52 protein-coding genes (1 of these 52 cut by a window edge) are annotated in these 57,671 nt (G+C 64.8%); 40 read left to right on the top strand and 12 right to left on the bottom strand.

The window, feature by feature from the left end; all coding sequences use genetic code 11:
- The 12 genes from U5A58_RS03890 to U5A58_RS03835 all read left to right on the top strand — a co-directional run.
- Positions 1-326: the 3' end of a DUF969 domain-containing protein gene (locus U5A58_RS03890; protein ID WP_321960367.1), read on the top strand. It extends 385 nt beyond the left edge of the window; 326 of the gene's 711 nt are visible here — the last part of the coding sequence; the start codon falls outside the window, past its left edge; it ends in the stop codon at positions 324-326.
- Complete coding sequence (locus U5A58_RS03885; protein WP_321960366.1) at positions 323-1,273, top strand: DUF979 domain-containing protein; 951 nt, start codon at positions 323-325, stop codon at positions 1,271-1,273. Before U5A58_RS03890 ends, U5A58_RS03885 begins: the two co-directional genes overlap by 4 nt.
- Before the next feature lie 10 nt (positions 1,274-1,283).
- The gene (locus U5A58_RS03880; RefSeq protein WP_321960365.1) at positions 1,284-2,294 is read left to right on the top strand and encodes a DUF2891 domain-containing protein; all 1,011 of its coding nucleotides are present in this window, start codon (positions 1,284-1,286) and stop codon (positions 2,292-2,294) included.
- A 163-nt stretch (positions 2,295-2,457) separates the two neighbouring features.
- Complete coding sequence (locus U5A58_RS03875; protein WP_321960364.1) at positions 2,458-2,898, top strand: CBS domain-containing protein; 441 nt, start codon at positions 2,458-2,460, stop codon at positions 2,896-2,898.
- Between the two features lie 238 nt (positions 2,899-3,136).
- Entirely contained in the window at positions 3,137-4,702 is a 1,566-nt protein-coding gene (locus U5A58_RS03870) for a methyl-accepting chemotaxis protein (RefSeq protein WP_321908137.1), read from the top strand.
- Positions 4,703-4,789: 87 nt separating this feature from the next.
- A complete protein-coding gene (locus U5A58_RS03865; RefSeq protein WP_321960363.1) occupies positions 4,790-5,188 on the top strand; it encodes a VOC family protein in 399 nt (132 codons plus the stop codon).
- Positions 5,189-5,357: 169 nt separating this feature from the next.
- Complete coding sequence (locus U5A58_RS03860) at positions 5,358-5,609, top strand: hypothetical protein (RefSeq protein WP_321960362.1); 252 nt, start codon at positions 5,358-5,360, stop codon at positions 5,607-5,609.
- 33 nt (positions 5,610-5,642) lie between these two features.
- Positions 5,643-6,089, top strand: a complete 447-nt coding sequence (locus U5A58_RS03855) for a lipocalin-like domain-containing protein (RefSeq protein WP_321960361.1) — start codon at positions 5,643-5,645, stop codon at positions 6,087-6,089.
- A gap of 260 nt (positions 6,090-6,349) precedes the next feature.
- Complete coding sequence (locus tag U5A58_RS03850) at positions 6,350-7,615, top strand: ABC transporter substrate-binding protein (protein WP_321960360.1); 1,266 nt, start codon at positions 6,350-6,352, stop codon at positions 7,613-7,615.
- Between the two features lie 88 nt (positions 7,616-7,703).
- Entirely contained in the window at positions 7,704-8,579 is an 876-nt protein-coding gene (locus tag U5A58_RS03845) for a branched-chain amino acid ABC transporter permease (RefSeq protein ID WP_321960359.1), read from the top strand.
- Positions 8,580-8,600: 21 nt separating this feature from the next.
- Entirely contained in the window at positions 8,601-9,527 is a 927-nt protein-coding gene (locus tag U5A58_RS03840; RefSeq protein ID WP_321960358.1) for a branched-chain amino acid ABC transporter permease, read from the top strand.
- A complete protein-coding gene (locus U5A58_RS03835; protein WP_321960357.1) occupies positions 9,524-11,044 on the top strand; it encodes an ATP-binding cassette domain-containing protein in 1,521 nt (506 codons plus the stop codon). Before U5A58_RS03840 ends, U5A58_RS03835 begins: the two co-directional genes overlap by 4 nt.
- Before the next feature lie 22 nt (positions 11,045-11,066).
- Here the strand turns inward: U5A58_RS03835 and U5A58_RS03830 are convergent, their stop codons facing one another.
- Together U5A58_RS03830 and U5A58_RS03825 are read right to left on the bottom strand one after the other, a co-directional pair.
- Positions 11,067-12,809, bottom strand: coding sequence for a Na/Pi cotransporter family protein (locus tag U5A58_RS03830; protein ID WP_321960356.1), 1,743 nt, complete (start codon positions 12,807-12,809; stop codon positions 11,067-11,069).
- A 39-nt stretch (positions 12,810-12,848) separates the two neighbouring features.
- Complete coding sequence (locus tag U5A58_RS03825; RefSeq protein WP_321960355.1) at positions 12,849-15,629, bottom strand: HAD-IC family P-type ATPase; 2,781 nt, start codon at positions 15,627-15,629, stop codon at positions 12,849-12,851.
- Positions 15,630-15,779: 150 nt separating this feature from the next.
- Here U5A58_RS03825 and U5A58_RS03820 point away from each other — a divergent pair, with 150 nt between their 5' ends.
- The 3 genes from U5A58_RS03820 (at position 15,780) to U5A58_RS03810 (ending at position 19,417) form a co-directional block, all read left to right on the top strand.
- Positions 15,780-16,688, top strand: a complete 909-nt coding sequence (locus U5A58_RS03820) for a LysR substrate-binding domain-containing protein (protein WP_321960354.1) — start codon at positions 15,780-15,782, stop codon at positions 16,686-16,688.
- A gap of 158 nt (positions 16,689-16,846) precedes the next feature.
- Positions 16,847-18,154: an MFS transporter gene (locus U5A58_RS03815; protein ID WP_321960353.1), complete on the top strand. Its 1,308-nt coding sequence runs from the start codon at positions 16,847-16,849 to the stop codon at positions 18,152-18,154.
- Positions 18,155-18,178: 24 nt separating this feature from the next.
- A complete protein-coding gene (locus U5A58_RS03810; RefSeq protein ID WP_321960352.1) occupies positions 18,179-19,417 on the top strand; it encodes an amidohydrolase family protein in 1,239 nt (412 codons plus the stop codon).
- A gap of 18 nt (positions 19,418-19,435) precedes the next feature.
- On the opposite strand, the gene U5A58_RS03805 is transcribed toward U5A58_RS03810, so the two are convergent.
- A complete protein-coding gene (locus U5A58_RS03805) occupies positions 19,436-20,260 on the bottom strand; it encodes an alpha/beta hydrolase (protein WP_321960351.1) in 825 nt (274 codons plus the stop codon).
- 92 nt (positions 20,261-20,352) lie between these two features.
- Between U5A58_RS03805 and U5A58_RS03800 the strand changes: the two genes are divergently transcribed.
- Positions 20,353-21,138: a helix-turn-helix transcriptional regulator gene (locus U5A58_RS03800; protein ID WP_321960622.1), complete on the top strand. Its 786-nt coding sequence runs from the start codon at positions 20,353-20,355 to the stop codon at positions 21,136-21,138.
- A gap of 566 nt (positions 21,139-21,704) precedes the next feature.
- Positions 21,705-22,871, top strand: a complete 1,167-nt coding sequence (locus U5A58_RS03795; protein WP_321960350.1) for a porin — start codon at positions 21,705-21,707, stop codon at positions 22,869-22,871.
- Between the two features lie 111 nt (positions 22,872-22,982).
- Here the strand turns inward: U5A58_RS03795 and U5A58_RS03790 are convergent, their stop codons facing one another.
- From U5A58_RS03790 to U5A58_RS03780, 3 genes are all read right to left on the bottom strand, one after another.
- Positions 22,983-23,663 carry an O-methyltransferase gene (locus tag U5A58_RS03790; protein WP_321960349.1) on the bottom strand — a complete coding sequence of 227 codons (681 nt, stop codon included), beginning with the start codon at positions 23,661-23,663 and terminating at the stop codon, positions 22,983-22,985.
- A 95-nt stretch (positions 23,664-23,758) separates the two neighbouring features.
- Positions 23,759-24,166: a VOC family protein gene (locus tag U5A58_RS03785; protein WP_321960348.1), complete on the bottom strand. Its 408-nt coding sequence runs from the start codon at positions 24,164-24,166 to the stop codon at positions 23,759-23,761.
- Positions 24,167-24,347: 181 nt separating this feature from the next.
- Positions 24,348-24,914 (bottom strand): XRE family transcriptional regulator, encoded by a 567-nt coding sequence (locus U5A58_RS03780; protein WP_321908116.1) that lies wholly within the window; start codon positions 24,912-24,914, stop codon positions 24,348-24,350.
- A gap of 172 nt (positions 24,915-25,086) precedes the next feature.
- Between U5A58_RS03780 and U5A58_RS03775 the strand changes: the two genes are divergently transcribed.
- The 13 genes from U5A58_RS03775 (at position 25,087) to U5A58_RS03715 (ending at position 39,676) form a co-directional block, all read left to right on the top strand.
- Positions 25,087-26,460 (top strand): LLM class flavin-dependent oxidoreductase, encoded by a 1,374-nt coding sequence (locus U5A58_RS03775; protein WP_321908115.1) that lies wholly within the window; start codon positions 25,087-25,089, stop codon positions 26,458-26,460.
- Between the two features lie 53 nt (positions 26,461-26,513).
- Complete coding sequence (locus U5A58_RS03770) at positions 26,514-27,020, top strand: flavin reductase (RefSeq protein WP_321960347.1); 507 nt, start codon at positions 26,514-26,516, stop codon at positions 27,018-27,020.
- 2 nt (positions 27,021-27,022) lie between these two features.
- Positions 27,023-28,303, top strand: a complete 1,281-nt coding sequence (locus U5A58_RS03765; RefSeq protein ID WP_321960346.1) for an MFS transporter — start codon at positions 27,023-27,025, stop codon at positions 28,301-28,303.
- Positions 28,304-28,541: 238 nt separating this feature from the next.
- Positions 28,542-29,261 (top strand): GNAT family protein, encoded by a 720-nt coding sequence (locus U5A58_RS03760; protein WP_321960345.1) that lies wholly within the window; start codon positions 28,542-28,544, stop codon positions 29,259-29,261.
- Entirely contained in the window at positions 29,262-29,708 is a 447-nt protein-coding gene (locus tag U5A58_RS03755; RefSeq protein ID WP_321960344.1) for a GNAT family N-acetyltransferase, read from the top strand. It abuts the gene before it with no gap.
- Between the two features lie 190 nt (positions 29,709-29,898).
- Positions 29,899-30,912 (top strand): deoxyribose-phosphate aldolase, encoded by a 1,014-nt coding sequence (gene deoC, locus U5A58_RS03750; RefSeq protein ID WP_321960343.1) that lies wholly within the window; start codon positions 29,899-29,901, stop codon positions 30,910-30,912.
- 13 nt (positions 30,913-30,925) lie between these two features.
- Positions 30,926-33,307, top strand: a complete 2,382-nt coding sequence (locus tag U5A58_RS03745; RefSeq protein ID WP_321960342.1) for an aldehyde dehydrogenase family protein — start codon at positions 30,926-30,928, stop codon at positions 33,305-33,307.
- Between the two features lie 45 nt (positions 33,308-33,352).
- Complete coding sequence (locus U5A58_RS03740) at positions 33,353-33,832, top strand: RbsD/FucU family protein (RefSeq protein WP_321960341.1); 480 nt, start codon at positions 33,353-33,355, stop codon at positions 33,830-33,832.
- Positions 33,829-34,770, top strand: coding sequence for a ribokinase (gene rbsK, locus U5A58_RS03735; RefSeq protein ID WP_321960340.1), 942 nt, complete (start codon positions 33,829-33,831; stop codon positions 34,768-34,770). Before U5A58_RS03740 ends, rbsK begins: the two co-directional genes overlap by 4 nt.
- Before the next feature lie 53 nt (positions 34,771-34,823).
- Positions 34,824-35,861 carry an ABC transporter permease gene (locus tag U5A58_RS03730; RefSeq protein ID WP_321960339.1) on the top strand — a complete coding sequence of 346 codons (1,038 nt, stop codon included), beginning with the start codon at positions 34,824-34,826 and terminating at the stop codon, positions 35,859-35,861.
- A 143-nt stretch (positions 35,862-36,004) separates the two neighbouring features.
- Positions 36,005-37,009 (top strand): autoinducer 2 ABC transporter substrate-binding protein, encoded by a 1,005-nt coding sequence (locus U5A58_RS03725; RefSeq protein WP_321908099.1) that lies wholly within the window; start codon positions 36,005-36,007, stop codon positions 37,007-37,009.
- A 73-nt stretch (positions 37,010-37,082) separates the two neighbouring features.
- Positions 37,083-38,603: a sugar ABC transporter ATP-binding protein gene (locus U5A58_RS03720; RefSeq protein ID WP_321960338.1), complete on the top strand. Its 1,521-nt coding sequence runs from the start codon at positions 37,083-37,085 to the stop codon at positions 38,601-38,603.
- Between the two features lie 35 nt (positions 38,604-38,638).
- Positions 38,639-39,676 carry an ABC transporter permease gene (locus U5A58_RS03715; protein WP_415774161.1) on the top strand — a complete coding sequence of 346 codons (1,038 nt, stop codon included), beginning with the start codon at positions 38,639-38,641 and terminating at the stop codon, positions 39,674-39,676.
- A 45-nt stretch (positions 39,677-39,721) separates the two neighbouring features.
- On the opposite strand, the gene U5A58_RS03710 is transcribed toward U5A58_RS03715, so the two are convergent.
- Entirely contained in the window at positions 39,722-40,450 is a 729-nt protein-coding gene (locus U5A58_RS03710) for a DeoR/GlpR family DNA-binding transcription regulator (RefSeq protein ID WP_321960336.1), read from the bottom strand.
- Between the two features lie 253 nt (positions 40,451-40,703).
- On the opposite strand from U5A58_RS03710, the gene aldA reads away from it, so the two are divergent.
- From aldA to U5A58_RS03690, 4 genes are all read left to right on the top strand, one after another.
- A complete protein-coding gene (gene aldA, locus U5A58_RS03705) occupies positions 40,704-42,125 on the top strand; it encodes an aldehyde dehydrogenase (protein ID WP_321960335.1) in 1,422 nt (473 codons plus the stop codon).
- Positions 42,126-42,331: 206 nt separating this feature from the next.
- Positions 42,332-43,621 (top strand): MFS transporter, encoded by a 1,290-nt coding sequence (locus U5A58_RS03700; protein ID WP_321960621.1) that lies wholly within the window; start codon positions 42,332-42,334, stop codon positions 43,619-43,621.
- A 13-nt stretch (positions 43,622-43,634) separates the two neighbouring features.
- Positions 43,635-44,852 carry a mandelate racemase/muconate lactonizing enzyme family protein gene (locus tag U5A58_RS03695; RefSeq protein ID WP_321960334.1) on the top strand — a complete coding sequence of 406 codons (1,218 nt, stop codon included), beginning with the start codon at positions 43,635-43,637 and terminating at the stop codon, positions 44,850-44,852.
- A 17-nt stretch (positions 44,853-44,869) separates the two neighbouring features.
- A complete protein-coding gene (locus tag U5A58_RS03690; RefSeq protein ID WP_321960333.1) occupies positions 44,870-46,546 on the top strand; it encodes a choline dehydrogenase in 1,677 nt (558 codons plus the stop codon).
- Here U5A58_RS03690 and U5A58_RS03685 read toward each other — a convergent pair.
- The 5 genes from U5A58_RS03685 to U5A58_RS03665 all read right to left on the bottom strand — a co-directional run bounded on the left by U5A58_RS03685 (position 46,519) and on the right by U5A58_RS03665 (position 51,654).
- Complete coding sequence (locus U5A58_RS03685; RefSeq protein ID WP_321960620.1) at positions 46,519-47,397, bottom strand: LysR substrate-binding domain-containing protein; 879 nt, start codon at positions 47,395-47,397, stop codon at positions 46,519-46,521. The two genes, U5A58_RS03690 and U5A58_RS03685, sit on opposite strands and share 28 nt — an antisense overlap.
- 90 nt (positions 47,398-47,487) lie before the next feature.
- Positions 47,488-48,660: an MFS transporter gene (locus U5A58_RS03680; protein ID WP_321960332.1), complete on the bottom strand. Its 1,173-nt coding sequence runs from the start codon at positions 48,658-48,660 to the stop codon at positions 47,488-47,490.
- Between the two features lie 7 nt (positions 48,661-48,667).
- A complete protein-coding gene (locus tag U5A58_RS03675) occupies positions 48,668-49,492 on the bottom strand; it encodes a betaine/proline/choline family ABC transporter ATP-binding protein (RefSeq protein ID WP_321960331.1) in 825 nt (274 codons plus the stop codon).
- A gap of 89 nt (positions 49,493-49,581) precedes the next feature.
- A complete protein-coding gene (locus U5A58_RS03670) occupies positions 49,582-50,547 on the bottom strand; it encodes a proline/glycine betaine ABC transporter permease (protein ID WP_321960330.1) in 966 nt (321 codons plus the stop codon).
- Between the two features lie 69 nt (positions 50,548-50,616).
- Positions 50,617-51,654: an ABC transporter substrate-binding protein gene (locus U5A58_RS03665; protein WP_321960329.1), complete on the bottom strand. Its 1,038-nt coding sequence runs from the start codon at positions 51,652-51,654 to the stop codon at positions 50,617-50,619.
- 268 nt (positions 51,655-51,922) lie between these two features.
- Between U5A58_RS03665 and fae the strand changes: the two genes are divergently transcribed.
- The 6 genes from fae (at position 51,923) to U5A58_RS03635 (ending at position 57,643) form a co-directional block, all read left to right on the top strand.
- The gene (gene fae, locus U5A58_RS03660) at positions 51,923-52,444 is read left to right on the top strand and encodes a formaldehyde-activating enzyme (protein ID WP_158761135.1); all 522 of its coding nucleotides are present in this window, start codon (positions 51,923-51,925) and stop codon (positions 52,442-52,444) included.
- A gap of 28 nt (positions 52,445-52,472) precedes the next feature.
- Entirely contained in the window at positions 52,473-53,492 is a 1,020-nt protein-coding gene (locus U5A58_RS03655; RefSeq protein WP_321960328.1) for an aldo/keto reductase, read from the top strand.
- Positions 53,489-54,943 carry an NAD-dependent succinate-semialdehyde dehydrogenase gene (locus tag U5A58_RS03650; RefSeq protein WP_321945531.1) on the top strand — a complete coding sequence of 485 codons (1,455 nt, stop codon included), beginning with the start codon at positions 53,489-53,491 and terminating at the stop codon, positions 54,941-54,943. Before U5A58_RS03655 ends, U5A58_RS03650 begins: the two co-directional genes overlap by 4 nt.
- Before the next feature lie 355 nt (positions 54,944-55,298).
- On the top strand, positions 55,299-56,174 hold the full coding sequence (locus tag U5A58_RS03645; RefSeq protein WP_321960327.1) for an AraC family transcriptional regulator: 876 nt from the start codon (positions 55,299-55,301) through the stop codon (positions 56,172-56,174).
- An 87-nt stretch (positions 56,175-56,261) separates the two neighbouring features.
- A complete protein-coding gene (locus U5A58_RS03640) occupies positions 56,262-57,161 on the top strand; it encodes a PhzF family phenazine biosynthesis protein (protein ID WP_321960326.1) in 900 nt (299 codons plus the stop codon).
- Positions 57,158-57,643, top strand: a complete 486-nt coding sequence (locus U5A58_RS03635; RefSeq protein ID WP_321960325.1) for a RidA family protein — start codon at positions 57,158-57,160, stop codon at positions 57,641-57,643. The genes U5A58_RS03640 and U5A58_RS03635 overlap by 4 nt, the downstream gene beginning before the upstream one ends.
- The last annotated feature ends 28 nt before the right edge of the window (positions 57,644-57,671 follow it).

The following is a 57,671-nucleotide window of genomic DNA, read 5'->3' as shown; positions in this document are numbered from 1 at the left end:
GCGCCGCCACGCAGCGTTACGGCGACGTACCCGACGCCGTGCGCCAGCAGATCCGCGCCAACGCCTCGGCTGTGGACAACATCGCCGTGTTCTTCGGTGAAGACATCTTCATCGCCATTCAGTCGATCCTGCTCATCAAGGGCTTTCTGGAGCAGAACGGCATCATCGTTCAGCCGCTGCAAGTCTCGGTCTGGGCGATTCCCACCGCGTTCGCGGCGCTCCTCATTCACTGCGTGCGCCTGAAGCTGCTCGATCACAATCTCTCGCGGCGCCTCGGCGCGGCCAACGCGCAGGGCGCAGCAAGCCGCCAGGGAGCCTCATCGTGATCAAGCTCGAATCGCTTTATATCGTCGCGGGTCTGATGTTCGCGTCGTTCGCCCTCTTCAACCTGCTCGACCGCGCAAACCCGCGCCGTGTCGTCAACTTCGTGTTCTGGGGCGTCTATGCCGTGACGTTCCTGTTCGGCGGCGTGCTGCCGCATTTCGTGATGGGCTGCCTCGCCATCGCGCTCGCCTTGATCGCGGGTTCAGGCAAGCTGGGGCGCAGCCCCGCGGGCAACGACAACGCCACAGCCCAGACGCGCCGCGAGCAAGGGGCACAGCGCTTCGGCAGCCGGCTCTTCATTCCGGCGCTGCTGATTCCCGTGATCACGCTCGTCGGCACGCTCACGCTCAAGTACGCGCCCTTCGTCGAGGCGAAGAACGTCACGCTGATCTCGCTCGTAATCGCCACGCTCGTGGCCTTCGGCGCGGCGCTCGTCATGTTGCGCGATTCGCCCGTGCACGCGCTCAAGGGCGCACGGCACACCATGGACGCCGTGGGTTGGGCCGCCATCCTGCCGCAGATGCTCGCGGCGCTCGGCGCGCTGTTCGCGGCGGCGGGCGTGGGCCACGTGGTGTCCGAACTCGTCACGAACTGGATTCCGCAAAACTCGGCGTTCGCGGTCGTGGCCGCCTACACTTTCGGCATGGCCCTCTTCACGATGATCATGGGCAATGCGTTTGCGGCCTTTCCGGTCATGACCGCGGGCATCGGCCTGCCGTTGATCGTGCATCAGTTCCACGGCAACCCCGCGATTCTCGGCGCGATCGGCATGCTCTCGGGCTTCTGCGGCACACTCATGACGCCCATGGCCGCGAACTTCAACATCGTCCCGGCAGCGCTGCTCGAATTGAGCGACAAGAACGGCGTGATCAAGGCGCAATGGCCGACCGCCGTGTTGCTTCTCGTCGTCAACACGCTGCTGATGTACGCCTTCGTTTTCCGGTTCTGACGAGTTCACGATGACCCCACACCTCACCGCCGCCCACGCCTCGAAGTTCGCCTCGCTCGCGCTCGCCCACCTCACGCGCGAGTATCCGAACAAGCTGACGCACTCGCTCGAAGGCCCGCAGGACGTGCAGGGCCCGCGCGCGCTGCACCCGGTGTTTTATGGCAGCTACGACTGGCATTCGTGCGTGCACGGCTACTGGCTCGTGCTGCATCTGCTGGAGCGCTTTCCCGACTTGCCCGAGGCGGCGCAGATCGTCGCCGTGGTCGACGAGCACTTCACGCCGGAGAAAATGGCGGGCGAAATGGCCTACCTCACGCTTGCGCACAACCGCGGCTTCGAGCGGCCTTATGGCTGGGCGTGGCTGCTGGCGCTCGCGGCGCAGGTCGACGCGCTGAAACTGCCGCAGGCCGCGCGCTGGAAGGCGGCGCTGGCGCCGCTCACCGAGTGGTTCGTCGAGCGCTTCGAGGAATTCCTGCCGAAAGCGACGTATCCGCTGCGCGTGGGCACGCACTTCAATACGGCGTTCGCGCTCACGCTCGCGTATGACTTCGCGAAGGCCACGTTGCGCCCGGCGCTGGTGACGCTGATTGAAGACACGGCTACGCGCTGGCACGCGAACGACGCGGGCTGCCAGGCGTGGGAGCCGGGCGGCGACGAATTCCTCTCGCCCGCACTGAGCGTGGCCTTGCTGATGAGCCGCGTACTGCGCGCGCCGCAATTTGAGCCGTGGTTTACGCGCTTCTTGCCCAATCTCGCGGCGCAAGAACCCGCCACGCTCTTTACGCCGGCCACCGTGACCGACCGCAGCGACGGCAAGATCGCCCACCTCGACGGGCTCAACCTGAGCCGTGCGTGGTGCCAGCGCTCGCTCGCACGCGCACTGCCCGCCGGCGACGCTCGCGTTGCTGTGCTCAACGATGCCGCGCAAGTGCATCTGGCCAGCGCGCTTGACCACGTGGCCGGCGACTATATGGGCGAGCACTGGCTCGCCACCTTCGCGACGCTCGCGCTCGAAGCATGACAAACGCGTGAAACCAGTGGGGCGCTCCGCTTTCCAGACTGAAGATTTCCGCGCGCGCGGTCGATATAACGGGCTGAAGCCCCGAGCCGCCGCCGGAATCCGCAGTCCATTGCGCAGGGCATAGACCGGCTCGGGACGTCGAACCCACTCAGGTCTGGAAGGTATGCAAGTAGAGAAATTCATGACGAGCCGTGTCGTCACCATTGGTTTCGACGAGACGCTCGCAACGGTGCGCGAGATCTTCACGGAGGCGAGCTTTCACCATCTGCTCGTGGTCGAAGACGGCAAGCTGCAAGGCGTCGTCTCCGACCGTGACCTGCTGCGCGCAATCAGCCCGTTCATCGACAGCGTGGTCGAATCCGCGCGCGACCTCGGCACGCTCAACAAGCGCGTGCACCAGATCATGAGCCGCAAGCCGCTTACGCTGCGGCCCGAGTCGAGCCTTTCCGAAGCTGTGGCCCTCTTTCTCGCCAACAAGATTTCGTGCATCCCTATCGTCGATGCCGAATTCCGGCCCGTGGGCATCGTGAGCTGGCGCGACGTGCTGCGCTATCTCGTGCCGATGGACGAGGGCGAGGCGGGCGGGGAAGCGGTCAGCGCGTGATGCGCATTGACTCGCGCGCATCCCACATTTCGGTCTGTAATACGAAGTGTTGCTAACGGTCGTACTTCTTTGCGGCGAACCATAAAGTTCGCAACCTCTCCTGCCGTTGTTATGTACTGGACGCTTAAACAGCCCGCACGACCGGGCTGCACTGGGTAAGCGCGCCGGAACATTCGATGAAAACGACTGGGACACGCGTGGCCTCCAGAGCCGCGCGCCCCACGGAGAGAGACCAGGAATGCTTCACAAGCTGTCAATACGCGCCAGCCTGACGCTGATGATCGCCTTCTTCGGCATCGTCCTGATTGGCGGGGCCGCCACAGGACTTCTGTCGATGCGAGCGGGCAACGAGTCGCTGCGCACGATGTACACCGTCGATACGCCGGCCGTCGCGGACCTCGAAGGCAGCGCCGGCCAGCTGCTGCGTCTGCGCCTCGCGCTCGCCACCAACGCCTCGCTTTCCGAACTCGGCGACCACGACGCCGCCGACGCGGTGCTCAAACGCTACGACCAGTACCTGAAGAACTCGAACGAGCGTCTTGACCACTATCTGTCGATTGCGAGCGGCGAAGGCGAGGCGCAGGATCTCATCGCCGACATGCAGGCCAAGCGCAACAGCTTCCTGCACGACGGCGTCGAACCGGCGCTCGCGGCGCTCAAGGCCGGCGACAAGACCGCGTTCCAGGAAATGCAGGGCCACAAGCTGCCGTCGCTCTACGGCAGCTACGAAAAGGCGATGCTCGTGCTCGAGAAGCGCCAGATCGACCTCGGCGCGCAGCGCTACCAGGAAGCGCAGGACCGTTTCAATGCAGTGAGCATCGCCGTGGCCGTGGGCATGGTGCTCTCGTTGCTGCTCGCATGGATTGGCCGCGCCGCGCTCATGCGCGCGATCGTGCATCCCGTCGACGCCGCTATCGCGCAGTTCCAGCGTATCGCCGCGGGCGATCTGAGCGGCACGGTCGAGGCGACGAGCAACAACGAAATGGGCCGCCTGCAGGCTGCATTGCGGCAGATGCAGGATGCGCTCATCAAGACGGTCAGCAGCGTGCGCGAAGGCGCGCTGTCGATCGACAAGGGCGTGAGCGAGATTGCCGCGGGCAACACGGATCTTTCGCAGCGCACCGAGGAGCAGGCCGCCTCGCTCGAACAAACGGCTGCGAGCATCGAGGAACTGACCTCCACCGTCAAGCAGACCGCCGAAAACGCCCGCCAGGCCAGCACGCTCGCCGAGGGCGCTTCCGGTCTCGCCGCGCAGGGCGGTGCGCTCTCGCGCGAGGTGGTCGGCACGATGCAGGACATCGTGGGCGACTCGCGGCGCGTGGGCGAGATCGTCGGCGTGATCGAGGCCATTGCGTTCCAGACCAACATTCTCGCGCTGAACGCGGCCGTGGAAGCGGCGCGCGCGGGCGAAGAAGGGCGCGGCTTCGCGGTGGTGGCGAGCGAAGTGCGCTCGCTCGCGCAGCGCAGCGCCGCGGCGGCCAAGGAGATCAAGGAGCTGATCGAGTCGTCGACGTCGCGCGTGGAAACCGGCGCGGGCCTCGTCGAGCGCTCGGGCTCGACGATGAGCGAGATTGTCGAGGCGATCGCGCGCGTGAGCGCGATCATGAACGAGATCGCATCGGCGGCGGCGGAGCAGAGCACGGGCATCGATCAGGTCAACATCGCCGTTGGCCAGATGGACCTCGTGACCCAGCAGAACGCGGCACTCGTTGAGCAGGCAACGGCCGCGGCTTCGTCGCTCGAAAACGAAGCGCACCGGCTCAATGCCGCGGTTTCGGTGTTCCGCACCGGGCGCACGGGGTAACACGCACGAAGGCGCACGAACGCGCACGCTGCATGGTGTGAATCGCCGGTTATAGTCATGCATTGACGACTGCGGACCTCGGACACCATGCAGCTTCTCGATCACGTTTCGATCGGCGTTCCCGATCTCGATGCAGCGCGCCACTTTTACGACGCGATCATGAACGCGCTGGGCGCGCTCAAGGTCTATGACCGCCCTGGCGCGCTTGGCTACGGCGAGCGGTGCGACGCCGCCGAAACGCAATCGTCCTATCTTTCCGTCTATCTGGACTCCAGTGCCATCGTGCCGAACAAGCGGCACTGGTGCTTCAAGGCCGCTTCGCGCGCTCAGGTCGACGCGTTCCATGCAGCCGGTTGCGCGGCGGGCGGCCGCTCCGATGGCGAGCCGGGCTTGCGGCCGCACTATCACGCCGACTATTACGCCGCCTTTCTTGTCGATCCGGCCGGCAACTGCGTCGAGGCGGTGTGCCATTTGGCACCTGCCTGACGTTTCGTAACGCGCTAGACGCGCAAATCCGCCATCGTCAAAACTTCGCAATCCTTCGCGATCTGGGTTGACCCAGCGCGAGGCGAGGCCGCAATGCGGTTGCCAAGTGCCCTTCCATGCGCCGATCATTGACGAAGCGGCGTAAATGCGACGCGTGGGAGAAGGGGAAATGTCAGGCACTGGAAAATACTGGTTTCGCGCCAAACGCTATGGCTGGGGGTGGGGACTTCCGCTCACCTGGCAGGGTTGGGCGGCGCTAGCCGTCTATGTGTTATCGATCTGTTTGATCGCTGTTTTTTTTGAACCGCACCAACATGCGTTCGCGTTTGCGGGGCTCGTCATACTCGCTTCGCTCGCGCTTTGCGCGGTGTGCTGGCTCAAGGGCGAGCCGCCGCGCTGGCGGTGGGGCAAGCAGCGCTAGCGCGCTGCCCATGTTGTGCTGAAGGGGAACGCGATGGCACAAGCACGGCAAACCGGCAGCGCTGCGCTGCTGGGCACATGGAAGCTGCAATCTTTCACGACGGAAGATCTGGACACCGGAGAAAAGACTGAGTTGTTCGGCTCACAGCCAGGCGGCTATCTCAACTACAGCGCCGACAAGCGGATGTACGCGATTGTGGTCGACAAGCACCGCAACGCACCCGCCGACCTCGTGCCCACCGACGCCGAGCGCATTGCGCTGTTCAACGGCTTGTGCGCCTACGCGGGGACGTGGAGCATCGAGGGCGACCTCGTGAGTCACCATGTCGACACTTCGTGGAATGAATCATGGACGGGGACGATTCAGTTGCGCCGTTTCAGAATCGACGGCAACAACCTGTACCTCACGACGCTGCCCGCCCGCAATCCGGTCACGGGCAAGGAATGCATTTCAGCGCTGGCGTGGGTGAAGGTCGAATAGACGGCACGTTCAACTGTCGTATACGTGAAGATCGCAATCATCGACGTGAGGCATGCGCGAGGTGTTGCGCGTCGCGTTCGCAGCCGCGCGGGGCGGCGCATTTTTTTGCCGCTTTGCACCATGAAAGCTGCACGTTACCTGTCATCGTTTTTACCGATTGAGCGCGCAAAGGCTGGTGATACTGTTGTGGGCGCATTCTTCAAAGCTGCAATGTAGCGGGCAGATGTTCCTCAACGATCCAGGCGAATCGGAGATGCAGGATGTCCAATAACGGCGTGTGGCGAAACCTTCATCGCGTAGCGGCGACGAGTATGGTGGCAGCAGGGCTGGGCCTCGCGGCCGGCGCGCATGCCGCGGGCGAGCCGATCAAGATCGGTGTGATCAGTGAGGAGTCCGCAGTGGCGGGCGCCTCGATCAGCAAGGCGGCGCAACTCGCCGCGGACGAAATCAACGCGAGCGGCGGCGTGGATGGCCGCCCAATTCAGATCATCGCGTATGACGACCACTCGTCGGCCTCCGACGGCGTGCGCGCGTTCCAGCGAGCCGCGACCCAGGACAAGGTGGTCGCCGTGATCGGCAGCTATATCAGCGAAGTGGCGCTCGCCATGGAGCCGTGGTCGGCGCGGCTGAAAATGCCCTTTGTTACGCCGGGCGCCGCGAGCAACGACATTTCGAAGCACGTTCACGACGACTACGACAACTACAAGTACACGTTCCATGGCTGGATGACGTCGGCGTTCATTGCGCAGTCGATCTGCGACTTTTCGCACGATATTCTCGTCGGCCAGTTCAAGATGAAGTCGACGGTCGTGATGAGCGAGGACGCGGCGTGGACCAAGCCGCTCGACGAGCGCTTCATGGAATGCCTGCCCAAGGCCGGTCTCCAGGTGCTCGATCATATCCGCTTCAATCCGGATACTTCGGACTTCACACCAATCTTCAACCAGATCGAGGCCAAGCACCCCGATACCATCACCACGGGCATCAGCCATGTGGGCGTGCAGCCAACCGTGCAATGGCACGACCAGCAGGTGCCGATCCCGATGTCGGGTCAAAGCTCGCAGGCCACGACCACGAGCTTCTGGAAGGACACGAACGGCGCGACCGAAGGGGTGATTACGGCTTCCGCTGCGGCTCCGGGCGTGGCAATTACGCCGAAGACGGTGCCCTTCGCGGATGCGTATCAGAAGAAGTTCGGCGTCTCGCCAGCGTATTGCGGCTTCTCGACGTATGACCTCGTCCACATCATTGCGGATGCGATCAAGCGCAACAAAGGCTCGACCGATCCGGACCAGATGGTCGCCGCGCTAGAGAAAACCGACTATGTAGGCACGATCGGGCGCTGGCAGTTCTACGGCAAGAACGACCCATTCACGCACGCGCTCAAGTACGGCCCGGGCTATATCACCGGCATCAACCTGCAGTGGCAGGACGGCAAGCAGATCGCGATCTGGCCGAAGTCCGTCGCGAACGGCAAGGTCAAGTTCCCGACCTTCATCAAGATCCAGCAGGCCAGCGCGAACTAGCCTCGTAGTGCGTCGCGCAGTGCGGCCCAACGCCCAGGCGTCGGGCCGCGCTGCGCATCCAGCGACCCACCCAAATGAAAGGCCGGTCATGCTGCTCCTGCAGATTCTCATCGACGGCTTTGCCATCAGCTCGCTCTACGCGCTCGGCGCCATCGGCTTTACGCTGATTTTCGGCGTCTCGGGCATATTGAATCTCGCGCACGGCGGCGTGATGCTCGTCGCGGCGCTGATGGGCTGGATGCTCGCGGGCGAAGCCGGCCTCGGCACCTACCTCGGCACGCTGCTCGGCGTGGTCGCCGGACTCATCGCGGCCTACGTCACCTACCTGATGGTGGTGCGGCCCATTCAGCGCTCCGCCGCCATTCCACATGAAGAGAAGGAAATCTTCGTGCTCACCGGCACGCTGCTGTGGGGCATCATGATCCAGCAGGGCATGGCCTGGCTCTTCACCGACAACCCCGTGACGATGCGCCCGCTCATCAGCGGCGTGGCGATGATCGGCAGCGTGCGCGTGCCGTTCAACGAGATCATGATCGCCGTGGTCTGCTGGGCCGTGATCGGCCTGTTGTGGCTGTTCGTGAACCGCACGCGCGCGGGCAAGGCGCTGCTCGCGGCCTCGATGAATCCACGCGGCCTCACGCTGCTCGGCTTCGAACTCTCGCGCATCTATCTGCTCGCGTGGACCATTTACGGCGTGCTGGCGGGCATTGCGGGCGTGTTGCTCGCCTCGTTCCTCGGCGTGAGCACGAACAACGCCGGGCAGCTCACCGCGAGCGCGTTCTCCATCGTCGTGCTGGGCGGTCTCGGCAGCGTTTCCGGGTCGTTGATGGCCGCGTACGTCGTGGGCTACCTGGAGACCGTCACCGCGTACCTCGTTGCGCCGACGCTGCGGCCGCTGCCCGCGCTGCTGCTGCTGGTGCTCGTCGTGTATGTGCGGCCCCAGGGTTTCCTGGGCCGCCGCTAACCGAACGCAGGGAGCATCGACATGTCCGGTCTTCTTCGTTCGCGTGGGGTATGGGTGGCCGTGTTGCTCGCCGTCGCGGCGGCCACGCTGCCGTGGTGGATGTCGGGCTATATCCTCGGCGTGCTCACGGTCGCGTATTACTTCGGCGTGTTTGCAATGTCGTGGGACCTGCTGTTCGGCTTCGCCGGCGAGGTCAATTTCGGCCCCACGTTCCTGATTGGTCTGGGCGCCTATTCCGCGGCGATCATCGACGCTCATTGGGGCCTGCCGATACCCGTTTGCGTGATCGCGGGCGGCCTCGTCGCGCTGGTGGGCGGGCTGCTGCTCGCGGTGCCCGCGCTGCGGCTGCGCGGTCCGTACTTCGGCCTCGTCACGCTCGTGGCGGTGCTGCTGCTGCAGAACGCCATTGTGATCTTCGCGGGCGTGACGGGCGGCGAGATCGGCATGATGGTGCCCGACGTGATGTCCGTCGACGCCAACCACAACTACTGGATCGCGCTGGCGTTTCTGGTGGTGTGCGCGATCCTGCTGTTCGGCCTCTCGCGCTCGGCAATTGGCCTCATCTTGCAGGCGAGCGGCCAGGACGCCACCGGCGCGCAGGCGCTGGGCTTCAACGTCACGCGGCACAAGCTCGTGGCCTTTTGCATCAGTGCCGTGTTTTCGGGTGTGGCCGGCGCGATGCTGGTGTTCTATCAAGGCACGGCTTCCGTGAGTACGGTGGTGGATTTGAGTGTGGGCGTGCAGATCATCATCGCGGCCGTGCTCGGCGGCCGGCGCACGATACTCGGTGCGGTGCTCGGATCGATCTTCCTGATCGTGGCCGGCGAATTTCTGCGCCCGCTCGGCCAGCTCAACACGTTCGTCGTCGCGGCCGTCGCGCTTGCGGCGCTGCTGTTCTTTCCGGACGGCTTGCTCGGCAATTTGTTGCGTGCGAGGGAACGCCAATGAACGACACGCCGCTGCTCTCAGTACGCGGGTTGACCAAGCGCTTCGGCGGTCTCGTCGCCGTGAAGGACATTGGCTTCGACATCCGGCCCGGCGAAATCCTCGGCCTGATCGGACCCAACGGCTCCGGCAAGTCGACCGTGATGAAGCTCATCATGGGCATCGAGCGGCCCAACGCGGGCTCGGTCAAGGTGAACGGCGTGGAGATGGCTGGCTGGGCGCCGCACCGCATCGCGCGTGCGGGCGTGGGCATCGTGTTCCAGCATTCACGGCCGCTGCATCGGCAAACGGTGCTGGAGCATATCAAGCTCGCGCTGCTGCCCGATTCGCTGGTGAAGCTGGCGGCAGAACCGCACGTGCATCAGCGCGCGCAGGAAATTGCCGCGCGCGTGGGCCTTGCCGCCGTCATGCACCGGCATCCCGCCACGTTGCCTTTCGCCGACCTGCGCCGCATGGAAATGGCGAAAGCGATTGCGCGCGACCCGAAGGTCGTGCTCGTCGACGAGCCGTTCGCAGGACTAACGGTCGCGGAGTCCGAGGCCTTCTCCGAGCTGATACGCGGTTTTCGCGCGGAGGGCCGCGCGGTGCTGCTGGTCGATCACAATGTGAAGAGCCTCTCCGCGCTGGCCGACCGCGTGCTCGCCATGTACCTGGGCGAGCACGTCGCCGAAGGCACGGCCGAAGCGGTGATGCAAAACGAAACGGTGCGCCGTGTGTATCTGGGCGGCAAGCTCGAATTGCGCCAGCGTGCGAGCGCGGCGGGCGAGGCGAAGCGCTCCATTCTCGAGGTCTCGGACGTGCGCGTGCTGTACGGCAAGGCATGTGCGCTCGACGGCGTGAGCCTCCACGTTCGCGAAGGCGAGTTCGTCTCGGTGGTCGGCCTCAACGGCGCGGGCAAGACCACGCTGTTCAACGCGCTTTCGGGCCTTCTGCCGTACAAAGGCACGATCTGCTTCGACGGGCGCGACCTGAAGGGCATGAGCGGGGCGGCCGTCTCACGCGCGGGCCTCGTGCAATGCCCGGAAACGCGCGAGCTGTTCGGCGACATGACGGTGCGCGAGAATCTCGAACTCGGTGGCTATCATCTTTCGGACGAAGTGCGCAAAACGCAGCTCACGTGGCTCTTTGACCTCTTTCCCATTCTGAAGTCGCGCCAGGGGCAAACCGCGCGCACGCTTTCGGGCGGCGAGCAGCAAATGCTGGCCATTGCGCGTGCGCTCATGCCGCAGCCCAAGCTGCTGATTCTCGACGAGCCGACGCTCGGGCTTGCGCCCGTGATCCTCGAACAGTTGTCGAAGGCGCTGGATGCGCTGCAGCAGTCCACGCCCATTACCGTGTTGTTAGGCGAGCAGAACGTTCGCTTCGCGCTGCCGCACGCGGACCGCGTTTATGTGCTGGAGCACGCGCGCATCATCTGGGAGGGCAGCGCTTCGCGTTTCGAAGCGGAGATGGGCCGCGGTTTTCTCGAAGCGGTGCCCACGAGCGATCCTCAGGCACTGACCTCGGGCGCTGCGCGTTGAGGACCAACCCGGCGCGCGGGCATCACACCTGGGCTTCGGCCTCGGCTTCGGCCACGGCCTCGGTGCCCTGAGGTTCCTCCACTTTCACGTCGTGCAGCCAGCGCGTGGCCTTGGCGATGGCGCGCGAGAGCCGCGCCACTTCGTTGAGCTGCTCGATCACGTCGTTGGCAAAGCGGAAAATGAACGCCGCGCCCTCGTTGCGCAACTGCAGCGCGGACAGGATGCGTTGCCGCGCCGAGTCGGACAGCGCTTCGATTTCCGGCTTGGCGTTGACGATGCGCGTCACGACGTCCGCCTCCGGGTGCGCGATCATCTGCACGGCCAGCGTGAAATGCTCGATCACGGACCGGCCGAATTGCAGCAATTCGGCGTTGCTCGCCAACACGCTCACGTCTGCGCTTTGCGCGGCACGCCTTTGGCTCAGCGCGAGCATGCTCGTCGTGGCCACTTCGCGGATAGCGTCGAGGCACGTCGCAATGCGCGCTAGGTCGACCAGTTGCCGCCCTTCGTCGTCGCTATGCACGGCGTCGGAGAGCTTGCCGATATAGGTAAGAATGGCGGTGGCTAGCGAGTCCGCCGCCTTGTCCTCGTTTGCCACCGTGGAAAGCGCCTGCGAGGAACTCTCGGCCAGGAGCTTCGCGCTTTGCTCGACCAGAAGCTGCACGAGCTTGCCGAGCGAAGCCAGTTCCAGTTGCACGCGGGCAATGGCGAGCGCCGGCATTTCGACCAGCGTTTCGTCCAGGTAGCGCGGCACGCCTGGGTCCTGCCAGGCTTCGCGTCGCACCGGGGCCAGGCGTTCGGCGAGCTTCGCAATGGGCCCGGTGAACCAGATCAGCACGAAGGTGCTGAATATGCTGAACACCGTATGCGCGTTGGCGGCCTGACGTGGAGTTTCCGCCGCGAGACGCGCAGTGCCGCTCAAGTCGGGCGCGGAAGGCGAGATCATGCGTATGAAGTCGGCGAACTGTGGAATCGCAAAGGCGAAGAACAGCACGCCAAGCACGTTGAAGAGCAGGTGAACGATACCGACCTGCGCCGCTTCCGCCGACTTGCCGATCGAGGCGAGCAGTGCCGTCCCGCAGGTGCCCACGTTGGCACCGAGTATCAGCGCAATGCCCGATTCGAGCGGAATCAGCCCCTGGCTGCCGAGCGCGATGACGATTGCGAGCGTGGCCGCCGAGCTTTGCACGATGGCCGTGAACACCGCGCCGATCACAATGCCGACGAGCGGATTGCGCATGTCCTGCATCGCGTCGATGAACGGCTGGTAGTCGCGCAGGGGCCGCGTGGCGTTGCCCATCATCTCGATGCCGAGGAACAGCAGACCGAGGCCGAGCAGCGCGCCGCCCAGTTCGCGCAGCGTGTCGCGTTTCGCAAAACCGTAGAGCAGGAAGCCGCCGGCGAGCATGAACGGCACGAGTGCGGAGATATTGAACGCGATGATCTGCGCGGTGAGCGTCGAGCCGATGTTGGCGCCCATGATCATCGGAATGGACTGCCGCAGCGTCATGAGCCGCGCGGAAACGAAGCCCACCAGCAGCACCGTGGTGATGGTCGACGAATTGAGCAGCGCCGTGATGCCCGCGCCCGCTAGCACGCCGCGAAAGCGGTTGGCGGTGAGCGAACCCAGCAGCGATTGCAGGCGCGCGCCGGCAAGCGTCTTGAGCGCCCCCGTCATGAGGTCCAGCCCGAAGAGGAACAGGGCGAGGCCGCCGACGAGCAGACCAATCACCTCGACCAGATTCAGATTCGCACCAGGCAGCATGGCTATGGGCCCTCGCTCTCGAGTCGGGACGAAACGATTCTACGCGTCATGGTACTGCCTTGTGGCCGCGGCGCGCGATGGCGGGCTCACGGACCGCTTGAGCGCCGGTATCGAGCGAATGACGAGCTTCTCGAGCTCCACCACGAGGAAGAACAGGATCGCGCCCGCCACGAGCCAGAGCCAGGCCGCGAGCGGCAGCGACTCGGTCTCGAAGATGGCGTGAAAGGGCAGCGTATAGGTGAAGAGGATCTGCAGCACCACGACCGCGCCAATGCCATACCAGAGGTACGCGTTGCCCATGTGCGCGCGCACCGATAGCGCCGAATTGATCAACGAGCGGCTGTTGAGCAGATAGAAGACCTGTCCCATCGTGATGGCGTTGACGGCGGCCGTGCGCGCCATGAAGTCCGATGCGCCCTGCGACTTCATCCAGAAGAATGCCGCGAGCGTATAGAGTACGAGCGCGGCGCCGACGAAGAGAATGCGCCACACGCCGAATGGTGTGACGATAGGCCGGTCGATCGAACGCGGCGGGCGCTGCATCACGTCGTCCTCGTGCGGCTCGAAGGAAATGACGAGGCCGAGCGCAACGGAGGTGACCATGTTCACCCACAGCACCTGCGGCGCAGTGATCGGCAGCGTGAAGCCAAACAGGATCGCGATGGCAATCACCGCGCCCTGGGCGATATTCGTCGGCAGCATGAAGAGCATGGCCTTTTCGATGTTGTTGTAGACCGTGCGCCCTTCCTTCACCGCCGCGGAGATCGAGGCGAAATTGTCGTCGGCGAGGATCATGCCCGCCGCTTCCTTCGTCACCTCCGTGCCCTTGATGCCCATTGCCACGCCGATATCGGCCTTCTTGAGCGCGGGCGCGTCGTTCACGCCGTCGCCTGTCATGGCGACCACCTGGCGGTTGGCCTGGATCGCCTTCACGAGCCGCAGCTTGTGCTCGGGGCTCGCGCGCGCGAACACGTCCACGTCGCGTACGCATTCCTGCAGCGCGGCGTCGTTCATCGCCTCGATCTCGGTGCCGGCCACGGCCGTCTTGCCGTCGCCGATGCCGAGCATGCCCGCGATCGCCGCCGCCGTGACCTTGTGGTCGCCCGTGATCATCGTCACGCGAATACCGCCGCCGTGGCATTCGCGCACGGCGTCGATCGCTTCCTTGCGCGGCGGGTCCATGAGGCCCACGAGGCCGAGCAGCACGAGCGTCTTCGGCAGGTCCTGCGGGCCGAGGTTGCCAACCTGGAGGCCGGGGTCGGGCAGCCACGCCAACGCCAGTACGCGCTCGCCTTGCGAGGCGAGCCGTTCGCCTTCGCGTGCGAAGCGCTCGCGGTCGAGCGGCGCGGGGCCGGTTGCCGTTTGCTGGCGGTCGCAGTTCTCGATGATCACTTCCGGCGCGCCCTTCACGAGCAGCATCTCGCCTTGCGCCGACCGGTTCAGCGTAGCCATGAACTTGTGCTCGGACTCGAAGGGAATGCCGTCGATGCGGGGCGCGGCGGCGGCTTCCGCGCCGCGGTCCATGCCGAGCTTGCCGGCGAACGGATAGAGCGCGCCCTCGGTCGGGTCGCCTTCCACCTTCCATTTGCCGTCCTCCTCGAAGAGTCCGGCGTCGTTGCACAGGATCGATACGCGGCCCATGAGCGTGAGGACTTCCGGCGGCGCGGCGCCTAGCGCCTTGCCGCCCGCGCGGACTTCGCCTTCGGGCGCATAGCCGTCGCCGGTCACTTCATAGGGCGCGTCCGCCGTCACGACCGACGTCACCATCATTTCCATGAGGGTGAGCGTGCCGGTTTTATCCGAGCAGATGCGCGAGACGGAGCCGAGCGTTTCCACGGCGGGCAGGCGGCGGATGATGGCGTTGCGCTTCGCCATGCGCTGCACGCCGATGGCGAGCGTGATGGTGATGAGCGCTGGCAGGCCCTCGGGGATCACCGACACCGCAATGCCCACCACCGCCTGGAACAACTGGATGAAGGTCATGTGGCCGAGCCAGTGGCCCCACGCGAAGAGCAGCACACTGAGAATGCCGATGGCGATCGTAATGACGTATCCAAACTTCTTGATCTGGCGAAGGAGCGGCGTTTCGAGCGCGCTGACTTCGGCGAGCATCTGGTTGATGCGGCCAAGCTCTGTCTGGCTGCCCGTTGCGACGACGATGCCCGTTGCGCGGCCCGAAAGGACCATCGTGCCGGAAAACGCCATGTTTTCGCGGTCGCCCACGGTGGCTTGCGCCGGCACCGCGCCGGTGTTCTTCTCCGCGGGCACCGACTCGCCTGTGAGCGCCGCCTCTTCCGTGCGCAGGTTTCTCGCTTCGACGAGGCGGATGTCCGCGGGGATCTTGTCGCCCGACTCCAGCAACACGATGTCGCCGGGTACGACCTCGTCGGCGGGGATCAGGCGCACCTCGCCGGCGCGCAGCACGCGCGCTTCGGCGGAAAGCATGTTGCGAATCGAGTCGAGCGCTTTCTCGGCGCGGCCTTCCTGCAGGAAACCGAGCAACGAGTTGAGGATCACCACCGCGAAGATGATCGAGGCGTCGAGCCACAGGCTCAACATCAGCTTGATGAAGCCGGCCGCGAGCAGCACGTAGATGAGCACATTGTTGAACTGGGCCAGGAACCGCACGAGCGGCCCGCTTTTCTTCCCCTGGGGCAGCACGTTGGGCCCATAGGTACCGAGGCGCTTTGTGGCGTCCGCCCCATCGAGCCCTTGCGACGGATTCACGCCCAGCTGACGCTCGATTTCACCGGCAGGCATGGCGTGCCACTGCGTCGCGCCTGCGCTTGCGCCTTTTGCCGCACTCTCGGCAGAACTCATCTTTGCCCCCTGGTTGCACAGAGATTCAACGCAATAGTAAGTTTTTTTCGCAGCAGGCATGCGCAACCTGGTGCGCGCAACATCCGTTGGAGCGAGCTGCGGCGGGATGTATGGCAACATCTCCTTGCCACGACCCGCCCGAGTCATTCCATGCGCATCACGCCACTGCCTCCGCTGCCCTGCCTCGTCGCGTTCGAAGCCGCCGTGCGGCACGCCAGCTTCACGCGCGCGGCCGCCGAACTGCACCTTACGCAAAGCGCGATCAGCCGCCAGATCCAGCAGCTCGAAGAGTTTCTTGGCCGCTCGCTGTTCGTGCGCGAGCACCGTTCGCTGCGGCTCACGATAGCGGGCGAACAATATGCGGCGCAGGTGCAACGGCTTCTCACGCAATGCGCCGAAGCCACCTTCGACGTGATGAAGCACTATGGCGACCTCGAACTGACCATTGCCTGCTCGTCGGGCGTGGCGGTGCTGTGGCTCACGCCGCGCCTGCCTGCATTTCGCAAGGCGTATCCCAACGTCAAGCTGCGCCTGATCGTGCGCGACGGGCTCGCCTCGATGTCGCCCGCGGAGTTCGACGTTGGCGTGTATTACGTGCGCCAGCAGGCGCCCGCGCATTTCACCGCGCGCCGCCTTTTCAACGAAGAAGTGTTTCCCGTGTGCTCGCCGGGCTATCTCGCGGGCCGCTCGCTTGCGCCCGCCGACCTCGCGAACGAAACGCTGCTGCTGCTCGAAGACGGCCAGCGCCAATGGATGTCGTGGCCAGAATGGTTCGACCTGAACGGCGTGACGATGCCGAAAACACCACAGGGCCTCACGATCAACCACTATCCGCAGCTCGTGCAGCTGGCCATACTCGGCCAGGGCGTGGCGCTAGGCTGGCGCTACATGATCGACGCCTGCATTGACGACGGTTTGCTCGTGCGCGTGGGCGAGAGTTCGGCGAGCCACGGCGGCGGCTATTACGTGATCTCGCCCAACGACCGCGCGCAGAACCAGGCGGCGCGTCTGTTCACACGTTGGCTTTTCGAGCAGGCGGAGGCGCAGACGGCGGTGTAAGCAGCGTTCAGGGGCCATGCATGCGCCCAGCGCATGCATGCATGCGTATCTTTCGTTTCAGAAATTAATCGTGCTTTCATTAGCATGGGGAGCATGTTGGGGCTCCGGGCGCGTGGCTGTTGGCGCGCAGCTACGATTAATCTGATCAGGAAGACACCATGCAAGGAACGCTTTCACCTCGCGTCGCGCATGACGCCGTCGCGACAACCGCGCAGCAGCGCCGCCGCGCGATCATCGCGACGGTACTGGGCAACGGCCTCGAGTGGTTCGACTTCACGGTGTACAGCTTCTTCGCTGTCATCATCGCGAAGCTGTTTTTTCCAACCGGCAACGAGCTGACCTCCGTTCTGCTCACGGTGGCGACCTTCGGCGTGGGCTTTTTCATGCGGCCCGTAGGCGGCATCGTGCTCGGTATTTATGCGGACAAAGTGGGCCGCAAAGCCGCGCTCTCGCTCACCATCTTGCTGATGGCGTTCGGCACCGCGCTCATCGGGCTTGCGCCCACCTACGAGCAAGCCGGTATCGCCGCGCCGCTGCTGATCGTGCTTGCGCGCCTGCTGCAGGGTTTCTCCGCAGGCGGCGAGATGGGCGGCGCCACGGCGTTCCTTACCGAGTACGCGCCGCCGGGCAAGCGTGCCTACTATTCGAGCTGGATTCAGTCGAGCATCGGCTTTGCCGTGCTGCTGGGCGCGGCCACGGGCACCTTCGTGACCTCGTCGCTGGATGCGCAGTCGCTGCATAGCTGGGGCTGGCGCCTGCCGTTCCTGATCGGCATTCTCGTGGGGCCCGTGGGTTACTACATCCGCAGCCATATCGACGAAACGCCCGCGTTCAGCGCCGTGGAAGCGCAGGCGAAAGACAATTCGCCGCTCAAGGAAGTGTTCGAGCGCTACCCGCGCGAGACGTTCGCGAGCTTTTCCATGGTCATTCTCTGGACGGTCTGCACCTACGTGCTGCTGTTCTACATGCCGACCTATTCGGTGCGCACGCTGCACTTGCCGCAGTCGACGGGCTTTTCCGCGGGCATGGTAGGCGGCCTGATGATCATGTGCGGCGCGCCCATTGTGGGCAAGCTGGCGGATGCGTGGGGCCGGCGCGTGTTCCTGAGCGGCGCCGCGTTCCTGATTCTCGTGCTCGCATGGCCCATGTTCACGTGGATCAACCACGCGCCCGGCTTCGCTTCGCTCATCGTGTTTCAGGCCGTGTTCGGCGTGCTGATCGCCGCCTACACTGGGCCGATCCTCGCGGCCTTCTCCGAGTTGTTCCCGACCAAGGTGCTCTCGACCGGCCTTTCGGTGGCCTACAACTTCGCGGTCACGATCTTCGGCGGCTTCGCGCCGTTCCTGATCACGTGGCTCATCGCCCGCACGGGCAGCAACATGGCGCCTGCGCTCTATGTGATCGTTGCGGCCGCCATCAGCCTGGTTGGCACCTTCTTCGTGAAGGACACGCGGCGCGCGAACTGAACGACTCTATAAGGAATCCAGACAATGGCCATTACGGTTCTCAAAGGCGGCAACGTACTCGATCTCGAACGCGGTGTGCTGCTCGAACACCATCACGTCGTGATCGAAGACGAGCGCATCGTGGAAGTGACCGATCGCCCCATCGATCTGCCGAATGCAAACGTGGTCAACGTGCGCGGCAAGACCGTCATGCCGGGCTTTATCGACTGTCACGTGCACGTGCTCGCCTCGAACGCGAATCTCGGCGCGAACGCCATGCAGCCCAATATTCTCGCGGCCATCCGCTCGCTGCCGATTCTCGACGCCATGCTCTCGCGCGGCTTCACCAGCGTGCGCGACGCGGGCGGCGCCGACTGGAGCCTGATGCAGGCCGTGGAAACGGGCCTCGTGCCCGGGCCGCGCATCTTCCCCTCGGGCAAGGCGCTCTCGCAAACGGGCGGTCACGGCGATTTCCGCCCGCGAGGCGACCTGCTCGAACCGTGCTCGTGCTGCTTTCGCACGGGCGCGATTGCGCGCGTGGTGGATGGCGTGGATGCCGTGCGCCTCGCCGTGCGCGAGGAGATCCAGAAGGGCGCCACGCAGATCAAGATCATGGCGTCGGGCGGCGTGGCTTCGCCTACGGACCCCATCAACAATACCCAGTACTCCGAAGATGAAATTCGCGCCATCGTGGCGGAGGCGCAAGCGGCGAACACCTATGTGATGGCGCATGCGTACACGGGGCGCGCAATTGCGCGCGCGGTGCGCTGCGGCGTGCGCACGATCGAGCACGGCAATCTCGTGGACGACGCGGCCGCGCAGGTGATGCGCGAGTTCGGTGCTTTCGTGGTGCCGACGCTCGTGACCTACGACGCACTGGCCACACACGGCGCGCAGTTCGGACTGCCGCCGGATTCGGTGGCGAAGGTGGCTTCCGTGCAGCAGAAGGGGCGCGAATCGCTGGAAATCTATGCAAAGGCCGGCGTGCAGATGGGCTTCGGCTCCGACCTGCTCGGCGAGATGCACGCGTTCCAGACCGGCGAATTCCGCATCCGCGCGGAAGTGCTCGGCAATCTGGAGGCGTTGCGTTCGGCTACGAGCGTGGCTGCGGAGATCGTGAACATGAAGGGCGAACTGGGCGTGATCGCGGCGGGCGCCATTGCCGATGTGGTGGTGCTCGACGGGAATCCGCTCGACGACATTGGCGTCGTGGCCGGTGAGGGCGAGCGGATCGAGTATGTGCTGCAGCGGGGGAAGATTGTGAAGGCGCGGATGGAAGGATGAAGCCGCGCCAGCCATGATTCACATTTCCGCGCAAGCGGGTCGATCGGGAGGAGCGTCGGCGCCGTTTTGGGACGGACTCGCGGCCACGGCCGTTTCGATAAGGAAGGATTCGATGGCCGCGGCAAGCGCGAGGGGTGTTTCATTCATCGGATAGTGGCCGGCGTTCCTCAGTATCTCAACCGTGGCCCGGGGATAGCGGAGAAGGTAGGTTTTGGCCATCAATGCGGCGTTGAAGGTGGGATCGTGCTCGCCCACCAGCACCTTCACCGGATGCCTGCCGGTGATCGCGTCGCTGAAGTCGGTATCGGCCCACGCACGGAAGTACGCGGCGAACGCATGCGGGTAGGAATGCGTTGCCGACCAGGCCGCTTTCCAGTCGACCCAGGACGAGGGTAACCGTCCGCCGGTGCTGCGATCGATGATGGTTCTGCGATTGTCGATGGACCCGGCGGCGTCTTCGAGCAGGCGCCGCGTTGCCGCATCGTATGCAATGCCGCCGCATGGAACCGGCGCGACTGCAACCAGTGCCCTGACCCGCTCGGGAGCACGTGTCGCAATCCGTTCGATCGCCATGCCGCCCATTGAATGACCCATGAGGCTGAAGGTGTCAAAACCGAGCGCATCGGCAAGCGCCAGCGCATCGGAGGCGATCTCATCGATCGTGTAGTCTCCGCGCGCTTCCTGCATTTTTCCGTAGCCGCGATAGTCCATGAATACGTAACTGAAGGCGTGGCCAGACAGCCAGGGTTCAATCTGCTCGAACGAATGAGCGTCACCGAACCAGCCGTGCAGAACGAGGACGGGGTGAGGGCCATGTCCCACGCGATGAAACGTATTGGGCATATCGACTCCGAAATGAATGGGATGGGCAGATCGTAAGTCGGATGACCGAGGCCCGCCTTCGAAAACGGGTCAATCACTGTAGAATTCGGGCCATGCGAAATACCTTGGTCGATCCCTTCGAAGACATTCCTCGCAGCGTGGTCGTGACCGCGAACGAATACTCGGCCGGTTCATCATTTCCCGTGCATGCGCATCGACGCGGTCAGTTCGCGTTTGCCTCTCGCGGCACGATCAGCGTGGCGACTCCGGAAGGCCGGTGGCTCGTGCCGCCGCAGCGAGCGTGCTGGGTGCCCGCCGGTGTAGCGCACGAAATGACGATGCGCGGGCCCGTCACCATGCTCAACGCTTTCGTGTCGCTGGAAGAAGCGCGCGATGCGCAACTGCCGGCCCATTGTTGCGTCTACGGCGTTTCGGCCCTTCTCAAACAATTGCTCGAAGAGGCCATCGATTTGCCGGCCATGTACGACGTTGGTGGGCGTGCAGGCAAGCTGATGAGCCTGCTCGTGGCGGAGATAGCGTCAATGCCGCGACTCTCACTCCATGCGCCGTTGCCGAGTGATCCTCGTCTCGTTCGCGCGTGCCGGATGCTGCTTGACGCGCCATCGATCGCCGTCGGGCTGGACATGATGGCCGCCGAAGTCGGAATGAGCCGGCGAACGCTTACGCGGCTTTTTCGTGTAGAGACCGGCGTGAGTTTTGCGGAGTGGCGCCAGCAGGTCTGCCTGCTTTCTGCCATCGAGCGTTTGAGTGGAGGGGAGCCCGTGACTCGGGTTGCATTGGACCTTGGGTACGCGAGTCCTGGCGCGTTCTCATTCGCATTTCGTCGCGTGCTGGGGGAAGCGCCGAGCCAATATCTGGAGACGCGACGAGCGGCGTGAAGGCGCAGCCGCTCGTTTTACGGCGTGCGAGCGCGGCATGCTCCTTCACTGCCCATTTTGCGACCTTCCAGATGACTGGATCGTCGACCGCAACGGCGCATAAATCGCGGTGCGAAATACCTAATCTGCGCCACCCGGGTATACGTTGATCATCTCCAGCCGCCACATGGTCACGAGCGTGGCCGTCGCCCGTTTCGTCAAGCGTCATCCATAGCGTTCAGTGCTGCTGAAGGCGGTCGCGGCGATTGCCATGACTGCAGTTGCTGCACGCCGCCGCCTGGCGTGGCACCCAACTCAGGCCGGCTCGCACGGCACCCGCGCATGCACCATTTAAGTGAATGCGACCCCAATTGTATCAAATCTCGTAATAATTGAAGGGGCAATCCGGCGTCGAAAATGTGGGGCAATCCGTCGATCGCCCGCTCCACAAGACATTGCGCCTACTGTTACGTTTTCGCGACAGTCATTTTTTTTCGTTTCTTGAGTTGCAGGGCGGTACCGTATTCTCCGGCGCGCAACAAAAAAGTACATCAATCCAAAAGAGACTACTGGTTACTGAATTACAGATGAAGAACACCAACATCAAGGCAAGCGTTATCGCGGTTGCCGCTTTCGCAGCATCCTCGGCAGCAATGGCACAGTCGTCGGTCACCCTGTACGGCATGCTCGACGCCGGTATCGGCTACACCTCCAACGTCGGCGGCCACTCGAAGGTCAGCCTCGACGGCGGCGCCTCAGGTTCGAACAAGTGGGGCATGCAGGGTCAGGAAGACCTCGGCGGCGGCTTCAAGGCAGTCTTCAAGCTCGAAAATGGCTTCAACATTGCCACCGGCGGCATTGGCGGCCAGGGCCCCATTGGCTCCTCGCGTTCGCTGTTCAACCGCCAGGCGTTCGTAGGCCTCACTTCGGACCAGTACGGTACCGTGCGTTTGGGTCGCCAGATCGACGCCGTGACGGAAATGGTTCAAGGCCTCACGGGCGACGCCATTTCGGCGTCGACGTTCTCGACCCCGGGCGACGTGGACAACAACGACAACACGACGAACCAGAACAACGCGGTGAAGTACATCTCGCCGGTTTTCCACGGCTTCCAGGCTGAAGGCGCGTACTCGTTCGGCGGCGTTGCCGGTGCTATGGGCTCGGGTCAGTCGTGGTCGGTGGCTGCGGACTACGATCAGGGTGGTCTGACGGTCGCTGGCGGCTACTTCCACGCTGCAAACCAGGGTGAGGCCGGCTGGCAGAACGCAACGGCACAACCGTCCTTCGGTGGTGCGCTGGGCTATCCGAGCTCGGGTTACTACGGCGGCAATGCGTTCAAGAGCGCGGGCATCGCTCAGATCGCCGGTCAATACCAGTTTGGTCCGTACACGGCCGGCCTGCGTTACTCGAACGCGCAGTACGAGGGCAACGACGGCCAGCAGTCGATTCACTTCAACGTGCTGGGCGGCCTTCTGCAGTACCAGGCAACCCCGGCGCTGTCGCTGGCCGCGGGATACACGTACGTCTACGGTTCGCAAGCCACGCCTGCGCAAGCCGCTGAGGGCCGCACCATGGCTTCGATCAACCAGGTCTCGCTGGGTGCGACGTACGCGCTGTCGAAGCTCACGTCGGTCTACGCAATGGGTGCCTACGTCCATGCTCAGGGCGCTCAGGCTTCGGCTGCTGACTTCGGCAACACCGCATCGGGCGGCAACCAGGTTCAAGCCAACATTGGCATGTACCATCGGTTCTAATCGCAGGTTCGGAAGCGCGGGGTAGCAGACACGTTACCCAGTTAAAGAAGCGCTCCGCTTGTGAATCGCACCCCAAAAGTTGGACATTGATCTAACCTTTGGGGTGTTTTTTCACGAGGGTTTGCCAACACCCACCCGCATCGAAACCTCCACATCCCCGCCGAACGGAATCGAGAGATACCCATTCCCGGGTGCACGCACGCGCGCGAGATAGTCGGGGCTGTAAGCGGCATTGTCCGCGACGACGAACGCGCCCTGCGCAAGGCGCGACTCGACGAGGCTCAGCACGTCGCCGTAGAGCGCCTTCGCGCCATCGAGCAGCAGAAGCTCGATCGAATCGGGCAGGTCCACACTCAGCGTCTGCAAGGCATCGCCTTCGCGAATTTCCACGAGATCGAATAGTGCGCCGCTCATGAGATTTTCGCGGGCTCGCGCGATCTTGGACGGCTCGAATTCACACGTAATCAACCGGCCGCCGCCGTTGTCCCGCAGCGCCGCCGCGAGGTGCAGCGTGGAAATGCCAAACGACGTACCGAATTCGACGATGGTCCGTGCACGACCGCCGCGCGCCAGCATATAGAGCAGCACGCCCGTTTCTCGCGAAACGGGAAGGGCAACGTCCTTCAGGCGGCCGTAGAAGTCGAGATAGTCCGTCTTGCTGTGCATCAGTCGTGTGCGCTCCTCGGATGAGAGTGCGGCCACTGCGGAAATGGACGCCGGGGAAATGGCATCGGCTTCGTCGAACAGGCGATCCAGCAACGGCGCGAGTTGAGGCGAGGTCAATGTGTTCATGGAATTCTCCTTTGGCTAATGCAGAAACGGCTCACAACTGCATAGCATGACTAAACATTAAAAAACGGCTTGATCCTGATTGGCAATCACACCCGTCAGTTGTCAAACGTGCCGCGATATTCGGGAGCGGCGTCCGCGCGAGTGTTCATTTCGAACATCACGCCGCCCGGCGCGCGGCAGAAAAAGCGCGACCCGCGGCCATTGTTGAAGATGCCGGTTTCCATGTGGACGCCCTCCGCCGTGAAGCGCTCATACAGGTCGCGCACGGCGTCGAGGCTCGGCAGCTCGAAGCCCACGTGGAAGTTCTCGGGCCACGCCGGCGCGTCGCCGCTTGCGTGGTCGATCACCACGTCGTAGCCGGGGCGCTTGAGGATAAACGACTGGTCCCACGCTCCCGCTATCGTGAATCCCAGATGGCGTTCGAAGAAGGCTGCCGTTGCGGCGGTATCGGAGGAGGGGAAGCTCAGGTGATTGAGCTTCATGGCTTGAATCACGTCATTCATCGTCGGTCTCTCATGGTGTGGCGGCGGCCCTGTGCCGTTACCGCCTGAGGACTTCAGAATATAAGCAAATGCTCACATTCGGCTACTCGCATTGGGTGCGCACGCGCCATACGCGTAAAACCCCTGTGCCATAGCCGATTCAACGATGAAAGACAGCGGCCGCGCCAACGCGTGCTCGCATTCAGCGGCGCACGAGCGCCACGACGTAGACGCACGGGCCCTTGCCCGGATTGAAGAACGCGCAGGCGGCAGGCGGCCCGAGCTGGAGGCAGTCGCCGGCTTCGAGCGTGTGAACCTGCTCGCCTTCCTCGAATACCAGCGTGCCGCTGCGCACCCAGATCTGCTGATGCTGGAACGCAAACGCCGACGCTGGATACGCAACACGAACCCCGCCCGGCAACGCGATTTCCACGAGTTCGAGCATGCCGCCGTTGCGCGGCGAGACGGCCCGGCGCGTATAGCCGGTTTCGGGGTCTTGCCAGAGCTGCTGATCGGCGGCGCGGCTCAAACGCTCGCCGGTTTGCTCGGCGAGCGCGAGGAGCATGGAAAGCTGCAGGCCAAAGGCGCCCGAAAGCCGGCCGAGCACGGTCGCCGTGGGGCTCGCTTCGCCGCGCTCGATCTTGCTGATCATGGCCTTGGAAACGCCCGAGCGCTCGGCCATGTCCGCGAGCGACCAGCCGCGCGATTCGCGCTCGATACGCACGCGCGTGGAAATGGCGGAGGTGGGATCGGTGAGCGGTCGGTTCATACCTGGAAGGTTGGCGTTGGGGCGCGAGCGAGTCGATTATACGGGGCCAGTCGCGGCGCGCTGTTTAGCAGATCGAACGGCATCCGAGTTAACCCGGATCAAATCCCGGTTTCATTAGTATCCGTTCGTCTACTATAGTAGATGGCATCGAGTGCGCCGAAAAGGAGCCGACATGCCGCGTGAAATCCGTCTGAACGCTTTCGACATGAACTGCGTGGGCCACATTCAGCAAGGCTTGTGGACGCATCCGCGCGACCAGTCGAGCCGCTATACGGAGCTGCAGTACTGGACCGACTACGCGAAGAAGCTCGAACGGGGCCTGTTCGACGGCATTTTTTTCGCGGATGTCGTGGGCGTGTACGACGTCTACGGCGGCAACGCAGATGCCGCGCTGCGCGGCGCGGTGCAGGTGCCCGTGAACGACCCTACGCTCGTCATTCCCGCCATGGCCGCGGTCACGCAGCATCTGGGCTTTGGCGTGACGGCCAATCTCACCTATGAGCAGCCGTTTTTGTTCGCGCGGCGCATGTCCACGCTCGACCATCTCACGGGCGGGCGCATTGGCTGGAACATCGTCACGGGCTATCTCGACAGCGCCGCGCGCGCGATCGGCATGGACGGGCAGAACGCCCACGACGACCGTTACGATCTGGCCGACGAATACATGTCGCTCGTGTACAAGCTCTGGGAAGGCAGCTGGGACGACAATGCGGTCATCAACGACCGCGCGGGCGGTATTTACGCCGACCCGGCGCGCGTGCGCATGATTCATCATCGCGGGCCGCAGTACAAGGTGGATGCAATGCACCTGTGCGCACCGTCGCCGCAGCGCACGCCCGTGCTGTACCAGGCGGGATCGTCCACGCGCGGGAGACGCTTTGCTGCGACGCACGCCGAGTGCGTGTTCATCAATGGTCAGAAGATGGACGGCGTGAAGGAGATCGTCGGAGACATTCGGCGCCAGGCGGTGCAACTCGGACGCGCTGCCGACGACGTGAAGGTTTTTCTTGGCGCCACGCTGATCGTTGGACGCACGGATAACGAAGCGCGCGAGAAGTTTGAAGACTACCGGCGCTACGTGAGTTCCGAAGCGGCGCTCGCGCACGCGGCGGCGTCGCTTGGCATCGACTTCGCGCGCTACGATCTCGACGAGCCGATCGAAACAGGCCAGAGCCAGGCGATCGTTTCCAACGTCGAAGCCATGACGCGCAGCGCCGGGCCGCAATGGACGCGCCGCAAGCTGCTCGAGCAGATGGTGCTCGGCAGCCGCCAGGCGCCGTGGGTGGGTTCGGCGCAGCGCATTGCGGATACGCTGATCGAGTGGAGCGAAACGGCCGGCGTGGATGGCTTCAATCTTTCGCGCACGGTGGTGCCGGAGTGCTTCGACGACGTGGTCGAACTGCTGGTGCCGGAACTGCAAACGCGCGGCGCGTACAAGCGCGCGTATCGTGAGGGCACGCTGCGCGAAAAGCTCTCCGGCGGCGCGCGTCTGCCGGCCTCGCACGCGGCGGCACGGTATCGCGGCGCGCACGCCAACGACGCATGAGCATCGGACACTGAATTCCCGCTACGAGGAGACCGCGGCAAGCGGGCAAGAACATGGTAGACAAATCCCTCTTTCGCGACGCCATGGCAGGTCTTGGGGCCGCCGTGAACATCGTCACGACCGATGGCGACGCCGGGCGCGCCGGGTGCACGGCGTCCGCCGTATGCGGCGTGACGGACGAGCCGCCCACGCTGCTCGTCTGCATCAACCGCACGAGCCGCAATAACGCGATCCTGCGCGAGAACGGCCGGCTTTGCGTGAACGTGCTGGCGGCCGACCAGCGCGAGGTGGCCACGCGCTTCGCCACGAAAGACATCGACATGGACGAGCGTTTCGCGCTCGCCGACTGGTATCGGCTCGAAACGGGCGCGCCTGCGCTGCGCGGCGCGGTGAGTTCATTCGATTGCCACATTACGCGCACGACCGAAGTCGGCACGCACACGGTGTTTTTCTGCGAGATCAAGGCGGCGCGCATGGTGGGCGGGCGTGACGGGCTGATCTGGTTTGGCCGCGCGTTTCATCGCGTGCTTGCGCAGGCGCACGCGGCGGCGGTGGTCTGAGCGTGGCGCGCACGCCTTCTCGAGGGGCTGGCGGTTCCCGTTCTCCTGACGAAACGGGGTCGCCTGGGCAAGGCGCGGCGCAACGCGGCAAGGCCGCATCGCTGGCGTTGCTGCTGCTTGCGCAGGTGGCGGCGATGGGCGTGTGGTTTTCGTCGAGCACGGTGGTGGCCCTCATCAAGCAGGCACACGCCATTGCCGCGTTCGATGAGGCGCTGCTCACGAGCGCCGTGCAGTGCGGCTTCGTGGCGGGCACCATCACTTCGGCGCTGCTTTCGCTGCCCGACCGCTACGACCTACGCAGGCTGCTCGCGGGCTCCGCGCTCGTGGCGGCCGTCGCTACCGCTTCGCTCGCGTTTCTGCCGCCGGTTGGCGGCGCAGTCGTCGCGCTGCGCTTCGTCACCGGCATGTGCATGGCGGGCGTGTATCCGGTTGGCATGCGGCTCGCGGCCACCTGGGCTAAGGGCGATCTTGGCCTGCTCGTTGGCCTCCTCGTCGGCGCGCTCACGCTCGGCTCGGCGAGCCCCCATTTGCTGGCCGCGACGGGCGGGCTCGACTGGCGCACGATCTATGGCGTCGCCGCGGCTTGCGCGGCGTGCGCCGCGGTGCTGATCGGCTTTGCGGGCATCGGGCCGAATATCCGGCGCGCCACGCGTATCGACTTCGAGAAGGTCACGCAGGCGTGGCGTAAGCCCGCCTTGCGGCTCGCCAATCTCGGCTATCTCGGCCACATGTGGGAGCTTTACGCGATGTGGGCGTGGCTCGCGCTGTTTCTTCAGCAAACCTTTATCGCACGTGGCATGGCCAACGCCCGCACGCGCGCGGAGTGGATGACCTTCAGCGTGATCGCGATCGGCGCGGCAGGCGCGTGGCTAGGCGGCGTGCTGGCGGATCGCGTGGGGCGCACGGCCGTCACGGTGGGTGCGATGGCGACGAGCGCAACGTGCGCGGCGCTCATGGGCTGGCTGGCCAACGCGCCGCTTGCCGTAATGGGGGCGGTCGCGCTCGTGTGGGGCGTCTCGGTGATCGCCGATTCCGCGCAGTTTTCGGCGAGCGTGGCCGAACTGGCCGATCCGGACTCGGTCGGCACGCTGCTGACCGCGCAAACCTGCGCGGGCTTTTTGCTCACGCTGGTGAGCATTCATCTCGTGCCTTACGCGGTGGCGTGGCTGGGATGGCGCGGCGGCTTCGGCATGCTGGCCGCGGGGCCGGCGCTCGGTTGCGTCGCGATGCTGCACTTGCGCCGTCATCCCGATGCGGTGAGGCTGGCTGGCGGGCGGCGTTGAGGATCGAGTCAGCACGTGTCGTGCGCTGATACGGTCGATCAAAGCGAAAACTCGCGAATCGTTGCGCGCGCATGCATCTCTCAGGACACGCCCGCTGCGACGCCGCGAGAACCGGTGGAATTCAAGTCCGGTTGTGGCTCCACCGCAGCCACAACCCGTGGACCTTTTCACGGAGCCACGGCTACGCTACCTTTGACCGGATATCCCATCTGTCTCGCGCAAGAGGAGCTTGTCACGCATGTCAGCAAGACTGAACGAATTTCAGCAGCCCATTGGCGACCCGGTAACCGGCTGGCAGCCGCGCGAGCGGCCCGCGCGCGTGACGATCGAGGGTCAGTTCTGCCGCATCGAGCCCATCGACCTCGACCGGCATGCCGCCGATCTCTTCGAAGCGTACGGCGCGGCGGCCGACGGGCGCGACTGGACCTATCTGTTCGCCGAGCCATTCACCGACTTCGCGGCGTTTCGCGAATACCTCGCGAAAGCGGCTGCATCGAGCGACCCGTTCCACTACGCCGTGATCGACCGCGCGAGCGGCAAGGCCGTGGGTACGTTCGCGCTCATGCGCATCGAGCCGGTGCATGGCGTGATCGAAGTGGGCAGCGTGACGTTTTCGCCGCGCCTGAAGCAAACGCCGGTTTCGACCGAGGCGCAGTACCTGCTGATGCGCTATGTGTTCGACGACCTGGGTTACCGGCGCTACGAATGGAAATGCGACAGCCTGAACGCGCCTTCGCGCAAGACGGCGCTGCGTCTGGGCTTCCAGTTCGAGGGCATTTTCCGCCAGGCGATCGTGTACAAGGGCCGCAACCGCGACACCGCGTGGTTCGCCGTCATCGACCAGGACTGGCCGCTCGTGAAAGCCGCGTTCGAGAAGTGGCTTTCAAAAGAGAACTTCGACGCGCACGGCCAGCAACGCGCGTCGCTCGCCAGCCTGAGAGAACCGGCGGCGTCCTGAATGTCCGTGGCGATCCTGATCCGCGACGTCGCGCCCGCCGACCGCGACGCGTGGTTCCAGCTTTGGGCCGGCTACAACGCGTTCTACGAAACGCGCGTCGCGCCGCACATCAGCGAGCGAACATGGCAGCGCATGCTCGATGCGAACGCGCCGCTGTTCGCGCGCGTGGCTGAAGTCGAGGGAAAGCTGGCGGGATTCAGCCTCTGCGTGCTGCACGAAGGCACATGGGTGGACGCGCCCATCTGCTATCTGGAAGACCTGTTCGTCGATCCCGGCTGCCGCGGCCAGGGCATAGGCAGGCGGCTCATCGAAGACCTCATCGCACTGGCGCGTTCGCGCGCATGGTCGCGCCTTTACTGGCACACGCGCGAGGACAATCCCGCGCGCAAGCTCTACGACGAATTCGCGCAAGCCGACGATTTCGTGCGTTATCGATTGCAGTTCTGAACCCGGCGCGCAAGTACGCGCAAACGGCGGCCTCGCGCGGAAGCTTGAACGCGCGGGCCGGCGTTCTCACGTCTCGAGTGCGATAGATAGGATTGTAACTAGTATTGTCACGATCGTTTCATCGGTATAGGATGGGTGCGAATAAACCACCACGGTTTGATGTGCATTGCACAAATTCGCCTCCCAGCCTATGTCAGAAGCCTCAACGAACTCGCTCGTCGTGCTGCGCGGCGCGCCCGCCCAGCACGCTGCGCATGGCGCGCGCAACGCCGGCGTGGCGTTCGACGCGGCGTGGCTCGACGCCTTGCGCGTCAACCAGTCCGCCGTCGAGCGGCGCACGGCCACGCTCGGCACGCGCCGCGCGGTCAAGAAGGACGCGCAGGCCGCGTGGCTCCTGAAGGCCATCACCTGCATCGATCTCACCACGCTCAACGGCGACGACACCGAGGGCCGCGTGCGGCGCCTGTGCACGAAGGCGCGCCATCCTGTGCGCGCCGACCTGCTGGCCGCGCTCGGCTTCGCGCCCGAGGCCATCACCACGGGCGCGGTGTGCGTGTACCACCGCTTCGTCGCGGCGGCCGTGGACGCGCTGGCGGGCAGCGGCATACCCGTTGCGGCGGTGTCCACCGGCTTTCCTGCCGGCCTCAATCCGCACGCGCTCAAGCTCAAGGAAATCGAGGCCTCCGTTAAGGACGGGGCCGAGGAAATCGACATCGTCGTGACGCGCGAGTACGTGCTCACCGGCAACTGGCGCGCGCTTTACGACGAAGTGCGCGATTTCCGCGCGGCGTGCGGCGACGCGCACCTGAAGGCGATTCTCGCCACCGGCGACATTCGCGTGCTGTCGAACATTGCCCGCGCTTCGATGGTCTGCATGATGGCGGGCGCGGACTTCATCAAGACGTCTACGGGAAAGGAAGGCACCAATGCCACGCTCGACGTTTCGCTCGTCATGGTGCGCATGATCCGTGAGTACCGCGAACGCACCGGCGCGCTGGTGGGTTTCAAGCCCGCGGGCGGCGTCTCGAACGCCAAAACCGCGCTTGCTTACCAGATCCTCATGAAGGAAGAGCTGGGGCGGCCCTGGCTCGAGTCCGAACTGTTCCGCTTCGGCGCGTCGAGCCTGCTTGCCGACATCGAGCGCCAGCTCGAACACCACGTGAGCGGCCGCTATTCCGCCTTCCACCGCCACCCCGTAGCCTGAGCAGACCATACCGATGAGCGTAGCCGAGTACTTCCGAACGATGGATTACGGTCCCGCCCCCGAGGACGATCAGCCCGTGCGCGCCTGGCTTGCGCAGCACGAGGCCACGTTCGGGCATTTCATTGACGGCGCATGGCGCGAAAGTGGCGACGGTGCGCGCTTCGAAGTGCGCGCGCCGGCCACCGGCGAGGCGCTCGCCGCCGTGGCGCAAGGCGGCGCGGCCGATGTAGCGGCGGCCGTGGCGGCAGCGCGCGCGGCGCAGCCCGAGTGGTACGCCATGGGCGGCGCGGCACGGGCGCGTCATCTTTACGCGCTTTCGCGCATGGTGCAGCGGCACAGCCGCCTCTTTGCCGTGCTCGAAGCGCTCGACAACGGCAAGCCGATTCGCGAGGCGCGCGATATCGACATTCCGCTCGTGGCGCGCCATTTCCTCCATCACGCTGGCTGGGCGCAGCTTCAGGAGAACGAACTGGCCGGCTGGTCGCCGCTTGGCGTGATCGGCCAGATCGTGCCGTGGAACTTCCCGCTGCTGATGCTCGCGTGGAAAGTGGCGCCCGCTATCGCGCTCGGCAACTGCGTGGTGCTCAAGCCCGCCGAATACACGCCGCTCACCGCGCTCCTGTTCGCCGAACTGGCGCATCGCGCGGGGCTGCCCAAGGGCGTGCTCAACGTGGTGACGGGCGACGGCAGCACGGGCGCGGCGCTCGTCGAGCATCCCGGCGTCGACAAGATCGCTTTCACCGGCTCGACTGAAGTGGGCCGCCTCATCCGCACCGCCACGGCCGGCACGGGCAAGTCGCTCACGCTCGAACTGGGCGGCAAGTCGCCGTTCATCGTCTTCGACGACGCCGACCTCGACGGCGCGGTGGAAGGCGTGGTGGACGCCATCTGGTTCAACCAGGGCCAGGTGTGCTGCGCGGGTTCGCGCCTGCTCGTGCAAGAGGGCGTGGAAGCGCGCTTCATCGACAAGCTCAAGCGCCGCATGGCGACGCTGCGCGTGGGGCCTTCGCTCGACAAGGGCATCGACATTGGCGCGATCGTCGATCCGGTGCAGCTCGAACGCATCGAGTCGCTCGTGGAAGCCGGGCGGCGCGAAGGCTGCAATGTGTGGCAGCCGCGCGAAGTCGAGCTGCCGTCGGGCGGCTGTTTCTATCCGCCCACGCTGGTGACGGGCGTGGGGCCGGCTTCGACGCTCGCGCAGGAAGAAATCTTCGGGCCGGTGCTCGCGGCCATGAGCTTTCGCACGCCGGAAGAGGCCGTGGCGCTCGCGAACAACTCGCGCTATGGACTCGCCGCGAGCGTGTGGAGCGAAACGATCGGGCGCGCGCTCGACATCGCGCCGCGCCTGCAATGCGGCGTGGTGTGGATCAACGCAACAAACCTCTTCGACGCGAGCGTGGGCTTTGGCGGCTACCGCGAATCGGGCTTCGGCCGCGAAGGCGGCCGCGAAGGCGTGTTCGAATATCTGAAGCCCGCAGCCTGGAGCACGCTGCCGATGCGCGCGCAACGCAAGGCGCGCTCGCCCGCAGAAGACTTTGCGCATGCAGGCACAGGTCTCGATCGCACTGCGAAGCTTTTCATCGGCGGCAAGCAGGTGCGGCCCGATAGCGGTTATTCGCACGCCGTGTACGCGCCGAACGGCGAGTGGGTGGGCGAGGTTGGCGCGGGCAGCCGCAAGGACGTGCGCGACGCCGTTGCCGCCGCGCGTGGCGCGAGCAAGTGGACGCAGATGAGCACGCATGCTCGCGCCCAGGTGCTCTACTACCTCGCGGAAAATCTGAGCGCGCGCGCCGAAGAATTCGCGCGGCAACTTTCGCGCCGCGCGGGACATGACGCGCACGCGGCCGAGCGCGAAGTGGAAATGGCCATCGACCGGCTGTTCAGCTACGCGGCGTGGGCCGACAAGTTCGATGGCGCGGTGCATACGCCGCCGTTGCGCGGCGTTGCGCTCGCGATGCATGAGGCGCTCGGCGTGGTCGGCATCGCCTGCCCCGACGAAGCGCCGCTGCTTGGCTTCGTTTCGCTGGTCGCACCGGCGCTCGCAATGGGCAACCGCGTGGTGGCGCTGGCTAGCGAGGCATGCCCGTTGGCGGCAACGGATTTTTATCAGGTCGTGGAGACTTCGGATGTGCCCGCGGGTGCGCTCAACATTTTGACTGGCGAGCGTGCGGCGTTGCTGCCGGCGCTGGCGAAGCACGACGACGTGGACGCGCTCTGGTGCTTCGGCACGGCGGCCGATTCGTCCCTTGTGGAGCGCGAATCGGTCGGCAACCTGAAGCGCACCTTCGTCGATCATGGCCGCGAGGTTGACTGGTTCGACCGGACGAGCGCAGGATTGCCGTTCCTGCGCCAGGCCGTGCAGGTGAAGAACATCTGGATACCGTACGGCGACTGAGCGTTTCGAACAAGAGAACGCCACGTATTACGAAGGAGACAAAAAATGCTGAAGAATCTCGACCCGCTTCTGAACGCCGATGTCCTCCAGGCGCTGCGCGCAATGGGTCACGGCGACGAACTCGTCGTTTGCGACGCCAACTTTCCCGCCGACTCGGTTGCGCGCGCAACGGTACTCGGCAAGCTGCTGCGCATCGACGGCGCCGATGCGCCTCGCGCCGTGCGCGCGATCCTCTCCGTGCTGCCGCTCGACACGTTCGTCGAATCCCCGGCCATGCGCATGGAAGTGGTGGGCGAGCCCAACGCGATCCCCACGGTGCAGCACGAAGCGCAGGCCGAAGTCGATGCCGCGGAAGGCCGCTCCGTGCCGTTCGCGCCCATCGAACGTCACGCGTTCTACGCGCGCGCCCGCAAGGCCTATTGCGTGATCGCCACGGGCGAAACGCGTGGCTACGGCTGCTTCGTGTTCACCAAAGGCGTGCTGCTTGCGCCCGACGCGCCGCGCGCGAAGGAGCCGGGCCAATGAGCGGACGCGTCGTCATCCTCGGCATCTATGTGACCGATCTCGCGTTTCGCGCGAGCCGCATGCCGGTGATCGGCGAGACGCTCGCCGGCTCGGCGTTCGCGATGGGGCCTGGCGGCAAGGGCTCGAACCAGGCCGTGGCGGCCGCGCGCGCGGGCGCGCAGGTGGTGTTCTGCACGCGCGTGGGCAACGACGCGTTCGGCGAGATCGCACGGGCGACATGGGCCGCCGAAGGCATTACGGCGCGCACCCAGGCCGTGGACGGACTGGCTACGGGCGCGGCGCACATCTTCGTGGACGACACGACCGGCATGAACGCGATCATCGTCGCGGCGGGCGCGGCGGCCACGATGGAGCCCGGCGACGCCGAGGCGATCGAAGCCGATATTGCGGCCTCCCAGGTATTCGTCACGCAGCTCGAACAGCCGCTCGCGGCGGCGCGGCGCGGCCTCGAACTCGCGCGCCGGCACGGTGTGAAGACCGTGTTCAATCCGGCACCCGCCATGGCGCTACCCGACGACATCTTCCCGCTGTGCGACTACGTTACGCCGAATGAGACCGAGGCGCAGGCCCTCACCGGCATCGAAATCCGCAACGCCGACGACGCGCGCCGCGCCGCCGACGTGCTGCTCGCCAAGGGCGCGGGCGCGGTCATCGTGACGCTGGGCGAAGCCGGTGCGCTGTTGCATACGCGCGATGACTCGGTCTTGCTGCCAGCGTTCAATTGCGGCCCGGTCGTGGAAACGGCGGGCGCGGGCGATGGCTTCACGGGCGGCTTCGCGGCGGCGCTCGCACGCGGTGACGATGCGCTCACGGCCACGCGCTTTGGCTGCGCGCTCGCGGGCATTTCCGTCACGCGCGCGGGCACCGCGCCGTCCATGCCGCGAAAGGAAGAAGTCGACGCCATGCTTGCGCGCACGGCGAGCGCCGACGCGCATTGAGCGCAGCACGTTAAGCATTGCCAGGTGACAACACACCGCAAAGGATGAGGTCCATGAAGTCTGCACTCTTTGCCAAATGGTTCGGCGACCGGCAGTTGAACTTCCTGCTGGCGGTGAACTTGCTGGTCGTGCTGGTCGCGGTCTGGGTATCGCGCGGGCAATTCGTCGGCATCGACAACCTGCAGTCGATGGGCGCGCAACTACCCGAAGTCGCGCTGCTCGCGCTCGGCATCATGCTCTCCATGCTCTCGGGCAACGGCGGCATTGACCTTTCAGGCGTGGGGCTCGCGAATCTTTCGGGCATGATCGCCGCGCTGGTGGTGCCGCGCCTTGTGAGCGGCGACGACTCGCCCGTGCTGTATACGGCGCTCTTTTGCGTGATCGTTTTGTGCATGGGGCTCATTGGCGGCCTGCTCAACGGCGTGCTGATCGCGCGCCTCGGGCTCACGCCCATTCTCTGCACGCTCGGCACGCAACTGCTTTTCACGGGCTTCGCGGTGGCGCTTTCCAACGGCGCCTCGGTGCACGTGGATTATGTCGAACCGCTCGCCGACATCAGCAACGGCACGTTCTTCCAGGTGCCGATCTCATTCCTGCTATTCGTGGCCGTGGTCGTGCTGCTGGGCTGGTTGCTCCGGCGCACGCCGTTCGGGCTGCGCCTGTACCTCATGGGCACGAACCAGCGCGCGGCCTTCTACGCAGGCATTCCGCATGCGCGCATGCTGATCATGACCTACGCAATGTGCGGCGTGCTCGCCTCGCTCGCGGGGCTCGTGAGCGTTTCGCACACGCTCAGCGCGAAATGGGACTACGGCAATTCCTATCTGCTGATCGCCATTCTCATTGCGGTGATGGGCGGCGTGAATCCGGCGGGCGGCTATGGACGCATCATCTGCGTGTTTTTCGCCGCGACGGTGCTGCAATTCCTTTCGAGCCTCTTCAATTTGATGGGCGTTTCGCAGTTTTTCGGCGACTGCGCCTGGGGCTTCCTGCTGTTGCTCTCGCTCGCGTTCGCGGGCGGTGAGCGGGTACGCGCGATTTTCGGTTTCGGGGGCTCCCCGTCTGCGGGCAAAGGGCGGACCTCGGGCTGACCGGCTGAACCGTGCAGCAGGCGGGCCTCGAGCCTCGGAGGTCCGCCGCCATCTATTTCGGGGCGAGAGCTTACGTTGCATGGGACCGCAGTAAGTGCCGACGCACAAACTGCGGATCGACACAAAAGAAACGGAGACATGACATGAAGATCAAGCGACTCAGCGTGGCAATCACAGCATGTGCACTCGCCGCCGGCATGGCGGCCGTGGCGTATGCGGCGGAGAACCCGACCATCGTCACGGTGGTGAAGGTGACCGGCATCAGCTGGTTCAACCGCATGGACGACGGCATCAAGGAGTTCGGCAAGGACAACCCGAAGGTTTCGGTCTACCAGACAGGGCCGGGCCGCGCGGACGCCGCGCAGCAGCTGAAGATCATCGACGACCTGATCGCGAAGAAAGTGAGCGCGATCGCCGTCGTGCCGTACGATCCGCCCACGCTCGAACCGGCGCTCAAGAAGGCGATGGACCGCGGCATCAAGGTGGTCACGCATGAGGCCGACAACGAGAAGAACACCATGGTCGACGTCGAGGCGTTCGACAACTCCGCGTACGGCGCCGCGCTCAACGATCGCCTCGCCTCGTGCATGCACAACGACGGCAAGTGGGCGACGATGGTCGGATCGCTCGGCAGCCGCTCGCAGGTGCAGTGGGCCGACGGCGGCATCGACAACGCGAAGAAGAAGTTCCCGAAGATGCAACTCGTCGAGACGAACCTCGAAACCAACAACGACGGCGAGCATGCCTATGAAGTGGCCAAGGAAGTGCTGCGCAAGCATCCGGACATCAAGGGCTTCCAGGGCTCGTCGTCGCTCGACGTGATCGGCATTGGCCGCGCGGTCGAGGAAGCGGGCCTGCAAGGCAAGATCTGCGTGTATGGCACGGGCCTGCCGACCGAAGCCGGCAAGTACCTCGAAAGCGGCGCGATCAACGGCATTGCGTTCTGGGATCCGAAGCTGGCGGGCATGGCGATGAACAAGATCGCGATGATGCTGATCGACGGCAAGACGGTGGAAAACGGGGCGAATCTCGGCTTGCCGGGCTACGAGAAGGTCACGGTGTCGAAGGGTCCGGGCAAGGGCATCATCGTGCGCGGCCAGGGTTGGGTGAGCGTCGACAAGTCGAACTACAAGCAATACAACTTCTGATCGGGAGAAGGTGGCGCGCGCAACGGCATGGGGCCGAAGCGCGCGCTTCGTCGTAACGTCACGAAGAGACGACATGGCTTCAGAACCGTTATTGCAGGTGCTGGGCGTGCACAAGCGCTTTACGGGCGTGCACGCCTTGCGCGGCGTGACGCTCGCGTTCGAGCGCGGGCAGATCTATCACCTGCTCGGCGAGAACGGGTGTGGGAAGAGCACGCTCATCAAGATCATCTCGGGCGCGCAGCCGCCCGACGAAGGCGAGCTTGTGATCGACGGCGCGCGCCATGCGCGGCTCTCGCCGCTCGAATCGCTTGCGGCGGGCATCGAGACCGTCTATCAGGATCTTTCGCTGCTGCCCAACATGAGCGTGGCGGAGAATGTGGGGCTCACGACCGAACTCGCGGAACATGCGGGGCGCCTTGCTCGCACGTTCGACCGCCGCGAACTCGCCCGCACGGCCGAGCGCGCGCTGAAGGCCGTGGGGCTGCCAGGCGACGCCGACTTTCAGGCGACGCTCATCGAACAACTGCCGCTCGCCACGCGCCAGCTCGTGGCGATCGCGCGCGCCATTGCGAGCGAAGCGAAGTTCGTCATCATGGACGAGCCCACGACCTCGCTCACGCAAAAGGAAGTGACCAACCTGATCGCCGTGCTCGCGCACTTGCGCGCGCAGGGCGTGACCGTGCTGTTCGTGAGCCACAAGCTCGACGAGTGCTACGCGATTGGCGGCGAAGTGATCGTGCTGCGCGATGGCCAGAAAGTGACGCAAGGCCCGATCACGAATTACACCAAGGCGCAGTTGAGCGAACTGATGACGGGCCGCGCACTATCCACCGAACGCTACCGCAACGTCGCGGCCGAAGCCGACGTGCTGCTCGACGTTCGCGGCCTTGGTCGCACGGGCCTCTTTCGCGATGTGTCGTTCACGCTGCATCGCGGCGAGATTCTCGGCGTGACGGGCCTGCTCGATTCGGGCCGCAACGAACTCGCGCGTGCGCTTGCGGGCGTTGCGCCGGCCGACGCGGGCGAGATCGTGCTCGAGGGCCGTGCGATCAAGCTTGCCACGCCCGGCGACGCGCGACGCGCGCGCATTGGTTATGTGCCGGAAGACCGCCTGAACGAAGGCCTTTTCCTCGACAAGCCGATTCGCGACAACGTGATCACGGCGATGATCGCGAGCCTGCGCGACCGCTTCGGCCAGATCGACCGCACGCGTGCGCGCGCATTGGCCGAGAACACCGTGAAGGAGCTGCAGATCGCCACGCCCGATGTGGATAAGGCCGTGCAGTCGCTTTCGGGCGGCAACCAGCAGCGCGTGTTGATTGGCCGCTGGCTCGCCATCGACCCGCACGTGCTGATTCTGCACGGGCCGACCGTGGGCGTGGACGTCGGCTCGAAGGACATCATCTATCGCATCATGCAGCGGCTCTCGCAGCGCGGCATCGGCATTCTGCTCGTGAGCGACGACCTGCCCGAGCTGCTGCAGAACTGCGACCGCGTGCTGATGATGCGTAAAGGCCGCCTCGCCGAAGAGCACCACGCCGATGGCCTGACCGAGGCCGAGCTATATCGCGCGCTGCTCGCCGAAGCTGCCTGAATTTCGCGTAACGTTTTGCCGGACACCGCATGAGCATGAATCAGACAATGAGCACGTCGTCCAACACCGTCGAAGTCGCGCGCCAGCGCGTGCCGCTCAACTGGCGCGCGAAGCTCGCCCGCAATCCCGAGTGGTTCACGGCCACGCTGATCGTCATCACCTGCGTGATCGTGGCCTCCATCAACCCGCGCTTTTTCCAGTGGGCGACGCTGTTCGACCTGCTGCACTCGGCGACGACCACGTCGTTGTTCGCGCTCGGCACGCTCGTCGTGCTGGCTTCGGGCGGCATCGATGTGTCGTTCACGGCCATCGGCGCGCTCACGATGTACGCGATCACGAAAGCCGTGTTCGCGTGGTGGCCCGACGCGCCGTTCGCGCTCATTCTGCTCACGGGCGCGGTGGGCGGCATCGTGCTCGGCGTGATCAACGGCATGCTCGTGCACCGGCTGCAAGCGCCTTCGCTGATCGTGACGATCGGTACGCAGTACCTGTATCGCGGGCTGCTGCTCACCTTCGTGGGCACGACGTTCTTCATGAACATTCCGCACAGCATGGATCATTTCGGCCGCATTCCGCTCATCGCGTACAAGACCGCCGACGGGCTCAACGCGGTGCTGCCCGTTTCCGCGATCGCGCTCGTGGCAGGTGCGATTCTCACGTGGTGGCTGCTCAACCGCACGATGATGGGGCGAGGCGTGTACGCCATGGGCGGCAGCACGGCGATTGTGGAGCGGCTCGGTTTCAACCTGCGCGCGATCCGGCTGTTCGTGTTCGGCTATACGGGGTTTCTCGCCGGCGTGGCGGGCATCTTGCACGTTTCGAACAACCGTCTTGCCAATCCGTTCGACCTCGTGGGCTCGGAACTCGACGTGATCGCGGCGGTGATCCTGGGCGGCGCACGCATTACGGGCGGCAGCGGCACGGTCGTGGGCACGCTGCTCGGCGTGGCGCTCGTTACGCTCATCAACAACGTGCTCATTCTGGTTGGCGTGCCGAGCACCTGGCAGAAGGTGATTGTCGGCGCGTTCATTCTGGTGGCGGGCACGCTGTTCGCGCTGCGCCGACGCGGCTGAGCCAGCAGGCAATCAAAGCGACCGGCTCTTGCGGCCGGTCGGCGCCTATGCGCCGTGCGCGCGCAGCGTTTGGCCTTTTTCGGTGATGATGGAACTGAAGTCGTCCATCTGCGAAAAGCGCCACGCTTTCACGATGCCGTATTTGCTTGTGTCCACAACGAGATGACTTTCCACGGCGCTGGCCATGGCGGCCTGCTTGAGCGCCACTTCGTGGAAGTTCCAGCAGGTCACGCCGCGCGCGGCGTCCACACCCCCCGCCGAAATAAACGCCTTGTTGATGCCCATGCGGCGCAGCGTTTCAAGGCTCTCCTCGCCGGAAAACGAGTCCGACGACGGCACATATACGCCCCCCAGCAAGATCATGCGCACATTGGGCATGCGCCGCAGAATCTCGGCCACGTTGAGCGAATAACACACCGCCGTGATCTGCAACTGCGAAGGGATCAGGCGCGCGAGCGCCGCGAGCGTCGTGCCGCAGTCGATGAACACGGTGTCGTTCTGCGCGATGAGCCGCGCCGCGTGCGCCGACGCTTGCGCCTTGGCCTGCGCGAAGTGGTCTTTTTCGTGCTCGAGCGAGTAGCCGGCGGTATTGGGCACGTCCTGCGCGCTCACGATGTAGCCGCCCAGATACGTGAAGCGCTCGGGATTCGCGGCGATATCGCGCCGCACGGTCATTTCGGAGACACCAAGCACGCTGGCGGCATCGCGCAGATGCATGACGTTGTGTTTGGCGAGCGCGTCGGCAAGGGCGCGCAGCCGGTCGGTTTTGGCCATGGAGTGGGTGCTGCGCGCCGGAATGGGCGGCCTTCCGGCGAGCGTTAGATTTGTTTCGTCCGCGTGATCGAATTATAACAAGCACGGCGCGCGAAGGCCACGCGCTTTGGTGCGCGCGGTTGCCGTGCTGCCTTCGGCGAGCATGCGTTTTTCGCATGCTTCGCTCGACAATTAATCGTTTGTCGCGTCCCGATGCCGCACGGATACTGCCCTCTCTCAAGAAGCGGCGGCAACGCCAAACCGGCAGCAATCCATGCGATCAGACCTCAATTTCATCAATGGGCAGTTCGTCGGCGCCGAAGGGCCGCGCATCGCTGTCCATAACCCCGCAACCGGCGACGCGATCGGTCAGGTGAGCGCGGCGAGCGCCGCCGATGCCATTCGTGCGGTCGAGGCGGCGAAGGCCGCCCAGCGTGGCTGGCGCAAGTTGCCCGCCGCCGAACGGGGCGTGATCCTGAACCGTTTTGCGGACGCGATCGTCGCGCGCGCGCCGAAGATCGGCGCGGCGCTGGCCGCCGAATCGGGCAAGAGCGTCGCCGACGCAACCGCCGAAGCGCAATATGCCGCCGAAATCCTGCGCTACCACGCGCAATGGGCGCGCCGCATTGAAGGCGAGGTGATTCCTAGCGACAGCGCGAACGAAAACCTCATTCTCATGCGCGAGCCGATCGGCGTGGCCGCCTGCCTGATTCCGTTCAACTTCCCCGTGTACACGCTGCTGCGCAAGGTCGCGCCGGCGCTCATCACGGGCAACGCGGTGGTCGTGCGGCCGAGCAACAACACGCCGTCTTCGGCGTTCGAAGTGGCGCGCGCAGCGCAGGAAGCGGAATTGCCGCCGGGCATCTTCAACGTGCTGGCCATGGACCACGACACGGCGGCAGTGCTCTGCACGCACGCGGACGTCGGCATGATCACGCTCACGGGCAGCGTGAGCGCGGGCCGCAAGGTGCTCGATTACTGCAAGGAAAACATCGCCAAGCCGTCGCTGGAGCTGGGTGGCAAGACGCCCGCGATCATCGAAGACGACGCCGATCTCGAAGCAGCCGCAACGGCCATCGTGCGCTCGAAAACCACGCATTGCGGCCAACTTTGCACGGCGATCGAGCGTGTGTACGTGCACGCCAGCGTGCATGACCGCTTCGTTGCGCTGTTGCGCGAGAAGATGAGCGCCGTGCGCTTCGGCGACCGCGCCGAAGACGCAACGCGTATGGGTCCGCTCGTGAGCGCCAGCGCTCGCTCGGCGATCCATGGGATGGTCGAACGCGCGGTGGCGGAAGGCGCGAAGCTCGAAACGGGCGGTTACGTGCCTGAAGGCAAGGGGCATTTCTACCCGCCCACGCTGCTCACGCATTGCCGCCAGGACATGGAGATCGTGCAGGAAGAGATCTTCGGTCCGGTGCTGCCGGTGCTGTCGTACGAGACGCTCGACGACGCGCTGCGCATGGCCAACGATCACCAGTTCGGCCTTTCGTCGGTGCTCTTTACGGAGCGCTACCGCTCGACCATGCGTGTGGCGAACGAGATCGAAGCCGGTGAACTGTACGTGAACCGCACGCCTGCCGATCCCTACCAGGGTTATCACGCTGGCTGGAAGCGCTCGGGTCTCGGCGGCGACGACGGCAAGCACGGCATGCTCGAATTCACGCAAACACGCCTCGTCGTGATGCCGTTCTGATCATTCGACATACTGATTAAGTGTTGCACCAACGGCGCCCCTCGCAACGGGCGCCACAGATGAAGAAAAAAGCGCCTCGCGCCGGCAACCGCCCGCGCGCATGCGTCAGCCTTGCATGGGACCAGAGTAGGTGCTGAGGCACTAACTCCGGTCGACAGGAGACAATCTTGCAGAAGTCCATCGGAAAGCCCAATTCGGCGGCTGGTTTGCCGCGCGCCGAAACCTCATCGCACGCGATCGCCGCATCAGGGTCCACGCAGCGCTACGTGCAATTGCTGCTGCTCGTGCTTGCCGCGGGCGGCATCTACCCGCTGCTGTATCTGCGTCAGGTCTATCAGACCACGATGCTCGACGTTTTCCATATCGATAACGCACAACTCGGCTATCTGTACTCGGTGCTCGGCATCGTGTTCTTCGTGTGCTATCTGCCGAGTGGTTGGCTCGCCGACCGCGTCGCGCCGCGTCTCTTGATCTGCTTCTCTCTCATCGGCACCGGAGCGCTGGGCCTTTGGTACTCCACGGCGCCCTCGTTCAATGTCCTGCTCGTGATCTTTTGCTGCTGGGGCATCACCACCGGCCTCACGTTCTGGGCCTCGGTGCTCAAGCGCGTGCGCATGATCGCAGCGGCGAATGAACAAGGCCGGTTCTTCGGACTGCTCGACGGTGGACGCGGGCTCGTCGAGGCGCTGCTCGCCACCGCCGCGCTCGCGCTCTTCGCCGCCGCGACCGGTTCGGGCCGCGGTGAAGCAACGGGCCTGCGCCACGTGATCTATCTGTATTCGTTCACGTGTATCGGCCTTGGCGCGTTGATGAGCTTCTTCAAGGACCCCGCGCCCGCCCAGGCCGAAAGCAAGTCGGCCGAAGCGAATGCCAAGGGTTCGCTTTGGCGCGATCTCGCGACGCTCGCCTCGATTCCGCAGCTCTGGCTCATGGCGGCTGTGGTGTTCTGCGGCTATCAGATCTTCTGGGCCACTTACAGTTTCTCCGCATATCTCCAGCAAGGCGAGATGCATATGAGCGTCGTGGCTGCCGGCATGGTCACCACCGCGAAACTCTGGATGCGTCCCATCGGCGGCATTGGCGGCGGTTTTCTCGGCGACCGTCTCTCGAACCTGCGCGTGCTGATCTGGGCGCTGTTCCTCGCCGTCGCGGGGCTGATCGGCCTGATCCTGTTGCCCGCGCTGCGCAACATGGCGCTGCTCGGCGCGGTCGTGCTGTTCATCGGCCTCATGACGTATGCGATTCGCGGCCTCTACTGGACGCTGCTCGACTACTGCGCCATTCCCATGCGCATAACGGGCCTCGCCATCGGCCTCGTTTCGCTGATCGGCTATTCGTCGGACATCTTCCTGCCGCTCGTGAACGGCTATATCACCGAGCACTACGCGGGCATGCTCGGCTACCAGATCTATTTCGCCTATGTGGCCGCCATCGGCACGCTCGGCGGCATCGCTGCGCTCGTGCTCAAGCGCATGACCCAATCCAAACCTGCCTGAAACAGCCTGAACCATGAAAGTCGTTGCAATTGAAACGCACATCGTTGCGGTGCCCCCTCCGCATCTCGGCGGCATGTACTGGATCTTCGTCACGTTGAAAACGGATTGCGGCATCGAGGGCGTGGGCGAAATCTACTCCGCCACGTTCCACCCCGACGTGATGGTGCACGCGATCGAAGATGTCTTCTCGCGTTATCTGCTCGACCACGACCCGCATCGTGTCGAGCGCCTGTTCCGCGAGGCCTATTCGAGCGGTTTCACGCAACGCCCGGACCTCACGATGATGGGCATCGTGAGCGGCCTCGAAATGGCGTGCTGGGACATCATCGGCAAGGCGGCGGACCAGCCCGTGCACGCACTGCTCGGCGGCATGGTGAACGAGCGTCTTCGTTCGTACACCTACCTGTACCCGAAGAACGCGAAAGGCGAATACGATTACGACGACCCGGACCTCGCTGCGCAATGCGCGGCCGAGAACGTGAAGCGTGGCTTCACCGCGGTCAAGTTCGACCCGGCGGGTCCGTACACGGCCTACTCGGGGCACCAGCTCTCGCTCGAAGTGCTCGACCGCTGCGAAACGTTCTGCCGCAAGGTGCGTGAAGCGGTTGGCAGCAAGGCCGACCTGCTGTTCGGCACGCATGGCCAGATGGTGCCGTCTTCGGCAATCCGGCTGGCGAAGCGGCTCGAAAAGTACGACCCGCTGTGGTTCGAAGAGCCGGTGCCGCCGGGGCAGGAAGAGGCCATTGCCAACGTTGCGAAGCATACGTCGATTCCCATCGCCACGGGCGAGCGCCTCACCACGAAATACGAATTCCACAAGCTCTTGCAGGCGGGCGGTGCATCGATCCTGCAACTGAACGTGGCGCGCGTGGGCGGCCTGCTCGAAGCGAAGAAGATCGCCACGCTCGCTGAGGTGCATTACGCGCAGATCGCGCCGCATCTGTACAACGGGCCCATCGGCGCGGCGGCGAGCATTCAGCTGGCGGCCTGCACGCCGAACTTCCTGATTCAGGAAAGCATTGGCACGTGGGACGGTTTTCACGCGCAAGTGCTCAAGCAGCCCATTCAGTGGGAAGACGGCTACATCATTCCGTCGAAGGCGCCGGGCCTTGGCGTCGAACTCAACATGGACGTCGTGCGCGCGCACTCGCCCTATACGGGCAAGCGTCTGCATCTGCAGATGGCAAGCCAGCCCGCCGACGTGCGCGACACCTCGCCCGCACGCGGCTGATCTGCCGGAGCAAACAGATGAACTACGACTACATCATCGTCGGCGCCGGTTCGGCGGGCTGCATTCTCGCGGAGCGGCTCTCCGCTTCCGGCCGGCATTCGGTGCTGCTGCTCGAAGCGGGCGGACCTGACGATTCGTTCTGGTTCAAGATCCCGATCGGCTTCGCCAAGCTGTACTACAACAAGCAGTACAACTGGATGTATTACAGCGAGCCGGAGCCGGAGCTTGCCAACCGGCAGATCTATGCGCCGCGCGGCAAGGTGCAGGGCGGCTCGGGCGCGATCAACGCGATGATCTACGTGCGCGGCGCTGCGCGCGACTACGACGACTGGGCCGCTGCGGGCAATGCGGGCTGGTCGTACCAGGAAGTGTTGCCGTACTTCCGCAAGCTCGAGTCGCATCCGCTCGGCGACACGCCGTGGCACGGCGCGAACGGCCCGGTGCGCATCACGCCGATGAAGGACGGTGCGCATCCGGTCTGCCGCACGTTTGTCGAAGGCTGCACGCAACTGGGCTACGAGCGCAACGACGACTTCAACGGCGCACGGCTCGATGGCGTGGGTATCTACGATGTGAATACCCGCGACGGCAAGCGCGATTCGAGCAGCGTGGCCTACCTGCATCGCGCGGGGCACCGCTCGAACCTGAAGATCGAGCATCATGCGCGCGCCACGCGCGTGCTGTTCGACGAAAGCAATCAACGCGCCGTAGGCGTGGAGATTGTTCAGCAGGGCGTAAAGCGCACGTTCCACGCGAACCGCGAAGTGATCGTTGCCGCCGGCGCAGTCGATTCGCCGAAGCTGCTGCAGCTTTCGGGCGTGGGCCCGCGCGCGCTGCTCGCGAAGCATGGCATCGACGTGGTGCACGAGTTGCCTGCAGTGGGGCAGAACCTGCAGGATCACCTGTGCGTGAGCTTCTACTATCGCTCGCGCGTGAAGACGCTCAATGACTCGTTCAGCAGCTGGATGGGCAAGCTCAAGTTCGGCCTGCAGTATGTGTTCCAGCGCAAGGGACCGTTCTCGATGAGCGTGAACCAGTCGGGCGGCTTCTTCCGCACCAGCGAAGCTGAGGCGCACCCGAACATGCAGCTGTATTTCAATCCGCTGTCGTATCGGATTCCTAAGTCAAATCGCGCACAGCTCACGCCGGAGCCGTACTCGGGCTTTCTCGTCTGCTTCAATCCGTGCCGTCCCACGAGCCGCGGCTCGGTGGAGATCGCTTCGGCGAACGTGGAAGACGCGCCGAAGATTCGCGGCAACTACCTCTCGACGCAGAAGGACCGCGACGAGGCGATTGCGGGCAGCCGCCTCGTGCGCAAGCTGATGACGGCGCGCGCCTTGCAGGACATTACCGTTGCCGAGGTGACGCCCGCTGGCGAAGTGACCGACGACGCGAGCATGCTCAAGTTCTTCCGCGAGCAAAGCGGCTCGATCTATCACCTGTGCGGCACCTGCGCGATGGGGCCGGACCCGCGTACGGCGGTCGTGGACGCGCGCCTGCGTGTGCATGGCATCGAAGGCTTGCGCGTGGTCGATGCATCAATCTTTCCAAATATCACATCGGGCAACACCAACGCGCCCACGATGATGGTCGCGGAAAAGGGCGCGGATCTGATTCTGGAAGACGCCGGGCAGGCGATTGCCGCGAAGGCCGTCGCGCAGGGCCGTCAGCGCATGGCGGCGATTTCGTCCTGAAGCCACTGCCGGAAAAGCTTGAGCGGCTTCGAAGCCTTCTGTTCGGGCCGCACGACGAACCAGTATGACTGGCGGCCGTCCACGTGAATGTCGCGCACGGGCGCGAGCAGGCCCTGGGCCAGCTCGTGCTCGATCATGTGGCGGTCAGCCATCGTCACGCCGAGCCCTTCGATGGCCGCGCGAATTGCGTGATCGAGCAGGTCGAATTCGTAGCCGCCCGAGGTGTCCACGTCCTCGATGCGCGCGGCGTCGAGCCAGTGCCGCCACGTGAGATAGCGCTGGTTGTCGCCCGCGAGCACGTGCAGCAAGGTGTGCTGCGTGAGGTCGAGCGGCCCGTGCGCGAGCAGTGCGGGCGAGCACACGGCAATGTGTGACTCGTGCATCAGCAGCGAGCTGTCGAGGCCTTCCCATTCGCCATCGCCAAAGCGGATCGCGCAGTCTAGCGCCGTGGAATCGGCCAGGCTGTCCTGCAGATGCGTGGTGAGGCTCAGTTCCAGTTCGGGATGGCGCGCGCGCAGCCGCGTGAGGCGCGGCACGAGCCAGCGGCTCGCGAAGGTGGGCGGCGCGTTCACGCGCAGGCGGTTCAGGTCGCTCTTCTGCTGGATCGTGCGCACCGTCAATTCGATGCGGTCGAACGACTGCTGGAGCGTGCGCAACAGTGCGCGCCCGGCGTCGGTCAGTTCGAGCCGGTGGTGATGGCGCTCGAGCAGCGCCTCGCCAAGCTGTTCCTCCAACTGGCGCACCTGGCGGCTCACCGCGCTCTGCGTCACGTTCAGCTGCTCGGCGGCGCGGGTGAAGCTGCCGCTCGTGCCTGCCGCCTCGAACGCCTTCAGGGCGTTCAGCGCCGGCATCTTTCGCTTCAAGGTCGTCTCCTCGCTCCAGGCGCCATCTCGAAATGACGCCTCATGCAAACGACGCAGTATACCGGCCCGCGCCGCCAATCAGGCGCCCCGCGCACGTGAGAGTGCGGCCAGCGCAAGCGTGATGACGAGCGCGAACACATAGAGTCCGCCCGCCCCCAAAAGACGCATGAACAACGAAGCGACGGTAGGACCGGCCGCGCCGCCGAGCGAGAAGACGAGCAGCAGTGTCGCGCTCGTCTGCACGCGCCGCGACTGATCGACCCGGTCGTTCACGTCGGAGACGATTACGCCGTACAGCGTGAAGGTGAGCGCGACATAGAGAAAGAGCAGCGTATCGACGAAAGCGGGCGCGCGCAGGACGGCGAGCGCCGCGGCCGCGCACGCGGAGACGAGCGAGATCAGGCCGAGCGTGGCGCGTCGCCCGAGGCGGTCGGAGAGCCGCCCCACGGGCCACTGCGAAAGCAGTGCGCCGATCAGCACGACACCCATGGCGCGCGAAATACTGCCAGGCGGATAGCCGATGCGCGCGAGGTACACCGGCGTGAGCGCATAGAACGCGCTGGAAAGCAGCCCCGCGCCAATGCAGGCCGGCACGCTGCGCGGTGCGACGCGGTGCAACTCGCGCAGGCCGTCGAGCAGCAGCGTGGGGCGCTTGGGCGTGGCGAGCGCGGAGTCCGGCGGCCTGGCTGCGGCCGCGGGCAGGGTGCCTTCGGCCGATTGCCACTCGCCGATCAACGCCACCGGAATGAGCGCGGCCACGAACAAGCCATTCACCAGCGCGTGCTCGAAAATGCCGCCGGGCGCGCCGAGCCCGAGCAGGAACTGCCCGGCGCTCACACCGAGATACGTGAGCACGAGATACAGCGCGAACGCGCGCCCGCGCCGCTCGTTCGGCACGGCGCCGTTCACGCCGCTTTCGATCGACGTGAACACGCCGACCATGCTGAAGCCGGTAATGAGCCGCAGCACGGCCCAAACGTCAGGGGAATCGAAGGAGAGATAGCCGAGCGCCGCTAGCGCGGCGAGCGCGCCGAAGCCGATGAAGGCGCGCTGCGGTCCGATGCGCCCGACGATGGGCCCAAGCCCCAGCGCGCCGACGATGAAGCCGACGTAGTAGCACGATTGCACGAGGCCGACGGCGAGCGCGGTTTGCTCGCCGTGCAGCATGCGCAGCGAGATCAGCGTCGTGAGAAGGCTGTTCCCGCAAACGAGGATCGTATAGCCGCCCAGCAGGCCGATGAGCGCCCGCATCTACGGCTTAGTGCGTGGTCCCGGCGCGGCGCTCGACGAAGCGCCGCACGTAGTCGTCGGCGGGGCGATGCAGGATGTCGTCGGGGGTGCCGCACTGGATGAGGCGCCCGTCGCGCAGAATGGCGATCTGGTTGCCAATGCGCAGCGCTTCGTCGAGATCGTGCGTGATGAACACGATCGTTTTCTTGAGCGTGGCCTGGAGTTCGAGCAGCTGGTCCTGCATTTCGGTGCGGATGAGCGGATCGAGCGCCGAGAACGCTTCGTCCATGAGCAGCACGTCGGTGTTCGCGGCGAGTGCGCGGGCGAGGCCCACGCGCTGGCGCATGCCGCCCGAAAGCTCGTCGGGATAGTGGTCCGCATACCCCGCGAGGCCCACCTTGCCGAGCCATTCGCGCGCGCTCGCCTGCGCCGCCGCCTTCTTTTCGCCGCGCGTGGCGAGCGCATAAGCGGCATTGTTGAGCACCGTTTGATGAGGCAGGAGTCCGAAGCTCTGGAACACCATGCTCACGCCGTAACGTCGCAAATCGCGCAGGCCGTTGTCGGAGAGTTTGAGCACGTCCTTGCCGTCGATCAGGATCTCGCCCACGGTCGGCTCGATGAGCCGGTTGAAGTGGCGCACCAGCGTGGACTTGCCCGAGCCCGAAAGACCCATGATCACGAAGATCTGGCCCGAACCGATCGACAGGCTCACGTCGTTCAGGCCCACGTTGCAGCGCGTCTTTTCGAGGACCTCGGCCTTGCCCACGCCGCCGCGCAGCAGGTCGAGCGCACGCTGGCTCGCGTCGCGCGTGCCGAAGATCTTGTAGACGTTCTTGACTTCGATGCCGCTCATGATCGTTACCTCATTCCATGCTCATTGCGTATGCGGGATGCGCCGGCCGGATCGCTTCCATTGTGCCGGCGCTGGTGCCTTCGCGTTCGTTATTTGGCCGGCTGGCTTGCCAGGTCGCTGGCCTTGGCTGCTTGCGCGCTGTCGCTTTCCTGCTCGCGAACGCGGCGAAACGGAATGCGTGAGGGCTGCTTCGACTTGCGCGCGAGGCCGCGGGTGCGCCGGCCTTGGCCATAGCCCTGGCTGATGCGGTCGATCACGATCGCGAGAATCACGATAGCGACGCCCGCCTGCGTGCCCTTGCCCACATCGAGCGTTTGAATGCCCGCGAGCACGTCTTCGCCCAGACCGCGCGAGCCGATCATCGAGGCGATCACGACCATGGAAAGCGCCATCATCGTGGTCTGGTTGATACCGGCCATGATGCTGGGCCGCGCGAGCGGCAACTGCACGCCAAACAGCAATTGCATGCGCGTGGTGCCGAACGCGCGCGCGGCCTCGACGATTTCCGCATCCACGTGGCGAATGCCGAGATCGGTCAAGCGAATGAGCGGCGGCAGCGCGTAGACGACCGTGGCGAGAATGGCGGGCACCTTGCCGAGGCCGAACAGCATGAGCACCGGGATGAGGTACACGAAGCTCGGCAGCGTTTGCATGATGTCGAGCACGGGCAGCAGCACGCGGCGCAACCCGCTGCTCGAAGCGGCGAGAATGCCGAGCGGCACGCCGAGGATGACCGAGATGAGCGTGGCGACCACCATCAGCGCGAAAGTCTGCATGAGCTTGTCCCACAGCCCGAAGCAGCCGATCAGCCAGAGCAGGACGACGAACAGCAGCGCCACGCCGATGCGCCGCGACGCATGCCAGCCGAGCAGGCCCACGGCCGCGAGCACGACAATGGGCGGCGTGGCGCGCAACAGGCCTTCGAGCGGCACGAGCAGGTCGCGCAGCATGAGCACGCTGAAGTTGTGGAACGCGTCGCCGTAGCGTTGCACGAACGCGGCGACCTGGTCGTTGACCCAGTCGGCGATCGAGAGGTGAAGAAAGGGAGATCCCATAGTGAGCCTCATTCTGCGTGTGTCATGTGATGCGTACCGTCTTGCGGCCGGTTTCGTGGCTTATGTGGCTTACGTGCGCAGGCCAGCCTGCACGCGCGCCGCGACTTCCGGCGTGACCCATTGCTTCCAGATTTCCGGATGCTGCTCGAAGAACGTGCGCGCGACCGTGGAAGCGTCGAGCTTCTTGTCGTGCATTTGCTGGACCAGTTGCTCGTCGAGCGCGAGCGGCAAGCTGACCTTGCCGAAGAACGCCACCGCGTCGGGCTGCGCATCGTAGAAGGGCGTGGAGACCGCGACCTTCAGATGCGACACCTTGAACGCGGAAGCGCACGGCGTGCCCTTCGGGTCGGCGATGGTGTTCCAGCAGGTGTCGGAATACGGCGCACTCTCCAGTTGCACGAAGCGGTACTTCGCCATCAGGCCGGCGGGCTGCCAGTAGTAGAAGAGAATGGGCTTGCCGCGCTCGTAGGCGGAGGCGATGGCCGCGTCGAGTGCGCCGCCGGTGCCGGGGCGGAAGTTCGTGTAGTCGTCGCCGAGCTTGTAGGCGGTGAGCAGGCGATTGTTGAAGCGCTCGCAGTCCCAGCCCGCCGGGCAGTTATAGAAGCGGCCCTTGCCGGGTTCTTCGTCGTCGGTGAAGAGGGATTTGTACTGCGGCAGTTGCGCGACGGAGCGCAGTTGCGGCGCCATGGGCTTGATGCCGCGCTTCGGGTCGCCATTGATCACGTAGTCGGGGACGTACCAGCCTTCCTTGTCGCCGCCGGGAATCAGTTCGCCCACGAGCTTCACGCTGCCGTCCTGCAAACCGCGCGCGACGATGGGGCTGCGGCCCGTCCAGTGCTCGGCCCACACCTGCAGGTCGTTTTTCGTGAGAGCCGTTTCGGTGGCGGCCGTGGCGCCGGGCACGACTTCGGTCTTGCAGCCGTAACCCTTCTCCAGCACCGTGCGCACCATTTCGGTCATCAGTGCGCCGCTTTCCCAGGTGATTTGCGCGAGCTTCACGGTTTTGCCTGCCTCGCACCAGCCGGGGGCGGCAAAGCTGCTCGTGGCCGCGCTGGTCAGCGCGAGGGCGGCGGCAATACGTACGCCTGCCAGCGTGATACGTCTCATGTCGTCTCCAGTTTTATAGGCACGATGGGCCGTGCTTTTCGAATCGATCCGACCAGAGTCTAGCCGTGGCATTTCGGGTTGCGAAAGCCACGAATAGTCATCGATGCATTACCTGATCTCATGCCACTTTCAGCGCGCGAATGACTCAGGTACGAGCGATGACTGCGCGTCATGCCCCCATGAGATTTCATAGCTTTTGAGCGCTTGCGGCGTGTGCTGGAATGCGTCTGGCCAATTCGAACTCACGACACAGGAGACGGAGTCAAACATGAAAGACCTGCAAGTCTATATCGGCGAAGGTTTCGCTGGACCAGGCGTAAACGCTGCTCACATCAACATCATGATCGGCCCGCGCAACGGCCCCGTGGGGCAGGCGTTTACGAACAGCTTGTCGTCGCCTTCGCAAGGCCACGTGCCGTTCATGGTGGTCGCGCAACCCAACGTGCCGGTCAAGCCCGCCACGCTCTACGTGAACAAGGCCGACATTCGCGGCGACCTGCACGGCAACGCCACGTGGGGCGCGTCGCAGGCGGCGATTGCGAAGGCCGTCACGGAAGCGATGCTCGACGGCACGCTGCCGCCGCAAGCGGAAAACGAATGGTGCATCGTCACGGCGAACTGGGTGAACTGGTCATGCGACGACCTCGACGCCGTGTACGAGAACAATTACGTGGCCTGCAAAACGGCCATCCGCGCCGCGATGAACGGCCTGCCCAAGCTCGACGACATTGCGAAGATCAAGGATCAGATCAGCAATCCGTTCTACACGCCGAAGGCCAAGGCGGCTTGAGCCGCGCAAATCGTTACAGGTGACTACGATGCAATACGTGCAACTTGGCCGCTCCGGCCTGAAGGTGTCGCGCCTGTGCCTCGGCACGATGAACATGGGCACGCCCGAGTGGAAGCCGTGGATTTACAACGAAGAGCAGAGCGAACCGATCGTGCGCCGTGCGCTCGAAGCGGGCGTGAACTTCATCGACCTCGCGGACTTTTATTCGACGGGCGTGGGCGAGGAAGTGGTGGGGCGCATCGTAAAGCGTCTCGCGAAGCGCGACGAACTCGTGCTCACGACCAAGGTCGGCTATCCGATCGGCAATGGCGCGAACAACCAGGGACATTCGCGCAAGCACATCATGGAAGGCATAGACGGCTCTCTGCGCCGGCTGCAAACCGACTACGTCGACATCTATATGCTGCATTACTTCGACGTGAACACGCCTGTCGAAGAAACCATGGATGCGCTCAACGACATCGTGCGTGCGGGCAAGGCGCGTTATATCGGCGTTTCGACGATGTTCACGTGGCAGTTCGCCAAGATTCTGCAGGCATGCGAGCGCTATAACTTCGCACGACCAATCAATATGCAGTTGCAGCTGAATTGCGCGTATCGCGAAGAAGAGCGCGAGATGATTCCGTTCTGCCAGGACCAGGGCGTGGGCGTTTCGGTGTTCAGCCCGCTCGCACGCGGCCTGCTTTCCGGCGACGCGAAGTCGGTGCGCAACCAGACCGACTTCTTCACCGTGCAGATGTACGACGATGAAGCCTCGCGCAATATCGCGCGTTCGGTGGCGGAAGTCGCTTCGGCGCGCGGCGTGTCGAGCGCGCAGATCGCGCAGGCGTGGGTGCTGGGGCGCGCGGGCATTTCGTCGATGCTCGTGGGCGCGGACACCGTCGCGCAGTTCGAAAGCGCGCTCGCCGCGCTCGACACGCAACTGAGCGCCGACGAGCTTTACGAACTCGAGCGCAACTACACGCCGTGCGACGTGATCAATGACTACGTGAGCGCGCGCATTCCGCGCGTGCCGCGCGCGGCGCGACGCCTGGAGATCGCAGCATGATCCAAGGCCTCAAGGAAACGCGCCTGTGGCGCACGTCGAGCTTCATCGACGGCGAGTGGGTCGCAAGCGAAGCGACCTATCCGGTCGTCGACCCGGCAACGGGCGCACCGCTCGCGCAAGTGGCCCGCGCCGGTGCGCGCGAAGCGCTGCAGGCCGTGGCGGCGGCTTCGCACGCGTTCCCCGCATGGCGCGACGCCACGGCGGCGGAGCGCAGCGCGAAGGTGCGCCGCTGGGGCGAGCTGATGCAGGTGCATCGCGAAGACCTCGCGCGCATCATGACGGCCGAACAGGGCAAGCCCTATGCGGAAGCGCTGGGTGAAGTGGCCTACGCGGCGAGCTTTCTCACGTGGTTCGCGGAGGAAGCGCGCCGCGCCTACGGCGACGTGATTCCCGCGCCGAAGAAGGGCGCGCGCATCGTCGTGACGAAGGAAGCCGTGGGTGTGGTCGGTGCGATCACGCCGTGGAATTTCCCGCTCGCGATGGTCACGCGCAAGGCCGGCCCCGCGCTCGCGGCGGGTTGCACGATGGTGCTCAAGCCTTCGGAAGAGACGCCGCTTTCGGCGTTCGCGCTCGCCGAACTGGCGCTCGAGGCGGGCATTCCACGCGGCGTGTTCAACGTCGTGTCAGGCGATGCACCGGCCATTGGCGACACGCTCATGGCCTCGAAGGCCGTGCGCAAGATCTCGTTCACGGGCTCGACGCGCGTGGGCAAGCTGCTCATGCGCGCCGCCGCCGATACGGTGAAGAAAGTCTCGCTCGAACTGGGCGGCAATGCGCCTTTCATCGTATTCGACGACGCCGATCTCGACGCCGCCGTGGAAGGCGCGATGGCCTCGAAATTCCGCAACACGGGGCAGACCTGCGTATGCGTGAACCGCTTCTACGTGCAGGCGGGCGTACACGACGCGTTTGTCGAGAAACTCGTGAAGGCGGTGCGCGCGCTGCGTGTGGCGGGCGGCATGGAGCCCGGCGCCACGCAAGGGCCGCTCATCAACGGCGCCGCGCTGCGCAAGGTCGAGGCGCACGTGAGCGACGCGCTCGAGAAGGGTGGCGCCATTGTGTGCGGCGGTCGCGCGCATGCGCTGGGCGGCACGTTTTACGAGCCCACGGTCATCACGGGCGCGCACGGTGGCATGATGCTCGCGCATGAGGAGACGTTCGGGCCCGTGGCGGCGGTGTTCCGCTTCGAGACCGAAGAGGAAGCGATCCAGGCGGCGAACGATACGGAGTTTGGGCTTTCCGCGTACTTCTATGCGCGCGATATTGGGCGCGTGTGGCGCGTGGCGGGCGCGCTGGAAAGCGGCATGGTGGGCATCAACGAAGGCATTCTCTCGACGGAAGTCGCGCCGTTTGGCGGCGTGAAGGAGTCGGGGCTCGGGCGCGAAGGCTCGAAGTACGGGCTCGATGAGTACCTTGAAACGAAGTACCTGATGATGGGCGGGCTTGGCTGATTTTCTGCGCCGTTGCCACGTCTGGCAGGTTTGGGTGGAGGCCGCCGCGCGATTGCGCGGCGGTTTTCTTTTGCGGGCTTGTGGGGAAGGGTTTTGTCCGATTCTTCGCTATCGGTCACTCCAATATCGGGGCAGAGACAAGCCGCTTCCCAGAGCCGGCCAGCGCGTCATGGAGCGCGATTGCAGCCTCCCTTTTGGATCGCAACCGCGAACGGGTCGCCGGGCGGTATTTTGTGCTGCTATCCTGTCCGGTATTCCAACGATGCCGTGCCCTCGCGACGCCAGGCTGAGCAAGACGCTTCAATCGCGAGCCGGTCACGGTCTGACCTTCTTCTGAATCGCATGGAGTATCGCGATGCTGCGACCGTTCACTCAGCTTTGTCAGCCTGCAAACAAGGCGCTGCTCGTGGCTGCCGACGAAGGGCACGCGACGCTCACCGGCAGCGGCACCTACGCCATGCCATGGCACTGGCACGACTGCCTGATGTTCATCCTGCCTGGCCACGGCGCCGTCGAACTTTGTCACGAAGACCGGCGCGCGGGCACCTGGCTCTCGCAGGATCGCTTTGCGGTGGTCCCTTCGGAGCGGGCGCATCAAACGCGTGCCGGATGCGCATCGCACACGCACGTCGCTGTCTATGTAACGGGCGAGGCGCTGCATAAGCTCGATACCGGCGTCGGCTCGCTCAGCGAATTCCGCCGACGTACCCGCACACCGATTCTCGTACACAGGACACCCGCAATTCGCGCGCTGCAGGAGCTTTCGCAGCGCAACGACATGGCGGACTACGGCAGCGCGGCAACCCGCCAGGCGTTGTCGTCGGCGCTGTTGATGCAGTGCATCGGCGAGGTCATCGCCGGCAAGACGGAAATGGGGACATCACCGCGCGAGCATGGCATGGCGGTGGTCGCCGACATCGAAGCCTTCGTGGCCGACCACGCCGACCAGGAAATTCCGCTCGACCTGCTGGAAGCGCGTTTCGGCGTTTCCCGGCGTCACATCACGCGTCTGTTCCGCGAACGCACGGGACTCTCGATCGGCGAATTCCAGCAGCGCAAGCGCTACGACCATGCCTGCCGCCTGCTTGCCGAAACCGATCTACCGATCGGCGAGGTGGCGTTTCGCGTCGGCTTCGAAAGCGGCGCGGCGCTCGCGCGCGCGATGCGGCGCGTTGGCGGCCATTCGCCTTCCGGTCTGCGCGCGAAGATGGCCCGTTCGGTCAAAACGTAGGGCCCGTTCGAACGCGCGCCGCGGCGCGATCCTCCGTATTCTGACCGGACAGCAACACATCCCCCGGTCAGCGGGGCTCACGCCGTCATGTCTTTGCGCCATCAAGTCGAACTCGTCAGCGTGTTTGCAGCCGGTCCCGGCGGCGGCAACCCGGCTCCCATCGTCATCAACGCCGCCGGCATGTCCGACACGGAAATGCAGGCCGTCGCGCGGCGCTACGGTCTCGAAAGCGGTTTCGTCCTGCCCGCGGCGCCCGGCTCCGACTGCGATTACGAATTCCGCTTCTGGGTCCCGAACCACGAGATGTCGATGTGCGGCCACGCCACCGTCGGCGCAGTGTGGCTACTCCATCAAAACGGGCACCTTCACCGTGACCGGCTGACCCTTCAGACGCGCAGCGGCCAGGTCGCGGTCCGCATCACCGGACACACGGATCAGGGTGCTGCCGTCGAAATATCGCAACCTGTGGGCCGCGTTGAACCGCTGCCGCAGCCGCAACTCAGCGAGGACGCAATCCTCGATGCGCTCGGCATCAGCCGCGCACAGATCGCGCCCTTGCCGATCCAGAACGCGTGTACCAGCCGGGTCAAGACGCTGATTCCGCTCAGCAGCCCCGCCATTCTCGACGCCCTTCAGCCGCGCTTCGACAAAATCGAAGCCGTGTGCGAGCGCATCGGCTCAACCGGCCTCTACCCCTACGCGACCGCCGATGCCGCCCGGCAGATCTTCGACGCCCGCCAGTTTCCGCGTGCTTCAGGCTACCCGGAAGATGCGGCGACTGGAATCGCGGCTTCCGCGCTGTCCTTCGGCCTGCTCGCCAACGGCATGGTGGAGCCGTCTACGCGAACCATCACGATCCGCCAGGGACGTGCAATGAAGCGCCCCTCGCAAATCTCCGTGCGATTCAGCGTCGAGTCCGGCCGCGTGGACGGCTGCTGGCTCGGCGGGCCGGTCTGCTTTGAAACGCATACCGGGGCGCCATCATGACGATTTCCATTGCGGACCGGCTCGCGCAACTCGGTATGACCTTGCCTTCAACGCCGTCGCCGCGAGGCGCCTACGCGAGCGTAGTGATCCATCGCGACATCGCTTATGTCAGTGGCCAGGTCAGCCGCGCCGGCGAACAGGTGATCGCCGGGCCCGTCGATCACGCCACGCCACCTGACGTCATCCGGCATGCGGCACGCACTTGTGTGCTGCGCGCGTTGAGCGCGCTCGCTGCAGCACTGCCGGCCACGACGAGGGTTGAACGCATGCTCTTCTTGCGAGGCTTCGTCAACGCCGTGCCCGACTTCGTGAACCACAGCCAGGTGATGGATGAGGCTTCGCGCTTGCTGCACGAAATCTTCGGCGACAGGGGCGTGCACGCGCGCTCGGCGATTGGCGTCGCCGGTCTGCCTGGCGGCGGCCTGCTCGAAATCGAACTCACCGTCTCACTCACGCATGGGCCCGATCCCCACGCAGCGTAGCGCAATGCCACAACAAGACGCTGGATAG

It is taken from the genome of Paraburkholderia sp. J7 (genome assembly GCF_905220155.1).
Lineage (GTDB): Bacteria > Pseudomonadota > Gammaproteobacteria > Burkholderiales > Burkholderiaceae > Paraburkholderia.
This window is presented reverse-complemented; position numbering and strand designations above follow the sequence as displayed.

Coding starts and splice junctions, on each gene's coding strand:
- U5A58_RS03880 (WP_321960365.1), top strand. CDS start 1,284: ATGACCCCACACCTCACCGCCGCCCACGCCTCGAAGTTCGCCTCGCTC.
- U5A58_RS03875 (WP_321960364.1), top strand. CDS start 2,458: ATGCAAGTAGAGAAATTCATGACGAGCCGTGTCGTCACCATTGGTTTC.
- U5A58_RS03870 (WP_321908137.1), top strand. CDS start 3,137: ATGCTTCACAAGCTGTCAATACGCGCCAGCCTGACGCTGATGATCGCC.
- U5A58_RS03865 (WP_321960363.1), top strand. CDS start 4,790: ATGCAGCTTCTCGATCACGTTTCGATCGGCGTTCCCGATCTCGATGCA.
- U5A58_RS03860 (WP_321960362.1), top strand. CDS start 5,358: ATGTCAGGCACTGGAAAATACTGGTTTCGCGCCAAACGCTATGGCTGG.
- U5A58_RS03855 (WP_321960361.1), top strand. CDS start 5,643: ATGGCACAAGCACGGCAAACCGGCAGCGCTGCGCTGCTGGGCACATGG.
- U5A58_RS03850 (WP_321960360.1), top strand. CDS start 6,350: ATGTCCAATAACGGCGTGTGGCGAAACCTTCATCGCGTAGCGGCGACG.
- U5A58_RS03845 (WP_321960359.1), top strand. CDS start 7,704: ATGCTGCTCCTGCAGATTCTCATCGACGGCTTTGCCATCAGCTCGCTC.
- U5A58_RS03840 (WP_321960358.1), top strand. CDS start 8,601: ATGTCCGGTCTTCTTCGTTCGCGTGGGGTATGGGTGGCCGTGTTGCTC.
- U5A58_RS03835 (WP_321960357.1), top strand. CDS start 9,524: ATGAACGACACGCCGCTGCTCTCAGTACGCGGGTTGACCAAGCGCTTC.
- U5A58_RS03830 (WP_321960356.1), bottom strand. CDS start 12,809: ATGCTGCCTGGTGCGAATCTGAATCTGGTCGAGGTGATTGGTCTGCTC.
- U5A58_RS03825 (WP_321960355.1), bottom strand. CDS start 15,629: ATGAGTTCTGCCGAGAGTGCGGCAAAAGGCGCAAGCGCAGGCGCGACG.
- U5A58_RS03820 (WP_321960354.1), top strand. CDS start 15,780: ATGCGCATCACGCCACTGCCTCCGCTGCCCTGCCTCGTCGCGTTCGAA.
- U5A58_RS03815 (WP_321960353.1), top strand. CDS start 16,847: ATGCAAGGAACGCTTTCACCTCGCGTCGCGCATGACGCCGTCGCGACA.
- U5A58_RS03810 (WP_321960352.1), top strand. CDS start 18,179: ATGGCCATTACGGTTCTCAAAGGCGGCAACGTACTCGATCTCGAACGC.
- U5A58_RS03805 (WP_321960351.1), bottom strand. CDS start 20,260: ATGCCCAATACGTTTCATCGCGTGGGACATGGCCCTCACCCCGTCCTC.
- U5A58_RS03800 (WP_321960622.1), top strand. CDS start 20,353: ATGCGAAATACCTTGGTCGATCCCTTCGAAGACATTCCTCGCAGCGTG.
- U5A58_RS03795 (WP_321960350.1), top strand. CDS start 21,705: ATGAAGAACACCAACATCAAGGCAAGCGTTATCGCGGTTGCCGCTTTC.
- U5A58_RS03790 (WP_321960349.1), bottom strand. CDS start 23,663: ATGAACACATTGACCTCGCCTCAACTCGCGCCGTTGCTGGATCGCCTG.
- U5A58_RS03785 (WP_321960348.1), bottom strand. CDS start 24,166: ATGAATGACGTGATTCAAGCCATGAAGCTCAATCACCTGAGCTTCCCC.
- U5A58_RS03780 (WP_321908116.1), bottom strand. CDS start 24,914: ATGAACCGACCGCTCACCGATCCCACCTCCGCCATTTCCACGCGCGTG.
- U5A58_RS03775 (WP_321908115.1), top strand. CDS start 25,087: ATGCCGCGTGAAATCCGTCTGAACGCTTTCGACATGAACTGCGTGGGC.
- U5A58_RS03770 (WP_321960347.1), top strand. CDS start 26,514: ATGGTAGACAAATCCCTCTTTCGCGACGCCATGGCAGGTCTTGGGGCC.
- U5A58_RS03760 (WP_321960345.1), top strand. CDS start 28,542: ATGTCAGCAAGACTGAACGAATTTCAGCAGCCCATTGGCGACCCGGTA.
- U5A58_RS03755 (WP_321960344.1), top strand. CDS start 29,262: ATGTCCGTGGCGATCCTGATCCGCGACGTCGCGCCCGCCGACCGCGAC.
- deoC (WP_321960343.1), top strand. CDS start 29,899: ATGTCAGAAGCCTCAACGAACTCGCTCGTCGTGCTGCGCGGCGCGCCC.
- U5A58_RS03745 (WP_321960342.1), top strand. CDS start 30,926: ATGAGCGTAGCCGAGTACTTCCGAACGATGGATTACGGTCCCGCCCCC.
- U5A58_RS03740 (WP_321960341.1), top strand. CDS start 33,353: ATGCTGAAGAATCTCGACCCGCTTCTGAACGCCGATGTCCTCCAGGCG.
- rbsK (WP_321960340.1), top strand. CDS start 33,829: ATGAGCGGACGCGTCGTCATCCTCGGCATCTATGTGACCGATCTCGCG.
- U5A58_RS03730 (WP_321960339.1), top strand. CDS start 34,824: ATGAAGTCTGCACTCTTTGCCAAATGGTTCGGCGACCGGCAGTTGAAC.
- U5A58_RS03725 (WP_321908099.1), top strand. CDS start 36,005: ATGAAGATCAAGCGACTCAGCGTGGCAATCACAGCATGTGCACTCGCC.
- U5A58_RS03720 (WP_321960338.1), top strand. CDS start 37,083: ATGGCTTCAGAACCGTTATTGCAGGTGCTGGGCGTGCACAAGCGCTTT.
- U5A58_RS03715 (WP_415774161.1), top strand. CDS start 38,639: ATGAATCAGACAATGAGCACGTCGTCCAACACCGTCGAAGTCGCGCGC.
- U5A58_RS03710 (WP_321960336.1), bottom strand. CDS start 40,450: ATGGCCAAAACCGACCGGCTGCGCGCCCTTGCCGACGCGCTCGCCAAA.
- aldA (WP_321960335.1), top strand. CDS start 40,704: ATGCGATCAGACCTCAATTTCATCAATGGGCAGTTCGTCGGCGCCGAA.
- U5A58_RS03695 (WP_321960334.1), top strand. CDS start 43,635: ATGAAAGTCGTTGCAATTGAAACGCACATCGTTGCGGTGCCCCCTCCG.
- U5A58_RS03690 (WP_321960333.1), top strand. CDS start 44,870: ATGAACTACGACTACATCATCGTCGGCGCCGGTTCGGCGGGCTGCATT.
- U5A58_RS03685 (WP_321960620.1), bottom strand. CDS start 47,397: ATGCCGGCGCTGAACGCCCTGAAGGCGTTCGAGGCGGCAGGCACGAGC.
- U5A58_RS03680 (WP_321960332.1), bottom strand. CDS start 48,660: ATGCGGGCGCTCATCGGCCTGCTGGGCGGCTATACGATCCTCGTTTGC.
- U5A58_RS03675 (WP_321960331.1), bottom strand. CDS start 49,492: ATGAGCGGCATCGAAGTCAAGAACGTCTACAAGATCTTCGGCACGCGC.
- U5A58_RS03670 (WP_321960330.1), bottom strand. CDS start 50,547: ATGGGATCTCCCTTTCTTCACCTCTCGATCGCCGACTGGGTCAACGAC.
- U5A58_RS03665 (WP_321960329.1), bottom strand. CDS start 51,654: ATGAGACGTATCACGCTGGCAGGCGTACGTATTGCCGCCGCCCTCGCG.
- fae (WP_158761135.1), top strand. CDS start 51,923: ATGAAAGACCTGCAAGTCTATATCGGCGAAGGTTTCGCTGGACCAGGC.
- U5A58_RS03655 (WP_321960328.1), top strand. CDS start 52,473: ATGCAATACGTGCAACTTGGCCGCTCCGGCCTGAAGGTGTCGCGCCTG.
- U5A58_RS03650 (WP_321945531.1), top strand. CDS start 53,489: ATGATCCAAGGCCTCAAGGAAACGCGCCTGTGGCGCACGTCGAGCTTC.
- U5A58_RS03645 (WP_321960327.1), top strand. CDS start 55,299: ATGCTGCGACCGTTCACTCAGCTTTGTCAGCCTGCAAACAAGGCGCTG.
- U5A58_RS03640 (WP_321960326.1), top strand. CDS start 56,262: ATGTCTTTGCGCCATCAAGTCGAACTCGTCAGCGTGTTTGCAGCCGGT.
- U5A58_RS03635 (WP_321960325.1), top strand. CDS start 57,158: ATGACGATTTCCATTGCGGACCGGCTCGCGCAACTCGGTATGACCTTG.